At 43.1% G+C, this 57671-nt stretch carries 41 protein-coding genes and 1 riboswitch (1 of these 42 only partly in view); of the genes, 33 read left to right on the top strand and 8 right to left on the bottom strand.

Going from position 1 to position 57671, the window contains the following annotated elements; genetic code table 11:
* The 18 genes from WCV65_RS19040 to WCV65_RS18955 all read left to right on the top strand — a co-directional run.
* A protein-coding gene (locus tag WCV65_RS19040) for a S8 family peptidase (RefSeq protein WP_338778692.1) crosses the window boundary here: on the top strand, positions 1-2484 show its 3' portion. Its footprint begins 996 nt before the window's first position; the window shows 2484 of its 3480 coding nt (coding positions 997-3480); its start codon lies beyond the left edge, outside the window; its stop codon occupies positions 2482-2484.
* Between the two features lie 256 nt (positions 2485-2740).
* Positions 2741-3682, top strand: a complete 942-nt coding sequence (locus WCV65_RS19035; RefSeq protein WP_338778690.1) for a hypothetical protein — start codon at positions 2741-2743, stop codon at positions 3680-3682.
* A gap of 137 nt (positions 3683-3819) precedes the next feature.
* Positions 3820-4614 carry a hypothetical protein gene (locus WCV65_RS19030; protein ID WP_338778688.1) on the top strand — a complete coding sequence of 265 codons (795 nt, stop codon included), beginning with the start codon at positions 3820-3822 and terminating at the stop codon, positions 4612-4614.
* A gap of 584 nt (positions 4615-5198) precedes the next feature.
* Complete coding sequence (locus WCV65_RS19025) at positions 5199-5867, top strand: sugar transferase (RefSeq protein ID WP_035404872.1); 669 nt, start codon at positions 5199-5201, stop codon at positions 5865-5867.
* A 28-nt stretch (positions 5868-5895) separates the two neighbouring features.
* Positions 5896-6816, top strand: a complete 921-nt coding sequence (locus WCV65_RS19020; RefSeq protein ID WP_338778686.1) for an NAD-dependent epimerase/dehydratase family protein — start codon at positions 5896-5898, stop codon at positions 6814-6816.
* A gap of 226 nt (positions 6817-7042) precedes the next feature.
* The gene (locus tag WCV65_RS19015; protein WP_338778684.1) at positions 7043-8161 is read left to right on the top strand and encodes a glycosyltransferase family 4 protein; all 1119 of its coding nucleotides are present in this window, start codon (positions 7043-7045) and stop codon (positions 8159-8161) included.
* A gap of 12 nt (positions 8162-8173) precedes the next feature.
* Entirely contained in the window at positions 8174-9271 is a 1098-nt protein-coding gene (locus WCV65_RS19010) for a glycosyltransferase (RefSeq protein WP_035404869.1), read from the top strand.
* A 7-nt stretch (positions 9272-9278) separates the two neighbouring features.
* Positions 9279-10040, top strand: coding sequence for a glycosyltransferase family 2 protein (locus tag WCV65_RS19005; protein WP_338778681.1), 762 nt, complete (start codon positions 9279-9281; stop codon positions 10038-10040).
* Positions 10041-10064: 24 nt separating this feature from the next.
* Positions 10065-10937: a UTP--glucose-1-phosphate uridylyltransferase GalU gene (gene galU / locus WCV65_RS19000; RefSeq protein ID WP_338778679.1), complete on the top strand. Its 873-nt coding sequence runs from the start codon at positions 10065-10067 to the stop codon at positions 10935-10937.
* A gap of 39 nt (positions 10938-10976) precedes the next feature.
* A complete protein-coding gene (locus WCV65_RS18995) occupies positions 10977-12290 on the top strand; it encodes a UDP-glucose/GDP-mannose dehydrogenase family protein (RefSeq protein ID WP_338778677.1) in 1314 nt (437 codons plus the stop codon).
* 87 nt (positions 12291-12377) lie between these two features.
* Positions 12378-13517, top strand: a complete 1140-nt coding sequence (locus tag WCV65_RS18990; RefSeq protein ID WP_338778676.1) for a S8 family serine peptidase — start codon at positions 12378-12380, stop codon at positions 13515-13517.
* Between the two features lie 354 nt (positions 13518-13871).
* Complete coding sequence (locus WCV65_RS18985) at positions 13872-16538, top strand: hypothetical protein (RefSeq protein WP_338778675.1); 2667 nt, start codon at positions 13872-13874, stop codon at positions 16536-16538.
* An 830-nt stretch (positions 16539-17368) separates the two neighbouring features.
* Positions 17369-19729: a 5'-nucleotidase C-terminal domain-containing protein gene (locus WCV65_RS18980; RefSeq protein ID WP_338778674.1), complete on the top strand. Its 2361-nt coding sequence runs from the start codon at positions 17369-17371 to the stop codon at positions 19727-19729.
* A 143-nt stretch (positions 19730-19872) separates the two neighbouring features.
* Positions 19873-19960: riboswitch (cyclic di-GMP riboswitch) on the top strand.
* 85 nt (positions 19961-20045) lie between these two features.
* Complete coding sequence (locus tag WCV65_RS18975; protein WP_338778672.1) at positions 20046-20474, top strand: swarming motility protein SwrAA; 429 nt, start codon at positions 20046-20048, stop codon at positions 20472-20474.
* Between the two features lie 448 nt (positions 20475-20922).
* Positions 20923-23490, top strand: coding sequence for a hypothetical protein (locus tag WCV65_RS18970; RefSeq protein WP_338778670.1), 2568 nt, complete (start codon positions 20923-20925; stop codon positions 23488-23490).
* Between the two features lie 140 nt (positions 23491-23630).
* Positions 23631-25373: a M14 family zinc carboxypeptidase gene (locus WCV65_RS18965; RefSeq protein WP_338778668.1), complete on the top strand. Its 1743-nt coding sequence runs from the start codon at positions 23631-23633 to the stop codon at positions 25371-25373.
* Between the two features lie 240 nt (positions 25374-25613).
* Positions 25614-26732 (top strand): NlpC/P60 family protein, encoded by a 1119-nt coding sequence (locus tag WCV65_RS18960; RefSeq protein WP_338778666.1) that lies wholly within the window; start codon positions 25614-25616, stop codon positions 26730-26732.
* A 108-nt stretch (positions 26733-26840) separates the two neighbouring features.
* Positions 26841-28229: a transglycosylase SLT domain-containing protein gene (locus tag WCV65_RS18955; protein ID WP_338778664.1), complete on the top strand. Its 1389-nt coding sequence runs from the start codon at positions 26841-26843 to the stop codon at positions 28227-28229.
* Between the two features lie 41 nt (positions 28230-28270).
* Here the strand turns inward: WCV65_RS18955 and WCV65_RS18950 are convergent, their stop codons facing one another.
* On the bottom strand, positions 28271-29314 hold the full coding sequence (locus WCV65_RS18950; RefSeq protein ID WP_338778662.1) for an acyltransferase family protein: 1044 nt from the start codon (positions 29312-29314) through the stop codon (positions 28271-28273).
* 149 nt (positions 29315-29463) lie between these two features.
* Here WCV65_RS18950 and WCV65_RS18945 point away from each other — a divergent pair, with 149 nt between their 5' ends.
* From WCV65_RS18945 to pstA, 5 genes are all read left to right on the top strand, one after another.
* The gene (locus WCV65_RS18945; RefSeq protein WP_338778661.1) at positions 29464-30375 is read left to right on the top strand and encodes a CAP domain-containing protein; all 912 of its coding nucleotides are present in this window, start codon (positions 29464-29466) and stop codon (positions 30373-30375) included.
* Between the two features lie 271 nt (positions 30376-30646).
* Positions 30647-32416, top strand: coding sequence for a stalk domain-containing protein (locus WCV65_RS18940; RefSeq protein WP_338778659.1), 1770 nt, complete (start codon positions 30647-30649; stop codon positions 32414-32416).
* Between the two features lie 21 nt (positions 32417-32437).
* Positions 32438-33289: a phosphate ABC transporter substrate-binding protein gene (locus tag WCV65_RS18935; protein WP_197491587.1), complete on the top strand. Its 852-nt coding sequence runs from the start codon at positions 32438-32440 to the stop codon at positions 33287-33289.
* Between the two features lie 189 nt (positions 33290-33478).
* Positions 33479-34405, top strand: a complete 927-nt coding sequence (gene pstC / locus WCV65_RS18930) for a phosphate ABC transporter permease subunit PstC (RefSeq protein WP_338778656.1) — start codon at positions 33479-33481, stop codon at positions 34403-34405.
* 2 nt (positions 34406-34407) lie between these two features.
* Complete coding sequence (gene pstA, locus WCV65_RS18925; RefSeq protein ID WP_051860525.1) at positions 34408-35307, top strand: phosphate ABC transporter permease PstA; 900 nt, start codon at positions 34408-34410, stop codon at positions 35305-35307.
* Positions 35308-35735: 428 nt separating this feature from the next.
* On the opposite strand, the gene WCV65_RS18920 is transcribed toward pstA, so the two are convergent.
* Positions 35736-36539: an accessory Sec system S-layer assembly protein gene (locus tag WCV65_RS18920; protein WP_338778653.1), complete on the bottom strand. Its 804-nt coding sequence runs from the start codon at positions 36537-36539 to the stop codon at positions 35736-35738.
* Complete coding sequence (secA2, locus tag WCV65_RS18915) at positions 36536-38905, bottom strand: accessory Sec system translocase SecA2 (RefSeq protein ID WP_338778652.1); 2370 nt, start codon at positions 38903-38905, stop codon at positions 36536-36538. Before secA2 ends, WCV65_RS18920 begins: the two co-directional genes overlap by 4 nt.
* A 492-nt stretch (positions 38906-39397) precedes the next feature.
* Here secA2 and WCV65_RS18910 point away from each other — a divergent pair, with 492 nt between their 5' ends.
* From WCV65_RS18910 to WCV65_RS18870, 9 genes are all read left to right on the top strand, one after another.
* Positions 39398-40507, top strand: a complete 1110-nt coding sequence (locus WCV65_RS18910; RefSeq protein ID WP_338778651.1) for a DegT/DnrJ/EryC1/StrS family aminotransferase — start codon at positions 39398-39400, stop codon at positions 40505-40507.
* A gap of 100 nt (positions 40508-40607) precedes the next feature.
* Positions 40608-41345 (top strand): hypothetical protein, encoded by a 738-nt coding sequence (locus WCV65_RS18905; RefSeq protein WP_338778650.1) that lies wholly within the window; start codon positions 40608-40610, stop codon positions 41343-41345.
* Positions 41338-42369, top strand: coding sequence for a Gfo/Idh/MocA family oxidoreductase (locus tag WCV65_RS18900; protein ID WP_338778649.1), 1032 nt, complete (start codon positions 41338-41340; stop codon positions 42367-42369). The genes WCV65_RS18905 and WCV65_RS18900 overlap by 8 nt, the downstream gene beginning before the upstream one ends.
* Positions 42370-42399: 30 nt before the next feature.
* Complete coding sequence (locus WCV65_RS18895; protein ID WP_035404827.1) at positions 42400-43719, top strand: nucleotide sugar dehydrogenase; 1320 nt, start codon at positions 42400-42402, stop codon at positions 43717-43719.
* A gap of 16 nt (positions 43720-43735) precedes the next feature.
* A complete protein-coding gene (locus WCV65_RS18890; protein ID WP_338778647.1) occupies positions 43736-44467 on the top strand; it encodes a DapH/DapD/GlmU-related protein in 732 nt (243 codons plus the stop codon).
* Position 44468: 1 nt separating this feature from the next.
* Positions 44469-45902 carry an oligosaccharide flippase family protein gene (locus tag WCV65_RS18885; protein ID WP_338778645.1) on the top strand — a complete coding sequence of 478 codons (1434 nt, stop codon included), beginning with the start codon at positions 44469-44471 and terminating at the stop codon, positions 45900-45902.
* Positions 45899-46951 carry a UDP-N-acetylglucosamine 2-epimerase (non-hydrolyzing) gene (gene wecB, locus WCV65_RS18880; RefSeq protein WP_338778644.1) on the top strand — a complete coding sequence of 351 codons (1053 nt, stop codon included), beginning with the start codon at positions 45899-45901 and terminating at the stop codon, positions 46949-46951. The genes WCV65_RS18885 and wecB overlap by 4 nt, the downstream gene beginning before the upstream one ends.
* A gap of 60 nt (positions 46952-47011) precedes the next feature.
* On the top strand, positions 47012-48385 hold the full coding sequence (locus WCV65_RS18875; RefSeq protein WP_338778643.1) for an oligosaccharide repeat unit polymerase: 1374 nt from the start codon (positions 47012-47014) through the stop codon (positions 48383-48385).
* A gap of 118 nt (positions 48386-48503) precedes the next feature.
* On the top strand, positions 48504-48965 hold the full coding sequence (locus WCV65_RS18870) for a hypothetical protein (RefSeq protein WP_338778642.1): 462 nt from the start codon (positions 48504-48506) through the stop codon (positions 48963-48965).
* Positions 48966-49683: 718 nt separating this feature from the next.
* Here WCV65_RS18870 and WCV65_RS18865 read toward each other — a convergent pair.
* The 5 genes from WCV65_RS18865 to WCV65_RS18845 all read right to left on the bottom strand — a co-directional run bounded on the left by WCV65_RS18865 (position 49684) and on the right by WCV65_RS18845 (position 56242).
* Complete coding sequence (locus WCV65_RS18865) at positions 49684-51210, bottom strand: SpoIID/LytB domain-containing protein (protein ID WP_338778641.1); 1527 nt, start codon at positions 51208-51210, stop codon at positions 49684-49686.
* Between the two features lie 4 nt (positions 51211-51214).
* Positions 51215-51847, bottom strand: coding sequence for a GW dipeptide domain-containing protein (locus WCV65_RS18860; protein ID WP_035404820.1), 633 nt, complete (start codon positions 51845-51847; stop codon positions 51215-51217).
* Between the two features lie 5 nt (positions 51848-51852).
* Complete coding sequence (locus tag WCV65_RS18855; RefSeq protein ID WP_338778639.1) at positions 51853-54291, bottom strand: N-acetylmuramoyl-L-alanine amidase; 2439 nt, start codon at positions 54289-54291, stop codon at positions 51853-51855.
* A gap of 269 nt (positions 54292-54560) precedes the next feature.
* Positions 54561-55595 (bottom strand): LCP family protein, encoded by a 1035-nt coding sequence (locus WCV65_RS18850; protein ID WP_338778637.1) that lies wholly within the window; start codon positions 55593-55595, stop codon positions 54561-54563.
* An 11-nt stretch (positions 55596-55606) separates the two neighbouring features.
* On the bottom strand, positions 55607-56242 hold the full coding sequence (locus WCV65_RS18845) for a YigZ family protein (protein ID WP_035404818.1): 636 nt from the start codon (positions 56240-56242) through the stop codon (positions 55607-55609).
* A 180-nt stretch (positions 56243-56422) separates the two neighbouring features.
* On the opposite strand from WCV65_RS18845, the gene WCV65_RS18840 reads away from it, so the two are divergent.
* The gene (locus WCV65_RS18840) at positions 56423-57580 is read left to right on the top strand and encodes a sensor histidine kinase (RefSeq protein ID WP_338778634.1); all 1158 of its coding nucleotides are present in this window, start codon (positions 56423-56425) and stop codon (positions 57578-57580) included.
* Positions 57581-57671: the final 91 nt, after the last annotated feature.

Genomic DNA, 57671 nt, shown 5'->3' with positions numbered 1-57671 from the left:
GATGTGGTTGCACCTGGAGAGGATGTATATTCCACCCTTTTTGATTTTGAAAAAGGCTCTTCCTACGGAAAAATGAGCGGGACGTCCATGTCATCTCCGGCTGTAGCGGGTGTCGTTTCTTTAATGCTCAGCAAAAATCCAAAGCTTACGCCCTATCAGATTAATTACATTTTAAACAAAACAGCGAAGGATCTTGGGACGAAGGGATATGACATCTCCTACGGAAACGGCCTGATTGATCCAGTTGCTGCTTTGAAATATGATGTGAAAAAGGTTCCGGCCAATCCAAAGCTTCCGGCAGATAAAAAGCTTGGTGCTGCAAAAGCGGTTGCTGTTGAGTATGGGAAAGCAAATACGGTTTCCGGCTCCTTTAAGAAAATGAATCAAAATGATCTCTACAAGCTGAATGTCAAAAAAGGCGAGTTTGTTCAAACGAAATTGACCGGGTCCTCGAATTATGACTATGTCCTTGGCCTTGAGTTTTATAAGGGAAAGGAAACGAAAGCTGCTTCCACTCAAAAAATCAATGATCAAGGAGATAATGGAACCGAAGGAACGTTGTTTGAAGCAAAAGAAGATGGCGTCCTGCTCGTATCTGTTAAGGATGCATACGGCAATTATAGTGAGGCCGATCTCTCTAAGTATGGATTGAGCATCGAAAAACACAGTACGAAGCTCGAGGACACGAATACGATGGAGGCACCTGAAAAGGTTACAGTCCTTCCATATCAATCAGATAAACCTTTTTACTTTACAGATGAGTCGGCCGACATGCCTCCAGCAGATGAGGGCACGAAAGACCAGGGACAGGAAGAAAATCCGTCTAAGCCTGCCCTCAAAGGAGACAGCGATTACTTCTCATTTAAAACCGGTGAAGTCAAAGCTGGGGAAATGATGAAATTTGCTTTATCAGGAGTCGCTGGAATTGATTCGAATCTGAAAATCTCCATGATGGTCGAGGAGGAAGGAGAAAAATTCCCGAGCGAACTTGGAATGGCGGATACGAAAGGGCCGGGACAAGGGGAAGAAGTGATCTTCCAGGCAAGCCCGAACACCGAATACTTGATTGAGGTATCGAATAAACCAAGCATGGATGCTTGGATGTGGATGATGATGACCGGAGAACAGGTCATTGACCTGGATCGCAATTTTTCTTCCCACCTTCCATATGAAGTTTCCTTATCCAGCCAGGTAATAGAGGCGGATGAAGATAACTTCCCTGAAATGAGAGAGGGTTCTGCTGAAGGGGAAAAACCATTAAGTGCCGCGGACGCTATTAAAAGAAGTGAAATAATCGTGGATGATTCATCTCCAATTGATTCCTTTGAGGAGTATATTCAGCGTGTATTAAGCAGCGCCCTTCCTTATAAGACAGGAAGCACGTCAAAAGGATACATTCAGTACATGGGGGATGAGGATTGGTATGCATTCACCCCTGACGAGCATGCGATTTACGATTTTACATTTGCAAACGGAAGGGAATCCTATGTCCCTGCTATGGATATCTATCGATACGATGAAAAAGTGAAGGATCTGATTCCGCTTGCTACAAACATCCAGTTGACGGGAAATAGTTACGGCCCTGCTGCTAAATATGAAGCAGGCTTGAAAAAAGGGCAAACCTACTATTTGAAAATGGCGGATATCAATTATCAGGCTTCACTCTATCCATATGAATTCACGGTTAAAGCGACACATAAAAACACAGCTGATAAATATGAAACAAATGATGATTATGCTCAAGCAAATCCAATTGGCTTAACCTCGGTTGAAGGAAACTTCTCTTCAATCGGCGATATGGATATGTTTTATTTCAAACCGGCAGCGAGCGGTTTATATGGATATGCCATCCAGCCAATGCCAGAGAAAATCACGGGCGCTAAGGTCGCTGAAAACCTTAAGGCTGCCATTGACCCGGTATTGGTTACCATTGAAGACACAAATGGAAACGGAAAGCTTGAACCTGAGGAGGAAGGGAACTTTATTATTTCCGATTACGGCTTTGATAATGATCCTGAATCGGGATCGCTCGAAGGAAAGAAAGGAAAAGGCTATTTTGCGGTGGCATTGAATTACTGGGGGACACAAACAACCCTTGTTCCTTACAAACTAACCTTTGCCAAAATGGGCGGGAAGGATGAGGACAGCGGCTCTGTTGTGAAACAAGGAATCCCAAGCAAGCCGGCTTCCCTGAAGAACGGATCAGCAAAAGGCTACTTCCAATCACCAAAGGATTCTGATACGTATAAGCTCGTCCTAACCAAGGACAAAAAGCTGACTGCAGCTCTCAAAACTCCATTTGGTACAGACGGCAAAGTAACCGTTTATAATTCAAAAGGAAAAGCAATCTGGACAGCTGACCAATACGGTACAGGAGATTCCGAACTGTTCAAGCTCAGCCTTAAAAAAGGAACCTACTACGTAAAGGTTGAAGAAGCAATGAACCGGGTGAGTATGTCCCCTTATGAACTAACCATTAAATAATTTAATGGTCCTTCTGTAAACCCAGACCACTCGCTTTGTGAGTGGTCTGGGTTTTTTTATGTACTTAAAAATTAGGTTAGGATGATTGTAGCTCTTTTAGAAGGAGACCTGCAGCAGGAATCAGCCACACCTCTTTTTCTTCCCTTTAATTTTCTCCAGAAAGACGAAACCCTGTAAAAAGAGCCGGAAACACTATATACTTTAAAAAGAGCCAACTTCGGTGATAATCTGACTAACATTCTAGGAGGAACATATAGTGAAAAAAGCATTACTGGCTGGTATAGGAACCATTCTGCTCATAAGCACACTGTCCATGCCTGCTGCCCTGGCTGCAGAGTCTCCTGCGTATACGAATGCCGTTAAAAACGGAAACACGCTTGCAGCGAAGACGAGATCCTTCAAACAAGCGATCAGCAGCAAACAAATTACAGCTATTCATTCCCAATACAATTCTTTTACGGCATCCCTTAAATCAACCGAAGCTTCTATTGGAAAAGTACCGGGTTCCAATAACCGCCAAGCGTTACTGAAAAAATATGTGGCTCCGGCTAAAATCGAAGTCGAGCGCACGATTTATGAAGTTTCCCAGTACAGGCTCCTTTCATCCATGGAGAATAGTGTTTATAAGGAAGCCTATACCATCGATTCGGATTTGAATAAACTGGATCGTCTTAAAAAAAGGGCGACGCAAATTAAAGAGACCGGCGGATACCCTGACCTGGACCCTGCTATCGGCAACTATCTGCGCAAGAAAGAAGCGAGAGCAGAGGGGGAATATACGATTACGTATGTAGACGGGTATAAAATCCTCATTAATAATGACAAAAATATATACTATGCCAATAATATGTATGATTACTTATCAAAGCATATTAAAGAAACCGAAGAACGAATTGGACAAGTGTCCGGCTCATCTGCACGGGAGGAGCTGCAAAAGCTATTCGTCCAGCCCGGAAAAAAAGAAATGGAACGAACCATTTATTATATTTCAAGACACCGTTTAATGAACAATTTGTTTAGTCTTGCTCAGTCAGGAAAGGCAGAAGAAGCGAAGTCGAAATTGCCGGAGCTGGACCGTCTTAAGGAAAAAGCGGAAAAAATCATTAAAGATGGCGGGTATACTCCTCTGCCAGAAGAAATCATCAATAATTTAAATGAAGATGAGCAACAGCTGAGAGAGTTAATTAGCGCTGGATAAGAGTCAGGCCATTATGGCTTGGCTTTTTTACTATCCCCCCCATGTGTAAACTATGTAAAAAGTTCGACAAAACACCCAATATTTCCCCATTATGTAGTATACTATCAAAAGTTAATTAGACCTTTGGAGGAAAAGCTTTGAAAAAGACGGCTCTCGTCCTTACCGTAATCGTATCTGCAGCAAGCATATCAGCAGGAAAAATATACTGGGATGATAAAATCCAAAGACAGACAGCAACGGCTGCTTCACAGCGAGTTGCGAGCACGCCGGCTGTAGAAAGTACGAACAGCATACAGCCTGAGCTCGTTGCTGTAAATTTAACAAAAAATTTGCCCCGCCCTGCAGCAGATGTAATCATGAATGCGGAAAAAGGAGGAAAGCCAGTTAAACTCGTCCTGTTCGGATCCGATACATCCAATGGGGAAAAGAATTCATGGTCAGATCAGTTTCAGCGAAAGCTAAAGGAGCATTATCCTCCCGGCATTTTTCAAATGCAATCCATTTTCTTAAAAGACAAAACCTCAAAGGAAGTTTTGTCAGAAAAGCTTTATAGTAAGGTTGTTGAAGCAAAGCCAGATCTGCTGCTCCTAGAACCGTTTATTCTCGAGGACAATGGAAAGGTTGGCATAGATCGGACACTTGAGAACATAACGGTGTTAAAAAATCGCATTCAATCGGCTAAAAAGGATTGCATCATCATGATCCAGCCGTCCTATCCACTGTATGACGCCAAATATTACCCTAAAGAGGTTGAGAAACTAAAAAATTACGCAACAGAAAATGGAATTGCCTATCTCAACCACTGGGAAAACTGGCCCCCAGGGAATTTGGAAGATCTTCTCTCCTATTTAAATGAAGATGAGACAGCACCTTCTCCGAGAGGACAAAAGGCTTGGGCGGACTATCTGACAAAAGTATTTGTTAGAAAATGATGTGGAAGCTGGTTTAGGAAAAATGAAATATTGGGTAAAGAAGCTTAGCGTGCATGAATGTAAAAAAAACAGCAGGTTAAGCGCGTAAAAATGGATGCAGTACCGAACTCTTTTAAGGATATTTCACACACTTGTTTACAAAAAATTTACACAGTAATTGCAACCATTTCAGATCTGCTTCGTCATATCCTTATGTATGGAAATTCCAGGCTTGTTTGAGGGGCATCTGCCCGCTGCATTTGCTTTCCAAATTAATGTGATTTTCTCTGCAATCTGCACGCATTAAGATGGGGTTTACTCAAACAATAAGGTTAGACGGTTAATGAGGCGGTTCTTGAAGTATGCGGATGCGCAATCAAGGGAATGGCTGAATTATCAGTTTCAGTTTTACAGCTTTCCCCTGGGAAAAGTAAATTATGTCAAAGAAATGAACGGTTTTGCAGAGAGCGGAACCACATCCTGAATTTTATTGACCTTTTTTTTAAGTAGTGATATTGTTCTTATGAGTGAATTCTTTGGAACAAGCAGAAAAAGCAGGAAACACTAACATAAAGTGAACCGAAAGAAATTTAGAGGTGATTTTGGTGGCGATTAATCGGGCAGAGTCCAATTTGTATCGTAAGTATCAATCCGTTGCCTACGCACAAACAGCAGAAATAAACCCGAAAAAAACAGCATATAACGAATACGGAAAACGAATTGCAGATGTCATTTTAGCAATGATCGGCCTAATACTTTCAAGCCCAATCGTTTTAATTACCATGCTTGCGATCAAGCTGGAATCCCCTGGTGCGGCACTCTTTTTTCAAGAGCGCGTCGGTTTGAAGGGACATAAATTTAACGTAATCAAGCTTCGTTCCATGAGAACGGACGCTGAAAAGAACGGTGCACAATGGGCATCTAAAAATGATCCGCGTGTAACGAAGATCGGAGCATTTATCCGTAAGACACGGATTGATGAGCTTCCTCAGTTCTATAACGTCCTTAGAGGCGATATGAGTCTGATCGGTCCAAGACCGGAACGTCCGATGTTTGCGGAGTCCTTTGAACGTGAAATCCCCGGTTTTTCTCAGCGCCTTGGCGTTAAACCAGGCTTGACAGGATGGGCCCAGGTAAACGGAGGATACGATATTACTCCTAAAGAAAAGCTTCAGCATGATTTGTACTACATCTCAAACATGAGTTTTGTACTTGATCTGAAAATAATCTTCAAAACAATACGTGTCATCTTTACTGGTGAAGGCGCTAGATAAGATCAGTCTAGGAGGATTTCCTAAAGTTATGAAAGTTTTAGTAACGGGTGGCTGCGGGTTTATCGGCTCGCATATCGTGGATTTATTAGTGCAGGAGCAGCATGACGTAATGGTTGTGGATGATCTTAGCACGGGCAAACAGCAAAATGTAAACCAAAAAGCTCAATATATGGTAAGCAGCATTAATGCTCCTGAGTTTGATGCAGCGGTTGAGAAATTTAAACCTGAAGCCATCATTCATCAGGCGGCACAGGTAAGTGTTCCGCGTTCGATTGATAATCCGTTCAAGGATGAAGAAATCAACATCCGCGGCTCTCTTTCCGTGATTGAAAGTGCGAAGAAACACGGCGTCCGGAAAATTATTTTTGCATCATCTGCAGCTGTTTACGGAAACCCGGAATACCTTCCGGTAGATGAGAATCACCCTACGAAGCCAATGGCTCCTTACGGTGTTTCCAAGTTTTCCGTTGAAAAATACCTGCAAATGGCGCAAAGCCTGTATGGAATTGACTACACCATTCTCCGTTACGGAAACGTGTACGGCCCGCGCCAGGACGCACTTGGTGAAGGTGGCGTTATTGCCATTTTCGCAGAGGCTTTATCCCGTGGAGAAGCACCGTTTATCTTTGGAGACGGAGAGCAGACACGTGACTTCGTTTATGTAGGAGATGTTGCGCAAGCTAATGTGAAAGCATTAACGAGCGGAGATAATAAAATCTTAAACGTATCTTCTGCTGATAAAATTACGATCAAGGAATTGTTCTTCCTGATGAACGAAATTTCCGGAAACAGCCTTGAACCGATTTTTAAAGAAGAACGCAGCGGTGATATACGGGATAGCGTGCTATCGAACAGCGACACCATTTTGGCTCTTGATTGGAATGCTGTGGTCAACTTGCCTCAGGGTCTTGCCAACACATTGGAATTTTATAAAAGTGCATCAAAATGAGTAACTGTCATCTCCCGCTGCAATTCGCATAAACCAGGTTCATTGGATTGCGAAGCGGGGGGTTTTTTTATGGACAATTATAGACAATCGAATGCAAATAAAATAAATAGTTGTACGATCTTCCATTTTTCGTACAAAAAGCCCGGGTGTGCAGCGAATTGATTATAGTTCAAGCACGAGTGAGTAAAACCAAATAGAGTAAAACGTAACCATAGAGGAGATTATCATGAAACACGCCATCGTTTACTTTCCATATGAGCTTCAAAAAAACCCTAAAAGCGGTTCGGGAGTCCGGCCGAAACGTTTAGTTGAAGCCTTTACCCGTTATGGGGAAAAAGAAAATCTTAAAATCATCGTCATCTCAGGCCAAACAAAGGACCGTAAAGAACGAATTCGTGAGTACTTGGGAAACCACGATGTAAAGGATGCTGTATTCTGCTATATGGAAAACAGCACAATGCCTTACTGGCTCACAGATAAGGACCATGTTCCCCGCGGAATTGGAATGGATTTTCCTTTCTGGAAAAAGCTAAAGGAAAACGGCGTTCCGATTGGCTGTTTCTACCGTGACGTCTATTGGCAGTTTGATGAAATGTACGTACCGCCGTTCGGTTATAAATTTTTAACCCCGGTTATGAGAAATATTTACAGAAGAGAGCTCAGCACGTATCATAAAGTAGTGGATAAAATGTATCTTCCTTCATTAGAAATGAACCGCTTTGTAAAATGGGAAAAGGAATTCGACGAACTTCCTCCTGGAATGGAACAGGTGCCTGCCTTGGAGCATAACACTAGTTCCGTACCAACAGCTGTTTATGTAGGCGGTATTACAGACACCGTTGGCATTTTAACCATGCTTGAAGCATTCAGTTTGTTAAATGAAGGCGGAGTGAACGTTAAGCTTGAATTCATATGCCGTGAAGGTGAATTTAAGAAGTACCCTGAAGTGCAAAAATTCCAGGATGAGCCTTGGATTTCCATCCAGCATTTGTCCGGAGATGAATTAAAGGAAGTATACAAAAGAGCAGATCTTGCATTGATCCCTAGAGAAAAGAATACGTATCATGATTTTGCCATGCCGGTTAAATTGTTTGAATACCTTTCCTACAGTCTGCCGGTTGTTGCGACCAACTGTGATGCGCATGCGAGGTTCCTTGAAGATAATCAATTCGGAATCGTTTCAACAGTGGACAAGCAGGATTTTGCAGAGGCCGTTCATCAAGCATTGAAACCGGAAGTTCATCAGGAGCTCGTCCGATCCATCCAGGAACATGCATTTGAAAAAAACAGCTGGGATGCACGAGTTCAGAAGGTTGTGTACGATCTGACAGCCATCCGTAAATAAGAGGTGAAGAAAATGAAGATTGCCATTTTAGCTCCAGCAAATAACGTCCACACGAAAAAGTGGCTGGATTTTTACAATAACAAAGGATATCAAGTTTTAAATATCAGCTTTGACAGCCATACCGATCATGAGGATCGTTCCCAGTGGCCTAACGTACAAACTCATTATTTGAAGCTAAAATTCTCCAACAAGCTTTCTTATTTTCTGACTGTACCTGAAATTAAGAAGCAGCTTCAGAGTTTTCAGCCTGATATTCTGCATAGCCATTACGTATCAAGCTATGGTCTGGTTGGTGCTATGACCAACTTCCATCCGTATATGATCTCTGTATGGGGCATGGATATATATGATTTTCCAAAAGAGGGCAAACTAAATACATACATGGTGAAATATGCTTTAAGCAAGGCTGACGTCATCGGTTCTACAAGCCATGTTATGAAAGAAGTGACGGCACAGTATACAGACAAGCATATCGACGTGACCCCGTTCGGAGTGGACATGGAAAAATTCAAGCCGATGCCAAACCGCAAGCCCGATGATAAAGTAACATTCGGGATTGTTAAAACGATGGCAGAAAAGTACGGAATTCGTTATTTGCTTGAGGCTTACGCGGAGCTTAAGCAAATGGTACCGCCCCAAGCTTTTGAAATGACCAATCTGGAAATTGTCGGACCTGGTCCGAAGCTTGAAGAATACCAGGCTCTTGCAAAAAAGCTTGGCATTGATTCGCAAACCGTTTTCCACGGAAGAGTACCGCATGCCAGAGTGCCGGAGCTGATCAATTCCTTTGATGTGTTCTTTGTTCCATCAACACTGGACAGTGAAAGCTTTGGAGTAGCGGCTGTTGAAGCTCAAGCGTGCGAGGTGCCGGTTGTCGTCGCTAACGTCGGCGGATTGCCTGAGGTTGTAAAGGACGGAGAAACCGGTTTTATCGTACCTACGAAAAACAGCACAGCGCTGGCCGAAAAAATGAAGCTATTTATTGAAGAGCCAGAGCTTGGAATCGAGATGGGCAAAAAGGGAAGACAGCATGTCCTTTCTTTATACCGCTGGGAAGAAAATGCGGAGCTCATGTCAGACATATACGACAGAACATTAGAAAGAAGGTAATTACGAAGTGGAAAAGCACCTCGTTTCGATTATTACGCCTTCCTACAACAGCACGAAGACCATCGGTGATACGATCCGCTCTGTACAGGCTCAAACTTACGGGAATTGGGAAATGCTCATTGTGGATGATTGTTCGAAGGATCACTCACGCGAGTACATTAGAGGCTTTGCCGAAAAAGATCCGCGCATTCAGCTGGTTGAACTCGCTGAAAATGGCGGAGCAGCGGTTGCGCGAAACACCGCGCTCAGAATGGCCAAAGGAAAATACGCAGCCTTCCTGGACAGCGATGATTTGTGGCATCCGGAAAAACTGGAGAAGCAGATTCGGTTTATGGAAGAGAATGACTATGCGTTTACCTTTACGAAGTATCAGCTAATGCAGGAAGATGGAGAAATCTTAAATAAAGTCATCGATATTCCGGACAGCATTGGATATCACGGACTTCTAAAAAATACAATCATCGGCTGTTTAACTGCTGTAGTGGATTTAGAGAAAACAGGTTTAATTCAAATGCCTAATATTAGAACCAGACAGGATTTAGCTTTATGGCTTTCCATCCTTAAACAGGGATATACAGCGTATGGCCTGCAAGAGGTATTAGGGTATTATCGGCTTGTTCCGGGATCCATATCAAGCAACAAGCTGAAAGCCGCTAAACAAAACTGGAAGGTATACCGGGAAGTAGAGAAGCTTAGTCTTCCATATTCCATTGTGTGCTTTACTGGATATGCTCTAACATCAGTTAAAAAGTATATGAGAAAAAACTAATATTTCTACAGGGGGATTGTAGTTATGAAAGTAAGAAAAGCCATTATTCCAGCTGCAGGTTTAGGTACACGCTTTTTGCCTGCTACAAAAGCACAGCCGAAGGAAATGCTTCCGATTGTAGACAAGCCAACGATTCAATACATTATTGAAGAAGCGGTTGCCTCAGGTATTGAAGATATTATTATCGTAAGCGGACGCGGAAAGCGCGCGATCGAGGATCATTTTGATAAATCCTATGAGCTGGAAGAAACGCTTGCCAAAAAAGGGAAAGACAAGGTTCTGAAAGAGGTTCAGGCAATCTCCGGCCTTGCCAACATTCATTACATCCGCCAAAAAGAGCCTAAGGGATTGGGCCATGCGATTAACTGTGCAAGCCGTTTTATTGGCGACGAGCCTTTCGCCGTTTTGCTTGGTGATGACATTGTCCGTTCGGAAGTTCCGTGCACGAAGCAGCTGATTGATGCCTTTGATCAGCATCAGCGCAGTGTCGTTGGAGTGCAGCAGGTTCCTGATGAGGATGTATCCAAATACGGAATCATCGCTCCGCAGGAAACGCCGAATGGAGATAAAATGATTTCTGTACATACATTGGTTGAAAAGCCGAAGAGAGAAGAAGCACCTTCTAACTATGCCATTATGGGCCGCTATATTTTAACACCTGAAATTTTCAGCATTCTTGAGGAGCTGCCACCGGGAGCCGGCGGAGAAATTCAGCTGACAGATGCACTAAAGGTATTGAACGAAAGCCAGCCAATTTACGCATACAATTTTGACGGCCAGCGCTATGACGTCGGCGACAAATTTGGGTTTATTAAAGCAACTGTAGATTTTGCCCTTGAGCGCGATGATTTGAGAGATCAAGTGAACAGCTATCTGGAAGAGGTAGTGAAAAAGTAAACCTGCTGGAGAGACCAGCAATTTGGAGGATCTGACATCATGCAAATAGCAGTAGTTGGGACAGGGTATGTCGGCCTGGTAACGGGCGTCTGTCTGTCTGAAATCGGCCATGACGTAACTTGTGTCGATATCGATGAAAAAAAAGTGGAAAGCATGAGACAAGGCTTATCTCCCATTTATGAGCCGGGTCTTGATGAATTGATGAAAGCGAACATTGACCGGGGAAGACTGCATTTTACTACGAATCATAAAGAAGCATTTGCCGGTGCTAAAGCCATTTATATTGCTGTAGGCACGCCTCAGCGTGAAGATGGCCAGGCAGATCTTCGCTTTGTTGAGCAGGTAGCGATTGATATTGCGAACAACATTGAAAATGATGTGGTCGTTGTAACAAAAAGCACCGTGCCAGTTGGAACAAATGAGCGCGTGCAGTCGATTGTAAGAGAGCATTTGAAAGAGGATTACAAGGTTCACTCTGTCTCCAATCCGGAATTTCTTCGTGAAGGATCCGCTGTAAAGGATACGTTTGAAGGTGACCGGATCGTCATTGGATCCAATAACGAAGAGGCAGCGGCTCTTCTAGAGGAAATTAACCGCCCATTCGGGATTGAAATTTTCAAAACGGATATCCGCAGCGCGGAAATGATCAAGTATGCATCCAATGCATTCCTAGCGACGAAAATCAGCTTCATCAACGAAATTGCCAACCTTTGCGAAAAGCTTGAAGCAGATGTAGAGGATGTTGCGGCAGGCATGGGACTCGATGACCGGATCGGCAGCAAATTCCTGAAAGCGGGAATCGGCTACGGCGGCTCCTGCTTCCCGAAAGATACCAGCGCGCTTGTCCAAATCGCAAGCTATGTTCAGCACGATTTCAACCTGCTGAAATCCGTTATTCAAGTTAATGGTGAACAGCAGCGTATGCTTGTGACAAAAGCAAAGCAGCGGTTCGGTACCCTGGAAGGAAAACGCGTAGCTATGCTTGGTCTTGCGTTCAAGCCGAACACAGATGATATGCGTGAAGCAGCATCCATCACGCTAGCCCATGAATTGGTGAAAGAAGGAGCAACCGTCGTTGCCTATGATCCGATTGCAGCAGACAATGCGAAAAAACTTCTGCCATCAGAGACTCTCTATGTAGAAAGCCCGGAGGAAGCAATCACCGGAGCAGATTTTGCGATGATCGTGACTGAGTGGGACCAAGTAAAAGCTCTTACCTTCAATGACTATATTGAGAAAATGAATGAGCCAATAATTTTTGACGGACGCAACTGCTACTCTCTTGATCAGGCAGCCCAGTATCCGGTTGAATATTATTCAGTTGGACGAAAAAACATTACGAACCAAAACTAGATGGAATTTTCCATCTAGTTTTTTTTATGGTATCCGATTAGTATATAAGAGAAAAGAACGACTAACTTGAGAGAGTAGAGTGAAAAAATGGGGAATATCGTCAAGATTCTGTTCATATGCTGTCTATTGTTTGGTTCTGCGCTGGCTGTACCGGCTCCGCAGGCAAATGCCGATACATCGCGCTATCTTGTTGAACTGTCCAAAAATCCTGCCGATCTGGCTGCTTCTTTAAAAGAGTGGAGCATCATCAGAAGCTTTTCATTGGATGGGCATTATTATGCGGTCCTAACAGGGGAAAAGTCCCTGCAGGAGCTCAAAAACAACCCAGCCATTATCAGCGCCGGAATTGACAGAAAAACAACAGCTGCGTCCTACAAACAAACGACACCATGGGGGGTGAAGAAATCCCAGGCATACCGATTGAATGCAAAGGACTGTGCATGCAAAATTGCCATTATTGATTCAGGGATATCCGATCACGAGGATCTTAAAGGCCGGGTGCAGTCCAAAATAACGTACCTTTACGGAAAAGAAATTCTGAAAACGGCTAAAGACACGGCACAAGATCAGCATGGAACGCATGTCGCGGGAATTATTGCCGCCAACAACAATACATTTGGCGTAACAGGTATGGTTCCGAATGCCAAGCTCATGGTCGTAAAAGTATTTGAAGGGGAATACGGCGGATATTTCTCAGATATTACAGCTGGAATTGCGTGGGCCGTTAATAACGGGGCTGAGGTCATGAATATTAGTCTCGGCGTTCACGCAAGCAAAGATGAAGTAACAGAAAGAGTATTGAAAAGCGCCTATGATAAAGGAGTAGCAATAGTTGCTGCAAGCGGAAATGAAGGTTTGACAGTGGATTACCCGGCTTCATCCGCGTATACGATTGCCGTTGGTGCTGTAGACCAGTACTATCGAATGCCCGCTTGGTCTAATTATGGAAAAGGCTTGGACCTTTTAGCCCCTGGAGTGGATATTCAATCCACCGTGCAAACAAATAAGTATGCGTCTTACAGCGGAACCTCCATGGCAGCTCCGCATGTAACAGCAGCAATTTCGAAACTTTTGCCCCTGTATACAGGACCGAAAAATGGGGAAAGAGTAGAATGGGTGAGAAGCAGATTAAAAGATTACGCGGATGTGAGATCTGTAGCTATAAAAGGCCGCACCCTGCAGGTTCCGGTATTGAATCTTTACAATAGCTATTACGGGTTGAAATAACTTTCGACAGCATTCAGCAAATTTCCATGGTATCTTTTGCATTGTTAAGAATATTTTACAAAGAATATGAAAAATTTACATGAAATTGCTGGCATTTTAAAATATTTTGTAATATGATTGTCAATAGGTATTCCTCTTGCTAAGTATTTCCTTTGTCTAGCACTTTTTTATTAGTTTCGCATAATTTCAAGTTGAAATAACAGACAAAGTATGTAATAATTTACTACGGTATAGGAGGATATACATACCTATTAGTTCGTTTTTGGTAACTGGGGATTATGCCAGTCTACATAATTGTCAGTTTATCAATATACAAAATACCTTAAACACAATTTGAAAGGGGAACACACCAAAATGTCAAAAAAGAACACTGTAAAGCTAGGTCTTGCTGCTGCTGTAGCTGCTAGCTCACTAGTAGCTGCTAACCCAGCACAAGCTGCTGCTGCATCTAAAGCTGAAACTCTTGTAAAAAATGCTGAGGCTGCTGTAGCTAAGCTTAAGCCTTTCTACACAATCATGAAAGCTGAGCAAGTAATGGTATCTGCTGAGTTCACTAAAGCTTACAACGAAGCTACTGCTGCTGTTAAAGCTGCACAAGCTGTAAAGCCAACAGGAACTTGGGCTACTAAACTAGCTGCTGCTGAACAAAACCGCATTAAAGCTGCTCGCATCATTGACGCTGTTAAAGTTGGCGCTGATCTAGAGAAGAAAGTTGCTGCTCTTGACGCTCTAGTTAAAGCTAATAAACTAGACGACACAACTGTAGCTGCTTACAATGCAGTTTCTAACGCAGTTCTTGCTGTTGAGCGTTCTGCAGGAAAAGTTTACGGAGCAGATGCTCGTAAAGCTGTTCAAGCTAAATACGTTCTTCCTGGTAAAATCGCTAAAGAAGTTGTAATTTTCGAAGTTTCCCGTTACAACCTTCACAAAGAACTTAAACAGCTTATCGCTGATAACAAACTAGATGAAGTACCTGCTAAAGTAGCTCTTCTTCAACGCCTTGAAGAAAGATCTGTAAAAATTAAAGAAGAAGGCAACAAACTTCACCCGGGTATGTACCCAGCTCTTACAGAAATCAACGCTGCTCTAGCTGCAGATAAGAAGAATGTAGTTGCTAGCTACGAAGCTAAATTGACTCCAATGGTAGCTAATGTTGAGTCTATCAACGCTACTCAGCTTAAAGTAACTTTCAACAAATCTATCGATGCTAAAACACTTTTTGCTGATGGAGTGAGCGGAGCATTTGTTACAGATGCATTCAAACTTGTTTCATTAGACGGAGTACCTGCTGGAGCATTGAGCGGTGAACTTTCTGCTGACGGCAAAACTCTTACAGTTACAGCTGCTAACGTTCTAGGAAAACGCTATGATGTAACAGTAGATAAAGCAAAATCTCTAGATAGCAAATCTCTAACTAAATATGAGAAAATGATTTCTGTATCTGCAGACACAACTGCTCCAACAATCGTAGGAACAGAAAAGCTTTCAGCTACACAAGTGAAAGTGAAATTCTCTGAGCCAGTTAAAGCATTTGCTGGAACTACATTCAAATTGGCTGATGGAACTGACGTAACTGGCCAAATCACAGGAACAATTGCTGATGGCGCTACTGAAGCTGTCTTCACAATTGGTTCATCAGTAGCAGTTAATAAAGACATTACAGCTACTATGATTGGTGTTCAGGATAAAGCGGGTAACCTACTTACTCCTAACCCTGCTACTGTAACGTTCCAAAAGTCTGATAAAGATGGTACTAAACCAACTGTAACGACTATTGAGCAAGTTTCAGGCACTAAATTTGCTGTAAAATTCAGCGAAGAGCTAAATACACTTCCAACTGTAACAGTTAACGGTGTTGCTACTACTGTAGTAAAAGATTCTGCAGATGCTACAAAATACATTGTAACTGCTTCTTCTGTTCTTGATGGTGCTGCTACAGTTGCTGTAAGCAACATTTTGGATCGCAGCGGAGAAGCTGGCGACAGCATGAGCCGTGTTGTTACATTCACAAAAGATACTGTAGCTCCAAAAGTGGTTTCAAGTGCTGTAGTTGCTGATGCAACATCTAAAGTGGAATACCTTGAAATGACGTTTGATAAGGATGTTACGCTTACAGCTGCAACTGTAGACGCGACTGGAACATACGTAAAAGACTTCATTACAACTACAGTAGCTGCTTCTGATCTTTCTGCTACTACAGTAACTTACAAAGATGCTAACAACAAAAAAGTAGTTCGTGTTAACCTTGATACTCTACTTGGATCTAAAGATGTAGAAGGTGCTGTTTACAACCTTGATTATGTCCTAAGCGGCGTAACTAGCGATGCAAACGTAGCTGCTACAAACGGAAAAGTTACATTTACTCGCGGTAAAGACGGAGTACCTGCAAACAGCGATAAAGTTGCAGTTAACTCGTTCGATCAATCTACTACAAACAACAGCAAAGTTGAAGTAGTATTCAGTAAAGAAGTTGACGGTGCAACTGCTGTCAATGCTGCAAACTACAAAGTTGACGGTGCTGTAGTTGAATCTGTACAACTTGAAGGAGTTTTGGCTAACGGAACTCAAAAAGCTGTTTTGACTCTTCAAGCTAACTCAAATAACTTCACAGGCGATCGTAATGTATCTGTTGAAGGAGTTAAAGCTAAAGGTTCTTCTGTAGCAATGGATAAATACACTGCAGTTAAAAACTTCAAAGAGAACGTTGCACCAGTCGTAACAGCTGCTAGACTTACTGCTACTGACAAAATCACTCTTACATTCTCTGAAAAAGTAATGCAGACTGCAACAACTGCAAATGACTTTGAAGTACTTGTTGGCGGACAATCAAGAGCAACTGCTAACAACGTTGATTCTGCATTAACAGCAGCTGGCGCAACTACAGTTACTATCGATATCCCTGCAGTTACAGCTACAGAACTTTCTAAAGGATTGTCTCTTAAAGCTCTAACTACTCTAGATATCATGGATGCTAACGGCAACAAACTATCTGTTCCTGCTAACATCACTGTATCTAACTAATTTAAAAGTATTATAAAAAAGACTCTGCTTTTAAGCAGGGTCTTTTTTTGACTTCAAAATATTTACTAGATTGACACAATTGAATGAAAATATAAAAGTCGTGGCTTATCAATAACTTAAAGTTAGGCGTAGCATTGAATCTCCACATCAAGGTGTATTGTCATTCCAATATTTTACGTCATAAAATACAAGTAACTATAGCAACAAAAAAACAAAAGAGACAGTCTGAAAAAGTTGTATGATTATTTCATTTTTGCTCCGGTAATACATTAAAGCCCAGTGACGTAAAAAACCATATAGAAAAATACGTATTCCCCCACATGCATCCACATGCACAAGAGGCGTGGAGCCGGAAATTTACGAATGGCAGGGTCAGCCTTAATACATACTACCGTGAGAGGTGAACGAACCTGCAAGATCAAAAGTATTCTGATCATCAGAAGAAAAAGCCTGACGACAGGGGAAGAGACGGCTGTACAAATGGGTGCCTGGATAGCTGCGGCTGCACAAATGGCTGTTTTACATTAGGCATGATCCCCATTCAGTTCATAGTATTAGGCTATTACTTATTGGAGAGATTTTAAAAAAGGTGCCGGTCACCACCAGAAGGAATTCAAAAGGCTCCGTGGATATCTCTGCGGGGCTTTTTTGTCTTGCAACTAAAAACACACCAATTTACAAAATAAACAAATAATTTACATCCATAACATAGATATAAAATCGCTAATACGATAGACTCAAAGATAAGTAAGCTTTTTGACCCCAAAGCGTTTTTTATAGGGGGCGTATTAGCGGAGCTTATTAGAAAACTTTAGGAGGAAACATAAATAATGTCGAAGAGTAAATTCTTGAAATCCAGTATAGCGGCTGCAGCTGCAGCTTCCACTGTTGTAGCAGTCAATCCAGTTCAGGCAGCTTCGAGTTCTAAAGCGGAACAAGCAGTGAAGAACGCTGAGTTTTATTCCAATTCTCTATCCACGTTTTACAAGGTGGATGAATCCGGAGATTTGCTGTTATCTCCTAGTATTCTAAAAAGCTATAATAACTCCAAAGAAGCCATATCTGCAGCGAGAAATGAAGTTTCAAAGCTTAGCAGTCCCCGCATTAAAAGGCTAATGAACGATCGTCTTGAGTTCTCTGAGATTCAGCGCTTGCGTGCAGCTTACATAATTGACGCCGTTAAATACGGTGAAAAATTGGACAGTGCAAGATACAAGGTAAAAGCTGATTTTCTAGTACTGTCTCCATCGGAGCTTAGAAGAGCATACGATGATTTAAGAAAGCAAACGATGCAGCTTGAAAAAATGGTTTCAAAGGTTTATGGCCCGAAATCAAGAGAAGTTGTGAATACTCGCTTCGTCTTGCCTGCTAAACTGACGACTGAATCCTTCTCCTATGAAATGACCCGTTATGATTATCATCAAAAAGCTAAGGCTGCTCTTTCGGCTAAAGACCAAGGAACAGCGGATAAAATGTTTGCAATTATCAGCATGCTTGAAACGAAAGGTGCTGATTTAAGAGCCGAGCTTACGAAACTATATCCTGACAATCAATTGCTAAAAGAATTCTACTCTTTAATTGATGCTTCCCTTGAACCTGCTCTAATGAAGGAAAAAATGGACTTGAGAACTCAGTATAAAGTTCTATTTCCAACAAACTTTGAGCTTTCCGTTTTGCACACAAATGACACGCATGCGAACCTGGACCGTGCTCCAAGACTTGCTACTTCCATTAAAGAAACGAGAGCTATAAAGAAAAATTCCGTGCTTCTTAACGCTGGAGACGTATTTTCCGGAACGCTTTACTTTAACGAATTTAAAGGCCAGGCTGACCTTGAGCTAATGAATCTTCTTGATTATGATGCAATGACATTTGGTAACCACGAATTTGATCTTGGAACAGTAGTGCTTTCCGACTTTGTTAAAAAAGCGAAGTTTCCATTCGTCAGTGCAAATGTTGATTTCTCTAAAGATGCCAATATGAAAGCTTATGCCGGATCTGACGTTTCAGCTGAACCGAAGGATGGGCAAGCCTACAGGGCCATTGTGAAGAATATAGATGGAGAAAGAGTGGGGATTTTCGGACTGACGACAGCTGAGACTTCCACTATTTCAAGCCCTGGTAAAGATGTTGTATTTGAAGATTACATTGCTGAAGCAAAAGAAGCGGTTAAGCAGCTTGAAGCGCAAGGCATCAATAAAATTGTTGCGTTAACTCATATCGGCTACCAGGATGGCGGCGGAGATAACGATGTAACTCTCGCAAAAGAAGTAGAAGGAATTGACGTAATTGTCGGAGGTCATTCTCATACCATGCTGAGTGCACCGGTAATGGACAACACAGGTGCTGAGCCAACGGTTATTGTTCAGACTGGTGAGCTAAGCAAGAATCTTGGTGTGCTTGATGTAGAGTTTGACACAAAAGGAAAGGTAATTAAGCAAGCTGGCAAACTGATTGATATTGATCAAAAATCAGGGGATCAATTTGTGATTAAAGAAGATGAGGAAGCGGCTTCTGTCCTTAACACAAAGTACAGACCGGCTATTGATAAGGTTAAAAACGAAGTGGTAGCAAAATCAGAAGTAGCTCTAAATGGAGTTCGTGCAGATGTCCGTACGAAGGAAACGAACCTTGGAAACCTTATTGCCGATGGGATGCTTGCAAGAGCCAAAACCATCAACCCTAAAACCGTAATGGCTGTTCAAAACGGCGGTGGAATTCGTGAATCCATTGATGCAGGAGATGTGACAATGGGTGAAATCCTCACAGTTCTGCCTTTTGGGAACTCCCTTGCAATTATGAACCTTAAAGGTGACGAAATTAAAGCTGCACTTGAGCATAGTGTAGAACTGGCTCCGAAAGAAGCAGGAGCATTCCTTCATGTTGCAGGAATGAAGTTCACGTATGACAGCACGAAGCCTGCTGGTCAGCGTGTCGTGAAAGTAGAAGTGAAAGAGGATGGGACGAACTATACCGCTCTTGATCCAGCTAAAACGTATTCAGTAGCTACAAACGCGTTTACTGCAGCTGGCGGAGACAATTACACGATGTTTAAAAAAGCTTACGATGAAGGCCGGGTCAGTGAACCAGGTTTTACAGACTGGGAGACGTTTAGTCAGTATCTAAAAGCTAACCCTGGTATTAAGCCTGCTGTAGAGGGACGTATCATCGATCAGAGTGCAGGAAAATAATTAAGAATCGTATCAAAATAAACCCCCGCAGTGAAAATGAGCAGGGGTTTTTTGATCTGTATTTAAGGATAATTCATGTAGAATATAGATAATATTCCAAAACAATAGTATAATAGTCACTATTGGATTAAAATCCAAATATACCAGTATAAAGGCAAACCTGCTGAAAAGCAGGGACGCAAAGCCGTGAGTCTAAGGCATTTATAATGCTAGGATCGTCAGGCCGCCGTAGGAAATAAGTGCTTACACCAGAGAAATTTGATTTGGTCTGTTTAAGCTTATGCGGCTCAGGTTTATTAATGGAGGGTGCATAGGAATGAGTAATGAGTTAACCCCGTTTGATCAGCGAATGAATGATAAGCAAATCAGGAGCTATTCAATACGGAGAGAAATTGATTTTGTTATGAGAGAGAATCAAATTTTAAAAAGCAGGAAAGCAGAGAATGCTGTGACCTTATTTATACGATATTGTGTAAATTATACAAGCTGCACAAGTTTTTCGGATATCAGCAGTTCCACACTTGAAGATTATATTCAGCATCATATCGGCCGGCCCAATAAGTCCAGAGAGTATGATTCATTTAAAGGGTTAAAAAATGATGTGAAGCTCTTGGAACAGCTTATTTCCAATTCACCAGACGATACTTGCAAGCTGGACTTTTCGCTTATGAATACGAATCTTTGGTCTTCTGAAGAAAGCATTGAGTATTACAAACCCAGAAAAAATAATTTTTTCCTTCAATAATCCAAAACTGCAAAAAATTATTAACAATTGAGGAAAAAATTATGATACAATTAGGACGAAAGTATCGAGTGATTTTTTGTATGCCACATACATAGACGCAGATAGACAGAAATCTTAAACAACATACGTCTTAGCATTTAGATTCTTTCACCTAACTTGTTTCCCCTTTCAAATTTTCATAAAGCGGGAGCCCCTCATGCTGTTCTTGACATCAGTGTGAGGGGTTTTTTTATGTGGCATCTTTACAAAACCTTAAACTCCCCGAAGTGAAAAATTTACCTGAATTTGATATTTTTAAAAGTATACATTTCCTCCCAATAATTTTAAAGTGATTTTCCAAATTCCTAAGACATAAATCCTAACGTTTGGTAGAATATACATATTAGAGAAATAATCGGATTTTCTGGGAGGGAAATTGGATTAAAGAAAGGTTTTGGAGGATATTATTGTGAAGTTACTTCGTATGTCATTATCTGCCCTGCTCCTCATTTCATTGCTCGCATTCCCCGCATCTGCCACGGAAGGACCGTATAAAAATATTGGTCCGCAAGTTCAATATGTAAATGTAATACGAGGTGAAGCCGGACAGGATCAGTATGGACGTCCGCTTTATTATGCACTGCTGCAGGGTGAGCCTGCTAAGCTTGTTGTTATGGATTTACAGACGAAGCAAGTGATTGATATGGAGACTCTGACTGATGCTACTGCAGCCTGGTCAATTGAGGTTGGTCCGGATCGTCAGGTTTGGCTGGGATCTACTCCTAACAAAAATCTTTACCGTTATAATCCTGATACAAAAGAGCTTTCAGACTTGGGTAAAGAACCCTCAGCATCCAATACAACCATTTGGGATTTAACGTATGATACGAAGCAAAATCGGGTATTTGGTGTAACTTCATATGGCGGAACGGTCTTTACATATAGTGATGACAAAGGGTTTGACAGCCTTGGTGTTGTCATGAATGGACGCAAGTACGCAAGAAGTGTTGAATATGATGAAGACAATAACACATTATATGTGGGCCTCGGTTCTCCGGCAGCTCTTATTAAGTGGAACCTGAATACAAATGAAAAAACAGATATTCTGCCTGAAGAATATAAATCTGCCGCCTCTGTTTATGATCTGGACCTGGCGGGCGGAAAAGTATATGCGAAAATGGAAAACAAAAGTACACTGCTCGTCCTGAATCAGGAAAGCAATCAGCTGGAGCATGTTCTGCCGGCAGACTCCAGAGGAGTATCAGAAAACTGGAATGGCCAGAACGTATTTTACAGTGCCCAGGGAAAATTATTTGAATTTAATCCAACAGACGGAAGCAGCCGGGAGTTAGACTCGAACTTATCCCGTGCAGGCGCCGTATCATTGGATATTCTTAATGTAAATGGACAGACCCAGCTTGTAGGCCTGGCTGGAAACAGCGGCCGCTTTTATGAATATAACCTTGCACAAGATCGCTTTAAACTTTCTTCCTTAAAGCTCCCTGCGCAGGCTGTAGAAATCTACAGTGTAGGAAACGGGGTCAACGGAAACATTTACAGTTCAGGATTCATCTCCGGAAAACTTGGAGTGTATAATCCAGAAACCGATACAACTAAGATGTATGAGGGTCTTGGACAGGTTGAGGACATGACATCCATGAATGAGAAGATGTTTTTTGGTGTCTATCCGGATGCACTTGTGTATGAATACGATACAACTAAGGAATGGGCTGCAGGAAGCAATCCAAGAAAAATTATGGACCTTGGAGCAGATGGACAGGATCGTCCGAAGGCTATGGCCACTGACCAGGAAAGAAACAGACTCTATACGGGAACGGTTCCAAAACGCGGGCAGAAGTCCGGTATGTTCCTATCGTATGACTTAAATCAGCAGCAAATTGTTCATCAGGAATCCCTTCCATACGAGCAAAGTGCATCGGCCATGGTTTATAACAATCAATCCCAAACCTTGTACCTTGGAACGAGTGCTTATGACGGCAGCGGAAATCTCTCAAAAGAGACAGCCAAATTGTTTGCGATTGATACAAACAGCTCGAATTATGCTAAAAAAGAAATCGAACTTCCCGGCGGGTATGCGATTAAGATTTCTGCTTTGACCATGACTGCAGACGGAAGACTGTGGGGCATTGTGGATAACAAGCTTCTCGTTTATGATCCAGTCAAAGGGATGCCGAATCTTTATCCCATCACACCTAACCAAATCCAGGGAATGTACAAGACAGAGAGCTTGATGCAGGATCCTTCCGGAGATCTGTACGGAACCTTCCAGGGAATGCTGTTTAAGGTTGATACAAATACACTGGAAATTACAAGCTACGATACACGTGATGTGTTCGACTTGGCAAAAGATAATAAAGGGAATCTGTATTATAATCTCCGCTCCAATCTCTGGAGGCTGAATCCAAATGATTTAACAGAAGAGCATGTGTTAAAACCGGGTGAAATTAAGATACCAAATGTCTTAACATCCGATTCACCATTCCCGGTTGCACGAGTGTTTTCTAAACAGCCGCTGCTGCTGTACAAAAAAGAAGGAAATACCATGGTGCCGGTTAAACAGCTGCCTGGTAAAGCTTTCTACCGTGTGTATGGAACCTATAAAAACTACTATCACGTAGGAAATGACCATTACTTCTACAACGAGCCGCATAAAATTTCCACCTATGTGGGAAGAGTATTAACTCTTACAGAAGCACCGATTATGAAACCGGACGGAGAATTGTTCAGGATGATTAAGCCTGGTGAGGAAATTCGGGTTTATAGCTATGACGGTCTATATTACGATGTAGGAAATGGCTACAAAGTTCAAAAAACAAGTGATGTGTCCTACTATGTAGGAACTGTCGAACTTACATCAGACTCGATGATGTTCCAATATGGGGAAGCTCTTCCTGTCATGAAGCTGCAGGCGGGAGAGGAATATGAAATTCTGAATGTCGATGGTAATAAATTAGATATAGGAAATGGTTTTTATCTAGAATACAATAAGCAATCTATGATTTATAATAAAAACTAATGAAAACCCGGGAGCCCTGTTCCCGGGTTCTTTTTTTCCTCCGCTAAATACACGGTCGGCCCTTTGAAGTCAAGTCTGGAAATGACTCCGTTTCATGGTAGATTGTTAGAGAGATAGAAAAAGCGGAAAGGAACGAGAGAGTGAGAAAATTAATTTGGATAATTGCCGCCTTTGTTTTTTGCATAAGCTTCACTGGCACAAAAAGCTTCACTGGCACAGAAGAGAAAGCCTCTGCTGCCCCGTTCTCTGTCAATGCTAATCAGGTCTATACGTATGATGTAATGAAAAAGGATTTACAAGCGCTTGCTGCTACATATCCTCACTTAGTGAGCTACAAATCAGTTGGAAAATCGGAATATGGACGTGATCTTTACGCTGTCTCGATCGGGAAAGGCCCTGCGCAGGTTTTTGTAAACGGTTCACACCATGCGAGAGAGTGGATGACTACCAGTCTCAATATGAAGATGATTGATCAATATGCAAAAGCCTATTACAGTAACTCAACAATCAATGGCCTATCAGCTAAGTCAATTTTAGACCAAACTACGATTTGGTTTATGCCCATGGTGAATCCTGACGGAGTTTCACTTCAGCAATATGGCGTGAAATCACTTCCGGCCTCCAGTCAGTCATCTGCGTTAAAGATGAATGGAGGAAGCGCGGATTTTAAACACTGGAAAGCAAACGCAAAAGGGGTCGACCTGAACCGTCAATATGATGCAAAATGGTCGTCGATCTGCTGCAGCCCGGGCAAGCCCGCTTCAGAAAACTTTAAAGGCTACAGCCCGGCATCGACTGCTGAAACCAAAGTGGTCCTGGGGTTTATGAAGGACATTGACCCTGAAATGTCGCTAAGCTATCATTCAAGCGGAGAAATCCTGTTCTGGAATTTTTACCAGACCGGTGCCCGCTATACGCGCGATTTGAACTACGCGAAGCAGCTTGGAAGAATGACTGGATACCGGCTCGTATATCCTGGACCTAACCCGTCTGGAGGAGGATTTACAGACTGGTTCCTGCAGACATACAAGCGCCCTGCTTTCACGCTTGAAATCTCTCCATTTGTAGGAGATACGAGTGTTCCGCTGAAAAATTTCAGCAAGGTATGGGAGGAAAACAAAGATGTAGGGCTCTACGCTGCGAAAGAGGGCTATAAGCTGTACCAGCAGCGGGTTGGTTCAACGTATGATCAGCAGGTTTCGCAAGTAAACAGCTATCTGCAGTCAAGTTTTAAATTAAAGCCGCATTACACAGCGAACATAAAGTCACAAGCAAACTTATACATATCGGCTTCTATGAAAAAACTGTATGATCAGTCCGATTATGAAGTGAAAAGAGCAGAGGGCATCGCCTCTAATTTGCCTGCCTATTATAAAGAAAATGCCATGAAAAATGTAAGGAATGCTAAACAGATTCGGCTGCAGGCTGCCTACTTTATTGATGCTGTAAAAGCAGGGGATCTTCTAAATAAAGAGCGCAGTGAGCTGCAGTCATTTGCTGCAAACGGAACACTGAATGATGAAACTGGAGCCGCTTATGATGAGCTTTCCAGGCAGCTGAAAAAAGAAGAAGCTTCCATTGGTAAAGTATATGGCGGCAGTGAAAGAAGCTTGTTTGGACAAAAATATCTTGTTCCTGCAAAAATCGCCAAGGAAACGGTGATCTATGAAATATCACGCTACCGTCTTCTAGCAGAAATTAAAGAATTGAAAGCAAAAGGAACCGATCCGGTCATTTTGCAAGAGAAGTTTAATCTTTATGACCGATTGACTGAAAGATCAGCAGCTGTAAAAAAAGCTGGAAACCAATTGTATCCAGGAAAATATCCGGATTTGCCGGGATTTGAAACAACACTGAAACAAATTGAAAATGAGCTTAGATAGATAATGAAAAGAGGGGGTCTTTTGACCTTCTCTTTTTGTATGAGACTCGTTTAGTACTAGGTTCTAAAAGCACCTATTTAACCGGGTTTTGACAAAAAAATTTGCTGAAACGTGACATAATTAATCGTAAAATCACTTTATTGTAATGTTATTGTAACATTACGGAATTATGTAATAGAACTGTTATACTACTTCCTTCATCCGTCATGTATACTAATCTTGTGCCAAAGGAGGAAGAACATGAAGAAACCGATTATTGCTCTTGGATTAGCAACATCTCTATTATTCAGTTCGTATCTGCCAGCCAACGATGCGAAAGCTGCATCTACTTCATTCGAAACTAATATCATAAATATAAGCAAGCAATACATAGGAGTACCGTACAAATGGGGAGGAACCACTCCATCCGGCTTTGACTGCTCAGGGTTTGTAGGCTATGTATTTAATAAAGCAGGATTATCCGTACCCCGTACGGCTGATGGAATGTACAATTCAAGCAGTATGGAGAGTGTATCCAGTAAACAGCCTGGAGATCTCGTATTTTTCAGAACGATGAGCAAGCCTTCCGTTTCCCACGTAGGGATTTATATTGGAGGCAACCAATTCATTCACGCATCCTCTTCAAAAGGTGTAACGACAAGTTCACTTGGAGAGAGCTACTGGCGCAATGCATACGTTAGCGCAAAAAGACATTCTACGCTAGGAACTGTACTAGCTGCTGCGACTGAGAACTATACACAATCTGCAAAAGAGCTAGCTAGCAATTTACAGTCCAAATACTCGACTGCCGATAAAATTAACGGTTTGGATTCTTCTTTAATCGGGGAATACAATAGGTTGAAGGCAAAAAGCAAGGATGCTAGTTTTACAGAATACATGAATCGTTCTGCAAGAGTGATTGATGCTGTAAAAACGGGCATGGATCTTGAAAAAGAAACAAATGAACTCACGTCCAAACTAATTAGCGGACAGCGTTTGGATGCTGAAACGAACAAGCTATACGATGAGCTTTCCTACAAAATTGGCAAAACGGAAAGTGTAATTGGAAAAATGTACGGTGCATCTAACCGCAAAGTGTTCAATGACCGCTTTGTTACCCAAGCGAAAATTGCCCGTGAAACAACAAAATATGAGGTATCCATGTATCGTCTCATGAATGATATTGACAGCCTCATTGCTAAGGGATCTGTAAAAACGGCGATTGAACATTTTGAAACTCTATCAAGACTGGAAACGCGTGCTTCTAAAATTAAAGCAGACGGGAACGCTCTGCATGCAGGCGGATACCACAGTCTTTCTAAAATCAATGCCGATTTAAAAGAGCGCAAGCTGGCGCTTAAAGCGAAATTAAACCTATAATTCTACTGAAAAGCAGATGCTGCAATGAGCATCTGCTTTTATTTTTTTGCTATTATTGGTAATTATTACATGATAGAATGATAGAAGAAACTTTAGGGGGTAAAAATAGTGAAATTATTAACAGGAGCTGTACTAGCCGCATCTTTATTATGGACACCGGCAGGAGTACAGGCTGAAACTGGTTCATGCAGCGAGCCTTCGGTCATTGAGATGAAAAATATGTTAGCTGATGCAGCTAAAAAATATGATGTACCTGTTGAAATCGTTAAAGGAATTGCCTCTAAGGAAAGCGGAGGCTTGTATCAATGTAAAAACGGAGCACCGCTGGTTACATCGGATGGCGGAATCGGTATTATGCAAGTAACCCTCAGTCCCGGGGATCATCCTGAAATTGATCGGGAACGCCTGAAAACAGATGCTGCGTATAATATTGATCAAGGCGTCAGCATTCTGAAAGAGAAATATACTATTAAAACGAATCCTGTTATTGAAAATCAATCTCCTTATATTCTTGAGCATTGGTATTTTGCTGTGCGGAACTATAATGGGAATTCCGGTAAAAACGATCCGACACAACATCCAGGATCTACGTATCAGGAATTAGTTTATAAAAACATGAGCCAATTTGGTAATACGGTTACAACCCCATTCCCAGTAAAGAACTATGATCCAAACTGGAAGCCTGGTAATGCTCCTATGCAATGGGCTTACGGATATACAGCATCTGCAGGTGACTTAAATAAGGGAGATAAGGTCATTACGAAAGAGCCAATCAACAATTTGCGCAAGGAACCGAATACGAAGATGCCTAAATTAGCTGAGATTGGTCCGAATGCTACGGTAGAAATTTTAAGTGATGAGTTATTTGAAGACGATAACCGGAATAATTTGTTTGGCTACTATTATGTAAAAGTAAATGGCAAAACAGGCTATATGGCTTCGTCCAACCTGAAACCGCTCAGAATTGAAACAGCAAATCCCCTATCGATCAACCCGAATAGAAAAGAAGGATACGGAAGGATCAAGCTTTTGAAAAATGTGAGCTCCTATAAATTAGTCAGCGGCAAGGAGCAGCCGTTTAAAACGTATGCGAAAGGTGCTGCCCTAAGGGTATACGGCACAAATAACGGCTCGTATAACGTAGGCGGCGGAGTGTATGTGAAACACGACCCAGCAGAAACAAAACTCGTGATGGCGGTTGCAGTGGATAGCAGAAACAAAGTTGCGGGCTATGCCTCTGAAGACAAGCTGCTAACGATTGTAATGGAAAATGGAGAGGTAAAGTACAAAAAGGATGGCTACAAGCTTTTCCTTGGATATGTGGAGAGTGCTAAGCCTCTTACCATGTACCGTTCAAACGGCACAGTGTTAAAAACCCTTCCTGCAAATACCGGCTACAGGGTACACGAAATTAAAAACGACCGCTATGATATTGGCGGCGGGTATTATGTGAAAAAAACCGGAACTTCCTATTCGCCTGTATTTGGGGGCAATTAATGAATAAGGGTAACCTCTCTATGGAGGTTACCCTTATCGTTTTAGCTTGGAACAATACTCCTCACAACCGGCACACGCTGCAAAATCCTCGTGATCACAAAACTAATGGAAATCGCCAGAAATGCCATGAGCGGAATCCCGTATAGAGGGTTAAATGTAAAGGCGTTTAACCCCAGGAATTTCTCCAGCAGCAGGAAGACAAAGGGATGGATCAAGTAAATCCCCATACTGGCCTTATTGATGGGGCTGAGCCACTTGTAAGAGCCGCTGGATGGGTTTGTCTTCTCCTGCAGATCTTTGAAAAACATAAAGAAAGCACCAGACATAAAGATTGTCGATATATTTAAGTAGTGATAGAAGAACCCGTCAAATGTTCCGTTGTTCTCTTTTGTTAAAAACAGAGTGACCAGGAGTGTTGTGCACACACCGGCAATTCCAATCACATAATAGATGTTCTTAGCCGCCTTGCTAAAGCTGTAATGGTAAAAATAGTAGCCTAATACGAAATAGCCTATGTATCCGCTTGCCGGGAAGGCTTCAAATCCCATTTTCACTTCGAAAAATTTGCTGATCAGACTGAAACCAGCTGTACAAACAAACCACAGGGCTAGGAAAAATTCGATATTCCTCCTTGAAGCGTTGGAAATATAAACTCTCAGGATTGGGGTAATGAGATACAATCCGATAATCACATATAAAAACCACAGATGATAATAAACCGTATCGGAAAGAATGGCTTTTACGGCAGCAGCTGGGGTCCTTTCAATGTCTCCCGTTTTCATTTGAATGAGCAAATAAAAAACAGTCCAAGCGGCAAAAGGAATTAATACTTTAGAAGCCCGTTTCCTGAAAAAAAGGTTCGCCGGCTCTTTCTTTGCAGGATTCAGCATGAGCGCTCCGCTCATCATGAAGAAGATCGGCACACACCAGCGGGTAACGGAATCATATATATGTCCGGTCCACCATTCATAATCAGGGATTTTATCATACTCATAAAGCAATGGAGCTGCTGCATGAAGAACAACGACGCTTATTGTTGCCAGAACACGCAGCCAATCAAAATACAGAATTCTTCTTTTTGTCATATCATCACCTGCTAGTTGTTATTTTGCCAAAAAGATCTCGTATTATTCTAAAGGCAATAATGCTTTGATGACAATGTAAAAAAATGCAAACGACCGGCAATTTCTTGAGATGGTATAATGAATAGACTGATAGAATTGGAGGGAAAGGCATGAAATACACAAAAACGTTCTTATTTATTTTTTTTACAGCTGTCCTTTTCACCATGCCCCAAACGGGACTGGCTGCTGACTCTTTGTCTTCTGCGAAGCAGGAGGGTGAAAAGCTGAAGGTCGAAACGGCTTATTTTCAAGAAATCATAAAAAGCGGCGATCTTTATCTGATGAATGACGCCTATGATAGCTATTCAGCTCAAATAGCCGAAGCTGAAAAAGCAATCGGCAGAGTGTCCGGTCAACGTACAAGAGAGAATTTACTGAAGCAATACATAAGGCCGGCAAAAATTGCGAAGGAACGCGTAATTTACGAGATTTCCGAATACCGGCTGATTTATAAAATTGGGCTCAATTTGACAAGGGGTGCAAGCGGAAGTACGGATATAGCCAAGCTATCGAGGCTCTCAGAGCGGGCAGCTGCCATTAAAGCGGCTGGAAAGTACGAAGCAATTCCTGCTGTAGCAGGGAACTATCTCCGTGCAGCAGAATCAAGCCTCAAGAAAAAAACATATGTAAAGGTTGATGCGAAAAGCCGGGGGATCAGCCAGCTTGAATACGAAGTTTTTCTGCTCACCAATTTTGAACGGGTAAAGAATAAACTTTCCATATATACTTTGAATATGAAGCTATCAGGTGTAGCGAGAAAAAAATCCGAAGATATGTACAGTAAAAATTATTTTAACCATACTTCCCCGACCTATGGATCTCCATTTGATATGATGCAGAAGTTTGGAGTCAACTATGGATATGCCGGTGAAAACATTGCCAAAGGATATACAGGAGCTCATGATGTGGTGAAAGGCTGGATGAATAGTCCAGGACACCGCGCCAATATCCTGAAAAAAGAATTCGCACAGATTGGGACCGGTTATAAAGAGAAATATTGGACCCAGATGTTCATCGACTAAAAAGACCGCCGAAAAAGGCGGTCTTTTTTTATAGGTATATAGACACGATCAGAAAAAGAGTGAATTGTTACAAATTTGACAACAATTCGTCAATTTTTTACATCAAATTCACCACAAATTTACAATCTTAAAGATAGAATTAAACTTCCTTAACAAAACGGGAATATAATTACTCTTGTTATGTAGTAGTTGGTAAAAAATGAGGAGGTGACCAAGTATTAGGAGGGACCCAATTCAGCCAAAAGTAACAAAAAAATTGGAGGTAAAATGGATGAGACGCGAATTTACTAGCCTAGTGATTGCTTCTGCCGTTCTTGCAGGCAGTGCATTTTCCCCTGTAGCAATAAATGAAGCTCAGGCAGCAAGTGCAGTACAGCAAACGATGAAAGAGTCTGTATATGTAAACGGCAAGCAAAAAGTTGTTCATGCGGCAGTCATAGGCAAAACAAAGCTTCATTCTGTAAGCGACCTTGCAAAAGCTCTATCGGCAAAAGTTATGTATGACAAGAAGTCACAATATTATGTCGTTTCCAAAGGCAGCGGGAAAGACATGAAAACCATTAAAGTGAAATCTGGTTCCAGCCAGGCAATCGTTAATGGCAAAAAGGTTAAGCTAGAAAATCCGCCTGCGATGGCAGGAAAGACACTCTTCATGGCAGCGAAGAATTTCGTCCATGCGCTAGGCGGAGATCTATTAATAGACGCTAATCTATTAATATCCGAAAAAGGAATGTTTAAAACATCCACATCCAAGATGAATGTAGAGGGCAAGCTTCACTCAGCTAAAACTTTGCGTGTAAATGGTAAGTACCTGTACTCCGTACAAGACATCGCAAAGGCTTACTCTGCAAAGGTTACGGTGAAGGGTACAGCTGTGACGCTTCAAAAAGGCTCACAAACTGCTACATTTAAAATTCACCAAAATAGTATAACAGCTAATGGAGAAACTGTCAATTTGTCCGTGTATCCAGTATCGGTTAAAGGTGTGATTTACGCCGATTTGATGGATATGGTCAAAGCACTCGGCGGTCAAATGGAAAAAGCGGAAAATGGAAGCTACATGCTTTTCACTTCGAAGCTTGTTTCCGGTGACACTTATAACCCGGCATGGGCTGGTTCCCAAGTGATGGTTACAAATGAAGACGAAAATGCATCCCGCACATACATTATGGACGTGAACACACGAAAAGTAATGAGTACAATCAACGCTACAGATGTGGTGGTTTCTCCAGACGGAATGTATGCAATCCACTCTGACGAAACAGGCATCATCACGCTGATTGATCTTACAACTGGCACGTCCAGATACGTTAGCTTAGACGATGACATTAAAGTAGATTTCGTTTGGGCACAGGACGGCAAAAAAGCTTACTTCATTAAAGGTGAAAAGAACGACAAAGTATTTTCAGTAGATATTGCGACGGGAGCACTAAAAGAAATTCCATCCGATACTAAAATCTATAAAACAGATCTTAGACTTTCTGCGGACGGATCAAAGCTTCTATATGTAGTAAGTAAAGAAGCTGAAACGAAAACAACGGATACTGGCGATGGCGGAACCGATGTAACGGATATCCTGACAGAAGGCACAGAGCCGCAGTTTTACACGATTGATTTAACGGCTAAAACACCTGCAGCAGCTGCAGTCACTACAACAAAAGATAACAAAGTATACCCTGCATTCCTGAAAGACGGAAGCATCGTTTACCTTAGCGCAATGCCAGACTCTGAAGATCTGCCTGTGCTGACAATGGTTCGTGCTGACAATACAGTCAGCCAGCTTGTAAAAGACAAAGACATTTTATTTGTAACGGTAACTCAAGAAGGCAAGCTAATGATTTTAACTTCAGAGAATAACATGTCTGTTATCTATGAAGTGAATCCTTCAGACATGAAATTGACGAAGATTGCGTCTACTCCTTTGGAAATCACTTCTTTTGCGGTATCTAAAGATGGACAGGTTGCTGCAACAGCTCCAGGACTTTACGGTGAAAGACTGGTTGTTTGGAAAGACGGAAGCTTTAAAATCGTAACAAAATAATTTAATCAGGAGATGAATCAAATGAATTTAATGAAACGTGTATCCACCCTTACTTTAGCGGCAGTTGTATCTGTAGGTTTTACTTTTGGCGCAACATCAGCAAATGCTGCATCTGCAACTGGAAAGGTAGTTGTAGCTGGTTCAACAGCTCTTCTTCCCCTTACTTCCCAAGGTGCAAAAGAATTCAAAAAATCAAATCCAAAAGTATCTGTATCTGTATCCGGTTCTTCTTCTATTGCAGGTCCTCAGTCTGTATCTAAAGGAAGCGCAACAATCGGTGCCTGTGACTGGGACGCAACGAAAGCTGTTCCTGGATTCAACGCATTCAAAGGCTTGACTGCTTACAAAGTAGCGGTAATCCCATTTGCTACAATTGTTCATACATCTAACAAAGTTAAAAATCTTTCTACTTCTCAGCTTCAAGGCATTTTCTCTGGAAAAATCACAAACTGGAAGCAAGTTGGCGGTAAGGATGCAGCAATCGTTGTTGTAAACCGCAAAACAGGTTCTGGTACTCGTGTAAACTATCAGGCAAAAGCTCTTAAAGGCAAAAGCTTCATGACAAAAGGAAACTACAAAGAGGTTGGTAAAAGCGGAGAAATGACTACTGCTGTTGGATCCAACCCTAATGCAATCGGTTATGTTGACCTTGCTTACGTAAAAGGAAGCATTAAAGCTCTTTCTTACAACGGCGTAGCTGCAACAACAACTAACGTAAAAAGCAAAAAGTACCCAGTTTACGGTGTAGGCTACTTCTTGACTAAAGGACCTGCTAAAGGTGCTAACGCTGCGTTCATTTCTTATATTCAAAGCTCTAAATTCCAAAATGGTTCTTTGAAAAAGCTTAAATTCCTTCCTTACAGAGGATTCTAATATCTGCTGATAAGGTTCGAGGATTCACTCATTGCTTTACAGGACTTGCATGAAGTCTGCAGTGGTGTGCGGATTTCATGCGCTTATGTCCGTCAGCTATTCCAGCTGAAAAACTCTTTATCTCCCTTTCAAATAGTAGAAGCCAGCTCTATTAGGGCTGGCTTTGCATAATCATGGAGGATCACCAAAATGGCGAAGATCGAACAGGATATCATGACGCCGCCTGCGGAAATTAGCGAAAAGGCCGTTATTAAAAAATCAAGTTATGCTAAAAACAGAGCGTTCTACGTTTATACATTGGGCAGCGCACTGTTACTCGGTGTTGTTCTATTCTCAATCATTTTATTCATTGGAAAAACAGGTCTGCAGGTATTTAATGACGTGTCTCCGATGGAGTTTTTCTTTTCTTTTACATGGGATCCTTACGCAGAGAAATACGGAGCCGCAGTTTTCATTCTCGGCACATTGTCTTTAACTGCATTAACCCTTGTATTTGCAGCACCTATCTCTCTGGCATTAGCAATCTTTACAGTAGAAGTGGCGCCGGACTGGCTTAAAAGAATACTCCGCCCCCTGCTTGATTTGCTTGTCGGAATTCCGTCAATCGTTTATGGATATCTTGGGTTGACGATCCTTGTACCCTTCATCCGAAGTGCAACAGGTGCGTTAGTCGGAGATGGTCTTCTTGCAGCTGCCATTGTTCTTACTTTAATGGTACTTCCGACAATTACTCGAATCAGTGATGATGCGATTGCCGCGGTTCCGACCGAACTAAGAGAAGCGAGTTATGCGATGGGCAGCACGCGACTGCAAACCATATTCCGCGTAATCCTGCCTGCAGCAAGCCCGGGCATTCTGACGGCGATTATTCTTGGAATGGCAAGAGCCATCGGAGAGACGATGGCGGTTGTTATGGTTATCGGAAATACGGCACAGCTTCCGACGGATTTGTACACGCCAACTGCCGTATTAACGACAACGATTGTCAACCAAATTATTGATGTCGAATTTGGTTCTGCCTGGAACAACGCCCTTTATATGATGGCCTTCCTGCTGCTGATCATTTCAACTATCATGATTCTGGTTATCCGCAGAATCAGAACGAAGGGGGCTTAACCATGACGAAGGAAAGAATTCAGTTTCCGAAGAAAAAGTCCCGATACATGATGGACAGCGTTCTGACCGGTATTCTTTGGGGAGTAGCGGGTGTCATTGTCCTAACAATCGCGTGGCTGCTTTACACCATTTTAGCAAAGGGTCTTCCGATTTTAAGACCGGATTTCCTAGTGAACTTGCCGGATGAGATTTTGGCTGGGGGAGGAGTCGGACCCTTCCTGTTCAACTCCATTTACGTACTGATCATCGCAATGGTTATTTCCTTGCCGATCGGAGTCGGAGCCGGAATTTATCTTGCTGAATATGCACCTGCCAATCGAGTGACCGAATTTATTCGAACATGTGTTGAAAGCTTAGCCTCCGTTCCATCCATTGTTTTCGGCCTTTTTGGATATGTGCTCTTCGTTGATATCTTTGACATCGGTCTAACGATTTTAGGAGCGGGAATTGCGCTATCCCTTTTAAACCTTCCTGTTATCACAAGGGTAACAGAAGAGTCTATTACCTCTGTCCCTGCGGAGCTGCGTGAAGCATCTCTCGCCATGGGTGCAACGAAATCTACTACCATTGTAAAAGTGGTCATTCCTGCTGCTCTTTCAGGGATCTTAACAGGAGTCAGTTTAGCCGCCTGCCGTGCTTTCGGAGAATCCGCTGTTATCCTGCTTGCTGGAGGAACCGGTACATCAGGTGTCATGTGGGACTTCAATCCGCTCTCACAAGGGGGAACGCTGCCTGTCCACCTATGGTACGTACAGTCCGAAGCACTGGTGGAAGATGCTGCCCAAATTGCAGACAAATCCGCCGCTGTCCTCGTCCTCATCGTCCTTCTTATCAGCCTTATGATGAGAATCCCGATTTGGGTGCGCGATTACAGCATGAGACAGAGACGGAAAGCGTCTTAATTTTTGAAACTCCAGAGCCTGAGATGGGCTTTGGGGTTTTTGTTTTACATTTGGGGTATGCACTGACCCCCGCCCCGCTAAAGCATTAAATCTCCGTCCCCGCATTCCGGTGGCTCGCTTATATCAAGGGTACGGCGGCTTTGTCCTCCATCCCCCGCTCCTTTAGTGCAATGGGGGTCAGTGTAATGCACTGACCCCCACTATGCTAAAGAACTAAACCTCCGTCCCTGTTCCTGCTAAGCCCTTGTCCCGCAAAAGATTGCAGGTTTTAACCTCTGGCCCCCGTTGCTTTAAAGTATGGAGGGTCAGTGCAACTGCACACCTTGTAAACGAAATAGAATATACCCTCCACTCAGCAAACCAAATCCCAGCACCCACAACAAAAAAACAGGAACCCTTCAAAAGGATTCCTGCTGCCAGACCAATTCTCACCCCTGCGGCGGGTAAACGCGCCAGCTGGAGAAATCGGGATTTTCTTTTCTAATAATATCTTTCGGGAAAACAAAGCTCCAAGGCTTGCTTGTGTTGCCTTTAACTTCGAGGCCTTCGGTTTTAAACAGACCGTTTGCTACGATGTCGCCGGCAGCATCTTCAACGGTTAGAGGGATTTGCTCGAGTTTTACGTTATTCAGGCTGCCGTTCCGGATCAGCAGGGATATTTTTAAATCGCCTGCCGGACTGAGGGCGGCCTCGAGTCCCATCATGTTCAGTTCGTTCGCTCCCATCGGCGGCAAGTCCAGCACCATTTGTTCAAGGTGCTTTGTCTGCTCAGGTGTGAGCCCTTCTTTCCAGGATGGATCAAGGTCAAGGACGTGTTCGTTTTTCTTTTTCAGCTCGAACGCAATCGTCCAGCTGCCGGCCGGGATTTCTTTTCCTTCCAGCAGGGTGTCCATGCCGAAAAGGAATCTCCATGGACGCGCTGTGTTTGGAGGGAGTTCTCCAAAATGCTCCATATCAAATGTCTCGCGGGCAACGACTTCCTGATTTTCATCCAATAGAAGGAGCTGCAGCATTTCGAATTGAAGAGGTTTGCTGACTGTGCTTCTTATAAAAGAAGTAATAGAAAAGAAGTCATCGTATGCTTCAAGCTTTAGACCTGAGATAGAGAGCTGGCTCTCTTCAAGCGGGTCGAGCTGAAGAAGGTGATATTGATAAACATAAACCTCCTGCTTGCTTACCTCCCAGGAAGGGTGGAAGGAAAGGGCGGTTTGGTCCGCTGTGCTGGTTGTCATGATTGAATTCCCTCCATTTCCTGAGTGTTAGGCAGGATGAATTGGATTTTTGCAAATAAAGCATGGCGGTATTCCTTCAGCATTTCCTCAAAGGAATGGTGAGACTCAAGCTGGAACAGGCGATACGGATCCTCTTGTCCATACGAGCGGAGGTGGATGCCTTCCTTCAGCTCATCCATGACATCAAGATGGGCAATCCATGCCTGATCGAGCAGGGAAAGGGAAAAGCTTCTTGCTTGCTGGGCAATGCTTTCGTCTTCATCTACTTTGCTTAGTCCTAATAGATACGCATTTACATCTTTTTCAAGCATGTCCTCGATGTCTTCACGTTCTCTTCCTGCCAGTGAGGCGGCATCAGTGGAGAGAGGGAAGAGGGATTGAAGCTTCATGTAAAGGGCAGGGGTATCCCACTCCTCTGGTGTTTTATTAGGAGGGCACAGCTCATCCAGTGTCTCCTGGTAAACGGTTCTGAACTGCTCGATTAGGGAGGAGGAAAGCTCCTCACTGTCAAGCAGGGTGTTCCGAATCCCGTAAATCGCCTTTCGCTGCTGATCGAGGTGGTCTTCAAGCTTCAGCAAATGAACGCGTCCTGAGAAATGCTGATTTTCAATGGTTTCCTGTACTTTATCCATAAACTTGCGTGGATCAGGGCTTATGACTAGACCGGTTTCATCGGCCTTCATCTTTTTAAGCCACTTTTCCAGTTCTTCATCATCGTATTGATTCAAGAGGTCATCCTCGAGTGACACAATAAACTGAGAGGAACCTGGATCACCCTGACGGCCTGCACGTCCGCGGAGCTGCATATCCACACGCTCGCTTTCATGTCGTTCCGTACCAATAATGTGGAGTCCGCCGAGCTTGGCAACTCCCTCACCGAGCAGGATATCTGTTCCCCGGCCAGCCATGTTCGTGGATATGGTTACCTGGCCTTGCTGTCCAGCCATAGCAATCAGTTTGGCTTCCTGTTCTTCTGTTTTGGCATTAAGCAGCTGGTGAGTGACATTTGCCTTCTTTAGATAGGCGGAAAGCATCTCAGACTGGTGAATGGAGGTTGTTCCAATAAGCACAGGCCGACCTGTCTCACTTATGTGTTTCACTTCATCAGCAATCCGTTTATATTTTTGGTTCAGTGTCTGATAGATAAGATCAGGCTCGTCTTTACGGCGTTTTGGACGGTTGGTTGGGATTTCAACAACATCCAGATAGTAGATATCCATAAACTCTTTTTGGGCAGGAATCGCACTTCCGGTCATTCCGGAAAGAATGGAATACATTCTGAAATAGTTCTGAACGGTAACCGTTGCCTGAGTGACATTTTCTTCATTAATTTCAAGACCTTCTTTTGCTTCAATTGCCTGATGAAGCCCGTGGCTCAAGTTTCGGCCGTCCATTACACGTCCGGTGAAGGCATCAACCAGCTCAATTTTTCCTTCCTTCACGATGTAATCTACATCGCGGCGAAGGATAAATTCAGCCTGGAGGGACTGATTTATATAATGGAAGAGAACCTGATGATCGGATGAATAAAGGTTATCGACTCCAAACGTCTTTTCAATGCGTTCAATCCCTTTCTCCGTTAAATGAACCTGGCGGGAAGGGAGGTCAACTTCAATTTCTTCGCCTTTTTTGAAGGACTTGACGATCATGGAAGTAATTTCAAAAAGCTCGATAGAAGCACCGGATTTGTTCGCGATGATGAGTGGTGTTCTTGCTTCATCAATCAAAATGCTGTCAATCTCATCGAGAATGGCAAAAGCTTGTCCTCTTTGAACTTTTTCGGAAGGCTGATTGACCATGTGATCACGCAGGTAATCGAATCCGAATTCATTTCCTGTTCCGTACGTAATATCACACTGGTAGGCCTGCTTCTTTTCTTCTGTATCCATTTCGGACAGGTTTAAGCCCACTTCAAGACCGAGAAATCGGTGGATTTGTCCAATTAGTTCAAAGTCGCGCTTCGCAAGGTATTCGTTTGAAGTAATGACGTGAACACCTTTTCCATGAAGAGCGAAAAGAAAGCTTGGAAGAGAGGCGACTAGGGTTTTCCCTTCACCTGTCTGCATTTGTGAGATGTTTCCTTCGGATAGCACGAGTCCGCCGATTAGCTGAACGTCATAGTGGCGCTGTTTAATTGTGCGTTTAGCCGCTTCTCTAACCAAAGCAAATGCATGGGGACGGATATCTTCCATCGATTTTCCGTTTTGGAGGGATTCTTTGAGGGCGGAGGTTTTCATACGCAGCTGATCATCGGTCAATCCTTTGTACGTATCTTCCAGGGCATTGATTTTTTCTACTATCTTATGAAGCTTCTTTATTTGATTTTTTGATCTGAGCTCCATGTACTTTTCATAAATAATTGACATCTTAGACGCGCTCCCACTTTGAAGTTTCCTTTCAGACTGTGTTGTCTGAGGGTCGATTTTTCTCCTGCATTTTTTTGCAGTTTATCGATTCTCTTCCTATTAAACATGCACATTATAACATAATCCCTGAAATTCTTTGGTTTTATTTGAAAAAAATGCATTGGAAAGGTTCTCAACCCTGCTATGAACTGTTTTAATTTCAAGGCACATGTGATATTGTGTACTAGGTGGAAATTTATCTATTTGACAAAGGGAGAAAAAGGTCGTTTCTGCCGGCAAAAATGCGTGACAGGAGTAAGCAGAATGAAACAAGGTCATGTTAAACATAATACAGCTTTAACAATTGTATGACGTTCGCCTCTCTCTGACAAAAACCTGCCCCATTATGCTAAAATGAGAAAGTATGAAAAAAAACAGACCGCCCTGATTGCTGGTATTAAAGCAGCGATAGCCGGTACTGAAAATTAGATGATGCTAAGGAGAAGATACTGTATGAAAGTGCCTATGTTAGATCTTTCCGAACAATATTCCAATTTGCGGGACGAAATGCTGAAAGCACTGGATGACGTGATGACATCTACACGTTTTATCCTGGGAAGCAATGTGAAAAAATTGGAGACTGACGTAGCTGAATTCAGTAACGTACCATATGCAGTAGGCGTAGCCAACGGCAGTGACGCTATACATATTTCTTTGCAGGCATGCGGCGTAACGGCTGGTGATGAAGTCATCACGACTCCGTTTACGTTCTTCGCAACAGCTGGAGCCATTGCCCGCTGCGGAGCAACTCCTGTATTCGTTGATATTGATCCGGTAACATTCAATATTAACCCGGAGCTGATTGAAGAGAAAATCACTCCTAAAACAAAAGCGATTATCCCTGTTCACCTATACGGACAAATGGCTGAAATGGACCGCATTATGGAAATTGCGGACAAGCACGGCATTTTTGTTGTAGAAGATGCAGCTCAGGCGATCGGTGCCACTTATAAAGGAAAGCACACAGGGGAGTATGGCCATACGGCTACATACAGCTTCTTCCCGACGAAAAACCTTGGTGCTTACGGGGATGCGGGTATGATCGTGACGAAGCATGAGGACCTTGCTGAAAAAATGAGCGTCATCCGCGTTCACGGAAGCAAGCCGAAATATTACCACCACGTGCTGGGATATAACAGCCGTCTTGATGAAATGCAGGCTGCTGTATTGAACGTTAAATTCCCTCATCTAAATGAGTGGAGCGAAAAGCGCCGTGCACGTGCAGATATCTACACAGCACTTCTTAAGAACAAGCTTCAGGATAAAGTCGTTACACCAATCGAGGTAAGCGACCGCCATCACGTGTTCCACCAGTACACAATCCGTGTTGAGCGCCGTGATGAGCTTCAAGCGTACTTGAAAGAGCAAGGCGTGGCAACGATGATCTACTATCCGCTGCCATTGAATGTTCAGCCTGTATTCGCAGAGCTTGGCTACAAAGAAGGAGACTTCCCTGAGTCCGATAAGGCTGCAAGAGAAGCAATTTCCCTTCCAATGTTCCCAGAGCTTACCGAAGAACAGCAAACTTACGTAGTCGAGTGCATCGAAAAATTTTATAACTAAAACGCTATAAGTCGCCTTTTACCGGGAAATCCTACCGGTAAAAGGGGCTTGTTTGTTTGTATAGGCTAACCGCATTTACTATCTCACAAGGAGTTAACGCATGGAAAAACGTGACTATCTTTATGAATACTTAATGTATTTTTGGAAAAAGAAATGGCTCATTGTTGGAATTCCCGTTGTGGCTGCGATTCTTGCTTATGGATTATCCATTGCGGTGAGCAAGGGGTATGAAGGAAAAGCGAATTTCTTTACCGCTACTTTAAAATCAGATTATTTAACGGATCCGGAGCTGATTGAATCGGTTTATCAGGAAAAGTACGGTGGAAAGCTTAAGATTGAAGTTTTGGGACAGTCCAAGGTGGAATTTTCCGTAAAGGGCAAGGATAAAGCTTCAGTGGAAAACCTGTTGAACAAAGCATCTGCAGAGTATATTGGAGAATTAAAAAATGAATATAACTCCCGATTAGGTTTAACTGAGAACAAATTAGCAACCTATGAGGATCGACTTAAATCAGTTGAGAAGTCATACGTAGTAATGTCTGACAAGCTGCAAACGGACTTTGATAATTTGAATAGCGAAGAGCTGACTACCCTTTCTGATGCCATTGCTAAAGAAGAAAAGCTAATCTCTGACTACGATGATTCAATTCAGGGTATGAAAAATGATATCTTACAATTTGAAAAACCTATTATGCAAAGCAAAGAAGTAGCAAAACAAGACAACAACGCAAAAGCTAATGCTATCGTCGGTTTTATTTTGGGCTTGTTCTTAACATTGCTTGGCCTGATGCTGGCGAAATATATAGGTGATGCAAGGAGAGCGGAGATTCATGGTTAATTTTGCAGTAGTAGGAATGGGTTTCATTGCGAAAAAACACATCCAGGCGATTGAGGATGCAGACGGGGCTAACCTGATTGCGGTTTGTGATACCAATCCGGACCGCCTTGCTGAATACGAAGGCAAAGTCAACACGTATACCGATCTTGAGCAAATGCTGAAGGAGCAGGAAGGCCTGGATGTCGTGAACATCTGTACTCCATCCGGACTGCATGAGCCGCTTGCGTCCCTTGTGGCGTCTTACGGGAAGCATATTGTCGTTGAAAAGCCGATGGCGCTAAAAGATGATGACAGCGAGAAAATCATGGAAGCGGCAGCGAAAAACGGTGTGAAGCTTTCCGTTGTCCATCCAAACCGTTTCCGTCCGGCGATCCGGAAGCTTCGCGAGCAGATGGATGCAGGCAAGTTCGGGAAATTCAGCCATGCGAACGCAACCGTAAGATGGAACCGCGGTCAGGAGTATTATGATCAGGCTCCATGGCGCGGTACAAAGAAATTTGACGGCGGCGTTCTGATGAACCAGGCGATTCATAATCTCGATTTGCTTCTATGGTTCATGGGACCTGTGAAAAGTGTACAGGCTATGGCGACTACACGTTTCCGTAAAATCGAAACCGAAGACTTGGCTGTCAGTGTGGTAGAGTTTGAATCTGGAGCTCTTGGAGTCATTGAAGCAGCTACAACGATTTATCCGAAGAACCTTGAAGAATCATTGGCGATATTTGGAGAGACAGGCAGCGCCAAAATCAGCGGACGCAATGCGAACTTTATTGAGACGTGGGATTTTGAAGGGGAAACGGATGAAGACCGTGAATCCGCTATGAAGGAAATTGAAGCGGATCCGTTCGGAAAGCCTGGACATCAGTGGATCATTGAGGATATGGCGGCAGCGGTTAAGGAAGACCGCGACCCAATCGTCACAGGTCTTGACGGACATGCTCCAATTCAGCTGATCAATGCGATTTTAGAGTCTGCCGAAACAGGCAAAAAAGTGTTTCTTTCAAAACCAGCAGTAACGAAATAAGAGTGAGATATTCTAAGGAGATGAACGACTATGGGAGCTCATATTGATGAGTTGCTTTCGAAAATAGAATCAAAAAATGCAACGATTGGTGTCGTTGGATTAGGTTATGTAGGACTTCCGCTTGCGGTTGAAAAAGCGAAAGCCGGCTATAAAGTAATCGGCTTTGATGTACAGCAATCCCGCGTTGACATGGTAAACGACGGTAACAACTACATCGGCGACGTTGTAAACGAAGACCTGAAGGAAATCATTGCAAACGGCCTTCTTGAAGCGACAACAGACTACTCAAGAATTCAGGATGTAGATGCAGTGGCAATCTGTGTTCCAACACCGCTTGACCACCATCAGCAGCCGGATACTTCTTATGTAGAAAGCTCTTCTAACGCAATTGCAAATTTTGCACATAAAGGAATGCTTGTTGTTCTTGAATCAACAACGTACCCTGGAACAACAGAAGAAATCGTTGTCCCGGCTTTTGAAAATAAAGGCTATGTAATTGGAGAAGATATTTTCGTAGCGTATTCTCCAGAGCGTGTGGATCCGGGTAATAAAGAATTCAAAACGAAAAATACGCCTAAAGTAGTTGGCGGAATTACAGCGAACTGTACGAAAGTGGCTTCTTCCCTTTACCGTCACGTTCTTGAAGGGGAAGTATTTGAAGTTTCCAGTCCGGCTGTTGCTGAAATGGAGAAAATCTTTGAAAACACGTTCCGCCACATCAATATCGCTCTTGCGAATGAAATGGCGATCCTTTGCGAACGTATGGGCATCGATGTATGGGAAGTGATTGATGCAGCAAAAACAAAGCCTTACGGATTTATGGCTTTCTATCCGGGACCTGGTCTTGGCGGACACTGTATTCCAATCGATCCATTCTACCTGACTTGGAAAGCACGTGAATATAATTACCACACTCGTCTAATCGAGCTTGCAGGCGAGATCAACAACGCAATGCCTGAGCACGTAGTAGAGCGCAGCATGCGTCTATTGAACAGAGACGGAAAAGCTATGCGCGGTGCAAAAATAACCGTTCTTGGTGTAGCATACAAAAAAGATATCGACGATGTTCGTGAATCTCCAGTTCTCCACATCCTAGACTCCCTATTTGAAGAGGGTGCTGATGTAAGAGTCGTGGATCCATTTGTTACTTCTTTCAAGCTTCGCGGAGGAGTAGTAGAAACGGTTCCAATGACGGAAGGCTTGCTTGAAGAATCGGATCTGGTTCTTCTGACAACAGATCACAGCACGTTTGATTATGAAATGATCGGAAAACACAGCCGTTCCCTATTTGACACGCGCAATGCGATGAAACATGTAGAGAACAAGCCTGCTAACTATACAAAACTGTAAGAGGGAGCGTTGTTCGATGAATGTAATCAACAACTCGGTGAAATTGGATGATTCCGTTGTACTTGGCCACTTTAATGTGATTGAGGAAGGCGTTCTGATTGGGAAAAATGTTTCCATTGGAAACCACGTGACCATTTACGCAGGAACGGTTGTTGGAGACGGCGTACGCATTGCCGATGGAGCAGTAATCGGCAAGCAGCCAACTCCGGGGAAAACAAGCACAGTTAAACTAACGAGTGCAATGGCGCCGCTTGAACTAGGCGACAATGTGACGATCGGAAGCAACGCAGTTCTTTACGCGGGTGCAAAAATCGGCCATTCCACCCTGGTTGCGGACCTTGCAAGTGTTCGTGAAAATGTAGTAATCGGAGATGAATGCATCGTCGGCCGCGGCGTAACCGTTGAAAACCACGTCAAAATCGGCCGCCGTGTGAAAATTCAATCGAACTCATACATTACCGCTTATACAGAGCTTGAAGACTTTGTCTTCATCGCACCATGCGTAACCACAACGAATGACAACTTCATGGGACGCACAGAAGAGCGCTTTGACAAAATCAAAGGCGCTACCGTTAAAAAAGGAGCCCGCGTAGGCGGTGCCTCCATCATACTGCCAGGCATCACAGTCGCAGAAGAAACCTTCGTCGCAGCCGGCGCTCTAGTTACAAAAGACACAGAAGCCGAAACCGTCGTCAAAGGACTCCCTGCAAAATTCCTCAGACCGGTAGATAAGAGGGAGCTGCTGTAACTTGCTAAAGCAACTCAAGCGTTTTGGAGGGGATGCCCTCCTTTATGCTTTAATGAATGTTGGGACTAAGCTGGTAGCGTTTTTAATGATTTCTGTTTACACACGGTATCTCGATGCTGCTGAATATGGGGTTTTTGAAAATATAGATGCTGTAACCAATTTAATGACATTCTTGGTTATATTCGGAACGGATTCTGCTCTTGCCTTTTATTTTTTTGAAAAAAAACATGAGAGCAGGAAAATGGATTATGTAAGAAATGTTCTCTTATTCCGTTTTGCTGTTGCTTTTATATTATATTTGCTGTCTGTCGTTATAGGTTCGCAAGTATCTTTGCTAGTCGCACAAGCTACGGGATATGAAAAAACGGTGCAGCTCGCTTTTATTGTTCTTTTACTGGAATCGCTAATTACTTTAGTATTGACCTACTTTAGATTCGAGTTTTTAACCTGGCGGGTTGTCATATCTACTGTGGCCCGTTTAGGTATGGTTGCGCTTTTCTCTTATCTGTTTCTCAGATATTGGGAACAGAATGTAGATATGATTATGTTCGGGAGAATAGCAGCGGCAAGCATCATTATTGTATTCTTGCTCCCGCAATTTAAAAATCTTATTACCTTTAGATTTGATAAGAAGTTAATGAAGGAAATATTGATTTATGCGGCTCCTTTAGTACCGGCATCTTTGTCATTTTGGTTGATTTCAGCATCTAACAAGCTTATTCTGACTGGATTTGACGGTCCCGGTGCTGCTGGACTCTTTGGTACCGCAGTGAAATTTGCAACGGTTATCACATTATTGACAACAGGAGTTCAAATGGCTTGGAGGCCATACTCTATGTCAATTAAGGATAAACCGGATGCAAAGAAAATTTTCGGCAGTGTATACATTATCATCTTTGCCATTGGAATGTTCGGATTGATGGGAATTGCCACATTTATTCCTGCTATATTTAAATGGATGATTTCAAATACAGAATTCCATCCGGCAAGTGTGTATGTACCGCTTTTAAGTTTAGGATCATTCCTTAACTTTTACTACCTGATCATCTCTGTAGGCCTTTTTATAAAAAAAGAAACGAAACCAATATCCATTCAATTTGGTATAGCAGCCATAATTAGCCTAATACTAAACGTAGTCTTAATCCCGATTATGGGATTATGGGGTGCCGCATTAGCCCTCACCCTATCGTACGGCTACGCATGCGCTGCCATTTTCATAAAAAGCCAAAAGACCTACCACGTGCCAACACCGGTAGGCAAACTGATTTTCATGTTCATCACAAGCATCATTTCCATCGCAGCCATCCAGTACATATTGGATTTCTCAGACTTAAGCGTTTGGCTTGTACTTGTGCCTTGGGCATTTTTCTTGCTTACTAACGGCGGAGTTTTACTGACTCTGCGTAAAAAGGGAAGAACGGAGGAAGCAGCTTGAAGGTTGTAACAATTATCGGGGCGAGACCTCAATTTATTAAAGCAGCTCCTGTATCCAGAGAGCTTCGCAAATCCTTTGACGAAATTATTGTCCATACGGGACAGCATTATGATAAAAACATGTCAGACATCTTTTTCGATGAGTTGAATATTCCGAAGCCGGATTATCATCTGAACGTCGGTTCTAGCTCTCACGGAAAACAAACTGGTGAAATGCTAGCGGCAATTGAAGAGGTATTAGTGAAGGAAGAGCCTGCTTACGTTCTTGTTTACGGTGATACGAATTCAACGTTAGCTGGTGCTCTTGCGGCATCCAAAATGCATATTCCGGTTATCCATATTGAAGCGGGACTTCGCTCTTTCAATAAAAAAATGCCGGAGGAAGTAAACCGTATTATGACCGATCACGTATCTGAGTACCTGTTCTGCCCGACAGATACAGCGATTCAGAACCTGAAAAACGAGAATGTTACACATAACGTCTTCAACGTTGGCGATGTGATGTATGATGCTGTTATGTATAACCAAAAGCTTGCCACAGATTCCAAAATCCTTGAACAGCACAGCTTAGAGAGCAAAGGCTATCACCTTGTGACTCTGCACCGTGCAGAAAATACGGACTTCCCAGAGAAAATGCAAAACATTCTGGATGCGTTCAAGCAAATTGACAAGACGCTTGTCTGGCCAATTCACCCTCGTACAAAGCATAAGCTTGAGGGCTACGGCATTAATCTTGAGGACGTACCGAACCTTAAAGTCATTGAGCCGGTTGGGTACCTTGATATGCTTCGTCTAGAAAGTGAAGCAGAGAAAATTCTTACAGACTCAGGCGGAGTGCAGAAGGAAGCTTACTTCCTGCAAATCCCTTGTGTGACACTGCGAGAAGAAACAGAATGGATTGAAACGGTTCAGAACAAAGGAAACATCTTAGTTGGTTCTGACACGAAGAAGATTTTGGAAGCAGTCAATAGCGAGTACACATCCGCTTATGAGCCGGCATTTGGCGACGGAGACAGTGCAAAGCATTTGGTCGACCACCTCAAGAAGTAAATTTAGAGCGGGCATCGTGGTGCCCGCTTATCTTTTAAACAAAGGAGTTACGGTCGTATTATGGTTTATTTCTTGATTTGGGCTGCGGTACTGGTTCTATCGTTTATCTTGTTTAGAAAAGTATCAGGCTCCATGTCCCTGTTAACCCCAAACTTAATATCCATTACCTTTTATTATTCTCTGCTTGCCTCCACCTTTATAGGCTCTCTGCTGATTGTGCTCAATATTGATGAGCACTACATGATAGAGCTGCTATCCGATGATTATTTCCGCTATCAGGGATTTTTCTTCATCTGCTTCATCATGGTTGCCATGCCGCTCACGATGTTCTTAGTGAGCAAGCTTGCATCCTTTGATGGGCAAAAAGAGTTCAGGAGCTATATGGAGGCCCCTGTCTATCGTGAGGAAAACGGAAACCAGATGTTTTACCTGTATGCGTTTTTCACGATGCTTTCAATGGGAGCGATTGGCTATACGATCCTGAAAATTGACACAATTCCTTTGTTAGAGCTATTAAAAGGTTCTGATAATCTTGCTCAGCTTCGAATTACGGCTTCTCATGACTTTCAAGGCAGCACGGTTATCCGCAATATCTTTGGAGTTGCGCTGGCACCAATTTTGTCGATGATCACCTTCATTTATTTTATTCAGCGGAAACAGTACCGGTGGTTTTTCTTATTTGCTCTAACAACCGGGGGAGCGCTGTTCCTGTCAGTATACGATTTATCAAAGGCACCGATTTTCTTTTACATCATCATGGTGCTCCTGCTATTGATTTATTTGAAAATCATCAAACTGACGTGGTTCCGTTTAGCTGTACTTGGCGGCCTTGGAGTGGTACTCCTAGTTGTAATGTATGTATTTATCCAAGGGGTAACGGATCCATCGAGCTTCCTATCGTATAACAGGGGACCAATCGGCCGGATTTTATTGTCCCAGGTCGCTCCATTTTACTTGCACCTTGATTTGTTTACAGACCGCCTGGATCTTTTAAATGGACGAAGCCTTCCTTCATCATTGATCGGACTCTATGATATGGAACAGATACGATCAGCGAGATTAGCAATGGAAGTCTTCTATCCGCAGCGGGTAGAAGAGGGAACGGCAGGGGTGCTGAATACGCTGTTCGCAGCGGAAGCTTATGCAAACTTCGGCTATGCAGGGGTTATCATTGGAACGATTTATGTTGGATTTGTCATTCAGCTTGTCTATATGATCTTTATCCGTCTTCCAAAAAACCCGCTGTTTCTAGCTTTATTCGTTTTCTTTACGGTCAACATTCCGCGGGTCGTCATTGGCGGATTTGCTGATTTCCTTCTAAACACATTATGGGTATCCGTACTAATCATTCTGCTGACCCCATATGTGTTGCTTTTACTATACCGGATGATTTCAAAACACCGAAAAAACAGGCTGGACGAACAGCCATCCTGATTGTAAAGGGACCTTCCATTGGGAGGTCCCTTTACATAATTTTAACAATAGATGACCTAGTTCTTTTGTACCGTCCGCTCTATAATAGAGATATCATATGTTAAAAGGACGGAATCAGATGAAAAAGCAATGGATCCTAAGCGTATGGATAATCCTATCCATCGTTCTCATGGCAGCATGCCAAGACCCCGAAGCCAATGCAAAGGAAGAAATGGCAGCCGCAGCAGAAACAGTTAAAAACGTATATATGGATGCTCAAAATGACGATATGAATAAGTTTTACGAGCATTTCAGCAAATCAGGAATCAGCAAAGATGACATGGAAATCAGCAAAATTATGTTTTCCGACAAAGTGAAACAAGTCGGAGGAATCGAAAAATTCACCTTTACTCCGATTGAAAAAAGCAAGCTCAAGGAAAAAGCAGTCAATATGCTGAAAGATGAATATAAAGAGGACTGGACCGTCGTGCTTGAAGAATCAAAAATAGGCGGAAACTACTTTTGGATTCTTCAAAAGCACGAGGATCGGTATTATGTGATTAACGGGGACGAGTCTCCGAAAGAGGATATTTTGAAATAGTGAAGTGAGAATCCCTGCCGGTGTGCGGGGGTTTTTTATTTTGGAGGGGGAGGGTGGTGTGGCTTTGTAATGGTGGTAGAAAATGCTGGTTTTGGTGCCAGTCCCGCTGTGCTTTAAAGCAAGTGGGGATGGAGGATGATACCTCTGAGCCCTTGGGCTGCAAGGGTTTATGGGTGATGGTGCCGGAGCTTTAGTCTGGCAGTAAGAAGCGGGTCAGGCACGGTGCCAGTCCCGCGATGCTTCACCGCATCTGGGGACAGAGGCATGGACCTGTAATGCCTTATGTACCAAGGGTTTAGAAAGAAGGTGCCGGAGCTATAGTTCGTTAATAGAGCGCGGGTCAGGCGCCGCGCTGTTTTCTTTTGAAAAGAGGATACCTTTGTTTGCACTGACCCCCAACATGGTAACGCAGTGGGGGAAAGAGAAAGAATCGCCACAAGTGCTGTAGGGCAAGGACTGGTGAGGAACGGGGACGGAGGTTTAGTGCTTTAGCGAAACGGGGGTCAGTGCATTGCACTGACCCTCAACATGGTAACGCAGTGGGGGAAAGAGCAAGAATCGCGACAAGTGCTGGGGGACAAGGCCTGGTGAGAAGCGGGGACGGAGGTTTAGTGCTTTAGCGAAACGGGGGTCAGTGCAAACCCCCGCTACCCCCCGCCCCACCACAAACCCAAATAAAAAAACAGCCCCAAATACCAGGGCTGTCCTCTCTTACTTCTTATTTCCCCACAACCGTACCAGGAAAGTAATGCTGCACGATTGCTTCTGCCTTGAAACCCTTTTGGGCAAAGCCGTTGGCGCCGTATTGGCTCATGCCGATGCGGTGCCCCCAGCCTTTGCCGTTGATGACAATTGTGGCAGGATCGGATTCTTGCGTGACTTGACCGGAAGCGGTTTGGATGTTCACCTGTGCTCCCTGTACTGTGGATGTTGTCCCATCAGCTGCCATGATGGTGCTGCCTGTTACGGAAAATTGCTGCTGGACGGTGGAGCCTGTGCCCTTAACCGTAAAAGACTTAACGGGATTCATTGTAAACCAGTTGGAGCGGAGCTGGTTGTAATATTTCGCAACTGGGAAAAGCGAGCGTATGTCGCCTTCTTTTCCGCTGATGGTTTTGCTGCCGGCAGAGGTTGTTATCGTTACTTTGCCGATTTCTCCATTTTGCCCGGTAGGTATGGCTTTAATATCATAAAGAACGGTTGTATCCGGGTTGAATCCGAATTTTCCCAAAATCGTTGAGGAGCGGAAGGTGTCCGTCCAATTGCTGTGGATGGATGATTCATATGGGTCCGCTACGCTTTTAAGATAAGGGAAGGTCGTTTGGCTGGATCCCCAGACATCCCATGCATTGGCTGTTTGTCCGCCGCTTGTTGAATAGAAAAACGTTTGAACGGGTTTGCCGTTATGCTTTGCCATTACGCCTGCTGTTGCAGTTACAGCCGCATTGGAGCGGGGATCTTCTTTTGTATACCCATTATAGACCTGGCTTTTCGCCGTATTGGAGAGTCCCATACTGTTAACGGCATAGCTTCGTGCTACGATAGCCTGGGCCTTAAGGGCTTCAGGATGCCAGCTTGCCGGCATTTCATTCGGAACAACGCCTTTCAGATAATCTTCAAGGCTTAAAAGGTTGTAGAGTGCTGCCAAATTGCCGTCCGCTTTTGCTTCAAAGCTTCCCCGGTATTGCAGGGTGCTGTATTTGAATAAGGATAAGCTTAGCGGGCTAGACTCAACAATCGATGTATTGGATGAAACCCATCCTTGTTTGCCGTCTGGCAGCTGTACATTGAACCACTTTACTCCTGAGCTGTCGGTTTCAGAAAGGTATTCTGCCGCCTCAACCTTTTTCATTGTGCGAAGGGAGGCGAAACTGTCGCCAGCTCCCGTCCGCACTTCTGTCGGACTTGTAAATTTCACATATTTTTCAGGAGGGTTCGCAATCTCTGAAATTCTGAACCCTGCACCGGCTGAATAGGAGTCCGACCCTGCAGTAAGCTTAGCGGTTCCGCTGCTCGCAGAAAGGGTCACATTTGCAGATGGAACGAGAAGTGTTTTTTCTCTTGAGGTCAGGTTTTCCACTTCAAAAAGTCCGTTGAGCTGAACTTGAAGAGATGGGGCTTTCTTAAGCTGCACTTTTGTTTCATTTGCATACGTTTGTTTTTCATAGGCTTGTCCAGCCGGGCTAAATCCGAAGAGGAGGGCTGCTGACAGCAGCGCCCCTCCAACAAGAGTTTTCGTATTCATGGCGTTATTTCACCTCGCCGGATTGCTGCTTGACCCATCCTTTAGTTCCGTTTGAAAGCTGGACGTTGATCCAGACTTCTTTTGTGGAGCGGTTTTTAAAGGCGTTCACATACTTAAGGGTTTGTCCTTCAGAAACCGAACCTACTTTTTTGTAGCCTGTAACAGATGCTCCGCTATATACAGCTCCTGGAGTTTTGACAATAAAGGAAGCTGGTTTGGCAACAGGTGCGGTACTGACTTCAGAAGCAGGGATCCATCCGGTATTGCCAGTACTGTATTCCACTCTGTAATACTTTCCGTCCTCAGAAGTGATTTCTTGAGAAACGTTTAGAATCTGTGAAACTGGAATACTAGCAAGTACTCTGTAATGCTCCATCGCACCGGAGTGGACGTCAGCGATTACAGCTTTTACATACACTTTTGAAGGCAATGCAGGGTTTGTATTCATTTGCTTCAGAGTTTGAACTTCTCTTTCAAGGCTCGCAACCCGGTTGTTAATCGGTGTCAGCTGAGATGTGACCCACTCTACACTTGCCAGTACAAGATTGCTGCTTGCTTGTGAGGTGGCAAGGGGAGTGAAAATACTCCCAGCTATGATTCCTGCTCCAAATATTAAGGCAATTTTCATTTTTTTCATTGGGATCAGTTGCCTCCGTTAAAGTAGTCTTCTATACCATTGTAGATGCCTTGTGCTGCTTTTCTTCTTACGGCATCAGACCGCAGCATCGTCTCTTCATTAGGATTGGAGATGAATGCGAGCTCAACCAGAGCACTAGGCAGCTGGTTTTCTCTGATGACAACAAAACCGGCTTCCTTAATTCCGCGGTTGGTTGTATTGATTTGCTCAACCAATTCGCGCTGAATATTCGTTGAAAGAGTTTTGCTCTTTTGATCATTAGGATTGGTGGTCACATTAAAATACGTTTCTGTTCCTTTTGCACTTCGGTTTGGATTGGCATTCGCATGAATACTGATGAAAATATCTGCATCTGAATTATTGGAAACGCCTGCGCGGTAATCCAATGTCGGCTTAATATCAGTTGTTCTTGTATAAATGACATTTGCGCCATTCTCTTTCAAAATATCCCCTAAGTATCTTGTGACAGCAAAAGTTACATCCTTCTCATAGAGCTTTGTAGGTCCCGTTGCACCAGAATCGCTTCCGCCGTGGCCTGCATCAAGTACAATCGTTTTACCTGCTACCCCAACTTCATGGATAAGGAGCTGAAAACGGTCCTTTTTATCATGAACGGTAATGGAATAGCCTGGTTTAGGCGTTACTTTAATCGCGCCACTGATTTGGGTGATGGTCACACCTTCTACATCTGAATCAGGAACCTTTAGTTCAAGCTCTTTTGTACTGATGTAAGCCGTACGGTCGGCAAGATAATCAAAATTAACTTTGACCGATTTCGACTTTTTCCAGGAAAGCTCTGTACTGTCACCCATTGGTGTTACCTGAGGAATGGCTACATTCACTGGCGGTGTGGCAACTGTGCTTGCTGCCGGGATCCAGCCGCGTACGCCTTTTGACGTTTCAACGTTGTACCATCCGTTCAGCTCTCTGAGGAGAACGAGCGAGTCGCCTGTATTCACTGAAGCTACAGATTTTTGATTAAGAGAAGCTGACCAGCGGATGCTGTCAGAAGACTTCGCATAAACCAAGTTTCGGTCGCTGAGAGATTTGTAGACTTCCCATTGCGGAATCCAGCCTTTTCTTCCGCTGGAGGTTTGGATGTTCAGCCATGTTTCCCCTTTGCTGTTTATAATCTGGGAAAGAAGGGTAACTTTACTTCCAAATGAAGGTTTTTCAGTCACAGTATACCTGAATTCTGCGCCTCTTCTTAATTCTGATTTGTATGTACCGATGTACATGCTTGTATTAAGATATACGGCTTTCTCGGTTAGAAGGGAGGCGGAAACCCATCCGAAGGTGCTGCTGCCGAGCTGGACTCTGTACCATTTATCACCGCTGCTGTTAGTGAATTGGTCTACCACTTTTATTGCGGTTCCTTTTGTTAAAGTACTGAGTTTTCGATAATCGGTTGACGCACCAGAGCGGACATTGGCTTCAGATACCTGTACATAGAAGGTGCCGTTAATGGTCTGAGATGTGGAGGTATGGGCGCTGTTTACCCAGCCATATTTTCCGGTCTGATATTCAACCTGGTACCATTTTTCATTTGCTTTGTTTGTAAATTCACTCTTAATCTCTAATTCTTCATTCATAGGTGCCTCGTAAACTTTGCGTTCAGCAGAATCGGCTGAACGGTGAATGCTCGTAGGGTTCAGTTTGGCATAAACCGTTTTTTGAATGGCAGCAGGTGCAGCCTTGTAAGAGTAAGTAAGTGATTGGGCTTTCGTCCAGCCTTTCGTACCGTTGGAAAGCTCCACTCCGTAATAAGGCTCGGAGGCAGAGTTAATAAAGAAATCCGTAATTTTTATGGATTCATCTTGCTTTAAGGTTTGCAGCAGTCTGTAATTGGGAGCAGCTCCGCTTCTTACTTCCTGATTTTTGCTTGTATTGTAAGCGGTAAAGGCTTCCGGTTTAAACATGATTTGATCGGAATGGATCCATCCTGACCAGTCAGCGGTTTTTACTTGATACCAAATTTCCTGCTCTTTATTTACAAAACTGCTTGAGATTTCAACCATCGTATTTTTTCCCGGTTCGGCAGACACAGTTGATGAGCTTTCTGCACTGCGGTGAACCGCTGCTTCGTCACTTGTGATGAATGCGAAAGGGACAGGCTTATCGAGTTCTTTAATCTGGGATTCCATTACCCAGCCGGTTGTTCCTTCATGGTTGACTTGAAGCCAGGTTTCATTTACTGAATTTGTGAATTCGTTGAGTACAGCTACAGATTCTGCTGAAGAGATGGTCTTGGTAATTTTGTAATCCTTTTCTGCACCCCTGTGCAGGCTGGTGCTTCCAGAAACTGTTACTCCTGTATAAGGATATTCAGCTGCAGATGCAGTACCTGGCTGAATAGGCATTGTAGCCAAAACGCTAAGACAGACGAACGAACGAACCAATTTATTCCGTTTGATTGGTATTCCCTCCCGTGAGTATTTTCCCAAAAAAATAGCCTCTGAATTGGTATCAGAGGCTATTTTTGTCTTTATTTTAACAAAAAGGTCATACTATGTCTGTATAAATTCGCACATTTTTACAAATTGTTAAAGTTTTTGTCTTTATTTGTTAAGAAATTTACCTTATAATTTAATGTTTTAATTTTTATAGAATAATAAGGAAAAAATACGAGTAAAAAGAACTTGTAATTATAGGGGTCTAAATAACTATTATGCTGGAATAGAAAAGGCCTCCTAAAAATGGAGGCCCTGGGTCTTTAGTTTCCGCTATTCAAATCTTCTTCAGCAAGAGGATTTTCGTTTTGCCCCTCACGGATGCTCACCTTTTTGTGTTCCAAATGCGCCTGGAGTTCTTCTTTAACGAGATCCAGTTTTTCTTCAATTGGCTTATAGTAATAGCCGCTGTTTAAGTTTAAATCTTCGCCTTCAATTTTCAGCTGATCAATCTTATCGGTTTTAAATCCGCTGTAGGATTGCTGGAAGCCCATCGCTTCTGAAATGCGAAGATTTGTCTCAACATTTTCTGAAATCTGATTCGCGATGTCATCCACCTTCAAAATATTTTGAGGAGTGGTTGCTTTCTTAATGATGGCGGTAATGATTTCTTTTTGTCTGTCATTCCGTCCAAAGTCTCCGCGCGGATCGCGTTTTCTCATTCTTGCATAGGCAAGGGCTTCTTCTCCATCAAGAGTTTGCTTCCCCTCTTTAAAGTAGATGCGCTTGTTTGTTACGTCACTTTTTTCGTAAAAATCAAATGGAACGTTAACTTCTACGCCGCCAAGTTCATCAATGACCTTTTTAAAGGCTTTAAAGTTTACCGTTGCATAATAGTCAATTGGAATATCGAGGAAATCTTCAACCGTCTGGACCGTTAACTCTTTTCCTCCATATGAATAAGCATGAGTAATTTTCGTTTCGCCGTGACCTTCTACATCAACGAGTGTATCACGGGGAATACTCAGCATTTTCATCGATTTTTCCTTAGGATTCAGCGTCATGACAATCAGTGTATCGCTTCGTCCGCCTTCACCGCCGGTTGAGTAATCTTCTACACCCATTATTAGAATGGAAACAGGATCTTTAGCAAGTTCAACCGCTTGTTCCCTTAATGCGGATTTATCTCCCCGTTCAAGGCTTTCATAAGATCTGTCCGCTGCCTGCCATGCTGATACGAACATGAAGGCGAAGTATCCGCCGACGATTAACAGCAGGAGCAATAAAAAAAACATCATTCGCTTAAAAACCGATTTTTTCTTTTTCTTCTTTCTGACTACGCGTCTGTATTCTGCCATACCATCTTCTCCTAACTAACCTCTTCTTCCAAATACGTGACATCTCCTTGCGTGATTTCGCTTTGGCCGTTTGTCAATTCTGTCATCCACTTGGTGAAGGTATCCGTTTGATCTGAAGCAACAAAAGTTTCTATTTCTACATCGTTCAAATAATGTATTTCTTTAATGAGGTATTCTGAGGACCGAAGCTCGTTTTCAAGCTTCCCAAGCCATGTATAGTCAATTTTAGTATGCATAATTTTCATTAATTTACGCTCTACTATACCTGTATGGTTTAATCCTTCTGAAACTGCCTGGCCATATGCACGAATCAAGCCGCCTGCACCAAGCTTGATGCCGCCAAAATATCTGGTCACAACAGCAGCTGTATCTTTAAGACCGCGTTTCTTCAGTACTTCAAGCATCGGAACTCCAGCTGTTCCGCTTGGCTCTCCATCATCGTTCGCCTTTTGGATTTCATCTCTTTCTCCTATTAAATAGGCCGAACAATTATGATTGGCATGGTGATGCTTTTTCTTGATTTCCTGAATAAACGCCTGAGCGTCTTCTTCTGTCTCAACACGCTTAATATGGCAGATAAATCGGGATTTTTGGATGGTTATCTCATGCTCTCCGCTGCCTTTTGCTGTATAATAAATAGAAAGCATGTTTGTACACCTCCTGGCTTACACGGAAAAAAACCGGTATGCTTGTTCCATCAGATTTTTCTGCCAATTGCGAGCGTTTTTTTACGCTTGCATTATTCCATTATATAGCGGCACATATATGACTTCAATCACAATCTCATAACATAATCATGACATTTACAGCAATGGAGGTAATTTCTGGTGAATACCAAAAAGCTGGACAGCGTAGTCCTGGATGAAATTCTAAATAAGATGATCTCCACAGTGGACGGAAGCAAAGGGGAAATCTTTGCAATCGGCGAGCAGTCGCGTACTCAATATGAGTCGCTTGTTGAAGAGCTGACCCTTATTAAAACACAGGTAAATGATGTGATTGATGCGGGGGACAAGCTTGAGATCCAGGCAAGACACGCAAGAAAAAGGCTGTCAGAAGTAAGCAAAAATTTCAATCGGTTTACAGAAAATGAAATTCGGGAAGCGTATGAGAGAGCTCATGCCCTGCAGGTTGAACTGACGACGATGCAGCACCGTGAAAAACAGCTTCGCGACCGTCGTGACGAGCTGGAGAGAAGATTGCTCGGACTGCAGGAGATCATCGAACGGTCTGAAGCGCTTGTCACTCAAATTGGGGTTGTCCTTAATTACTTAAGCCAGGATCTGCGCCAGGTAGGGATGCTGCTTGAGGATGCCCAGGCGAAACAGGATTTCGGGCTGCGGATCATCGAAGCACAAGAGGAAGAACGCAAACGGGTATCGCGTGAAATCCATGATGGGCCTGCGCAAATGCTCGCAAATGTCATGATGCGCTCTGAATTGCTTGAACGCATATTCAGGGATCGGGGTACCGAAGAAGGATTCAAGGAAATCCGCAATCTTCGTCAAAATGTCCGCAATGCTCTCTATGAGGTAAGAAGAATTATTTACGACCTAAGACCTATGGCGCTGGATGATCTTGGGTTAATTCCAACGTTAAGAAAATACTTACATACGATTGAAGAATACAACGGAAAAACAAAAATGCTTTTTCAAAGCTTTGGCGAAGCGGAGGAGAGAAGACTTCCGCCGCGATTTGAAGTGGCGCTTTTCCGGCTGGCGCAGGAAGCCGTCACCAATGCTTTAAAGCATGCCCAGGCCAAAGAAATCTCGGTTAAAGTCGAGGTTACCAAGGAATACGTTAACCTGCTGATCAAGGATGACGGAAGCGGCTTTGACTTCAGTGAGCTGAAGGAGAAAAAGAATAAATCTTTCGGCCTTGTCGGAATGAAGGAACGGGTCGAACTGCTTGACGGCAGGATGGACATTGAGTCGAAAATTGGTGGAGGAACGACCATTATGATTAAAGTTCCTTCCATATTTTAGATGTTTCATTTGCAAGCATCCTGCTCTACCATTGAAATAGGAAAGAAATTAGAAAAACGTTAAGCAAAAAGTCATGACCTTGCGGGATTCC

Origin of the sequence: Metabacillus sp. FJAT-52054 (assembly GCF_037201815.1) — a bacterium.
GTDB classification, from domain to species: Bacteria; Bacillota; Bacilli; order Bacillales; family Bacillaceae; genus Metabacillus_B; species Metabacillus_B sediminis.
This window is presented reverse-complemented; position numbering and strand designations above follow the sequence as displayed.

Bases quoted from the DNA above. Each gene is read 5' to 3' on its own strand.
- WCV65_RS19020 (WP_338778686.1), top strand. From the start codon at position 5,896: ATGAAAGTTTTAGTAACGGGTGGCTGCGGGTTTATCGGCTCGCATATC.
- WCV65_RS19015 (WP_338778684.1), top strand. From the start codon at position 7,043: ATGAAACACGCCATCGTTTACTTTCCATATGAGCTTCAAAAAAACCCT.
- WCV65_RS19010 (WP_035404869.1), top strand. From the start codon at position 8,174: ATGAAGATTGCCATTTTAGCTCCAGCAAATAACGTCCACACGAAAAAG.
- galU (WP_338778679.1), top strand. From the start codon at position 10,065: ATGAAAGTAAGAAAAGCCATTATTCCAGCTGCAGGTTTAGGTACACGC.
- WCV65_RS18995 (WP_338778677.1), top strand. From the start codon at position 10,977: ATGCAAATAGCAGTAGTTGGGACAGGGTATGTCGGCCTGGTAACGGGC.
- WCV65_RS18990 (WP_338778676.1), top strand. From the start codon at position 12,378: ATGGGGAATATCGTCAAGATTCTGTTCATATGCTGTCTATTGTTTGGT.
- WCV65_RS18985 (WP_338778675.1), top strand. From the start codon at position 13,872: ATGTCAAAAAAGAACACTGTAAAGCTAGGTCTTGCTGCTGCTGTAGCT.
- WCV65_RS18980 (WP_338778674.1), top strand. From the start codon at position 17,369: ATGTCGAAGAGTAAATTCTTGAAATCCAGTATAGCGGCTGCAGCTGCA.
- WCV65_RS18975 (WP_338778672.1), top strand. From the start codon at position 20,046: ATGAGTAATGAGTTAACCCCGTTTGATCAGCGAATGAATGATAAGCAA.
- WCV65_RS18960 (WP_338778666.1), top strand. From the start codon at position 25,614: ATGAAGAAACCGATTATTGCTCTTGGATTAGCAACATCTCTATTATTC.
- WCV65_RS18950 (WP_338778662.1), bottom strand. From the start codon at position 29,314: ATGACAAAAAGAAGAATTCTGTATTTTGATTGGCTGCGTGTTCTGGCA.
- WCV65_RS18945 (WP_338778661.1), top strand. From the start codon at position 29,464: ATGAAATACACAAAAACGTTCTTATTTATTTTTTTTACAGCTGTCCTT.
- WCV65_RS18940 (WP_338778659.1), top strand. From the start codon at position 30,647: ATGAGACGCGAATTTACTAGCCTAGTGATTGCTTCTGCCGTTCTTGCA.
- WCV65_RS18935 (WP_197491587.1), top strand. From the start codon at position 32,438: ATGAATTTAATGAAACGTGTATCCACCCTTACTTTAGCGGCAGTTGTA.
- pstC (WP_338778656.1), top strand. From the start codon at position 33,479: ATGGCGAAGATCGAACAGGATATCATGACGCCGCCTGCGGAAATTAGC.
- pstA (WP_051860525.1), top strand. From the start codon at position 34,408: ATGACGAAGGAAAGAATTCAGTTTCCGAAGAAAAAGTCCCGATACATG.
- WCV65_RS18920 (WP_338778653.1), bottom strand. From the start codon at position 36,539: ATGACAACCAGCACAGCGGACCAAACCGCCCTTTCCTTCCACCCTTCC.
- secA2 (WP_338778652.1), bottom strand. From the start codon at position 38,905: ATGTCAATTATTTATGAAAAGTACATGGAGCTCAGATCAAAAAATCAA.
- WCV65_RS18910 (WP_338778651.1), top strand. From the start codon at position 39,398: ATGAAAGTGCCTATGTTAGATCTTTCCGAACAATATTCCAATTTGCGG.
- WCV65_RS18905 (WP_338778650.1), top strand. From the start codon at position 40,608: ATGGAAAAACGTGACTATCTTTATGAATACTTAATGTATTTTTGGAAA.
- WCV65_RS18900 (WP_338778649.1), top strand. From the start codon at position 41,338: ATGGTTAATTTTGCAGTAGTAGGAATGGGTTTCATTGCGAAAAAACAC.
- WCV65_RS18895 (WP_035404827.1), top strand. From the start codon at position 42,400: ATGGGAGCTCATATTGATGAGTTGCTTTCGAAAATAGAATCAAAAAAT.
- WCV65_RS18890 (WP_338778647.1), top strand. From the start codon at position 43,736: ATGAATGTAATCAACAACTCGGTGAAATTGGATGATTCCGTTGTACTT.
- WCV65_RS18875 (WP_338778643.1), top strand. From the start codon at position 47,012: ATGGTTTATTTCTTGATTTGGGCTGCGGTACTGGTTCTATCGTTTATC.
- WCV65_RS18870 (WP_338778642.1), top strand. From the start codon at position 48,504: ATGAAAAAGCAATGGATCCTAAGCGTATGGATAATCCTATCCATCGTT.
- WCV65_RS18865 (WP_338778641.1), bottom strand. From the start codon at position 51,210: ATGAATACGAAAACTCTTGTTGGAGGGGCGCTGCTGTCAGCAGCCCTC.
- WCV65_RS18860 (WP_035404820.1), bottom strand. From the start codon at position 51,847: ATGAAAAAAATGAAAATTGCCTTAATATTTGGAGCAGGAATCATAGCT.
- WCV65_RS18850 (WP_338778637.1), bottom strand. From the start codon at position 55,595: ATGGCAGAATACAGACGCGTAGTCAGAAAGAAGAAAAAGAAAAAATCG.
- WCV65_RS18845 (WP_035404818.1), bottom strand. From the start codon at position 56,242: ATGCTTTCTATTTATTATACAGCAAAAGGCAGCGGAGAGCATGAGATA.